This is a genomic window from Haloferax denitrificans ATCC 35960 (assembly GCF_000337795.1).
GTDB lineage: Archaea > Halobacteriota > Halobacteria > Halobacteriales > Haloferacaceae > Haloferax > Haloferax denitrificans.
The window spans coordinates 393,654-449,752 of the sequence record NZ_AOLP01000001.1; the positions used below are offsets into that span (position 1 = coordinate 393,654).

Annotated in this window: 56 protein-coding genes and 1 tRNA gene (1 of these 57 only partly in view); 21 read left to right on the forward strand and 36 right to left on the reverse strand. The window is 65.0% G+C overall.

The genetic code is table 11. The features are described from left to right. Positions 1-35: 35 nt before the first annotated feature. Entirely contained in the window at positions 36-608 is a 573-nt protein-coding gene (locus tag C438_RS01805; protein WP_004967528.1) for a cysteine hydrolase family protein, read from the forward strand. A gap of 60 nt (positions 609-668) precedes the next feature. Here C438_RS01805 and C438_RS01810 read toward each other — a convergent pair whose 3' ends face one another. Continuing rightward, a complete protein-coding gene (locus tag C438_RS01810) occupies positions 669-1,154 on the reverse strand; it encodes a PaaI family thioesterase (RefSeq protein ID WP_004967529.1) in 486 nt (161 codons plus the stop codon). Between the two features lie 172 nt (positions 1,155-1,326). Between C438_RS01810 and C438_RS01815 the strand changes: the two genes are divergently transcribed. After that, complete coding sequence (locus C438_RS01815; protein WP_004967530.1) at positions 1,327-3,918, forward strand: PAS domain S-box protein; 2,592 nt, start codon at positions 1,327-1,329, stop codon at positions 3,916-3,918. Between the two features lie 57 nt (positions 3,919-3,975). Further along, complete coding sequence (locus C438_RS01820) at positions 3,976-5,103, forward strand: hypothetical protein (RefSeq protein ID WP_004967531.1); 1,128 nt, start codon at positions 3,976-3,978, stop codon at positions 5,101-5,103. Between the two features lie 219 nt (positions 5,104-5,322). Here the strand turns inward: C438_RS01820 and C438_RS01825 are convergent, their stop codons facing one another. Further along, complete coding sequence (locus C438_RS01825; protein ID WP_004967532.1) at positions 5,323-6,006, reverse strand: helix-turn-helix domain-containing protein; 684 nt, start codon at positions 6,004-6,006, stop codon at positions 5,323-5,325. A 219-nt stretch (positions 6,007-6,225) separates the two neighbouring features. After that, the gene (locus C438_RS01830) at positions 6,226-7,137 is read right to left on the reverse strand and encodes a hypothetical protein (RefSeq protein ID WP_004967534.1); all 912 of its coding nucleotides are present in this window, start codon (positions 7,135-7,137) and stop codon (positions 6,226-6,228) included. A gap of 54 nt (positions 7,138-7,191) precedes the next feature. On the opposite strand from C438_RS01830, the gene C438_RS01835 reads away from it, so the two are divergent. Both C438_RS01835 and C438_RS01840 read left to right on the forward strand, forming a co-directional pair. Then, complete coding sequence (locus C438_RS01835; RefSeq protein ID WP_004967535.1) at positions 7,192-7,878, forward strand: lipoate--protein ligase family protein; 687 nt, start codon at positions 7,192-7,194, stop codon at positions 7,876-7,878. 138 nt (positions 7,879-8,016) lie between these two features. After that, the gene (locus tag C438_RS01840; protein ID WP_004967536.1) at positions 8,017-9,306 is read left to right on the forward strand and encodes a dihydroorotase; all 1,290 of its coding nucleotides are present in this window, start codon (positions 8,017-8,019) and stop codon (positions 9,304-9,306) included. Between the two features lie 21 nt (positions 9,307-9,327). Here the strand turns inward: C438_RS01840 and C438_RS01845 are convergent, their stop codons facing one another. Then, positions 9,328-9,780 (reverse strand): hypothetical protein, encoded by a 453-nt coding sequence (locus C438_RS01845; protein ID WP_004967537.1) that lies wholly within the window; start codon positions 9,778-9,780, stop codon positions 9,328-9,330. Between the two features lie 150 nt (positions 9,781-9,930). Here C438_RS01845 and C438_RS01850 point away from each other — a divergent pair, with 150 nt between their 5' ends. Next, complete coding sequence (locus C438_RS01850; RefSeq protein ID WP_004967538.1) at positions 9,931-10,452, forward strand: DUF7529 family protein; 522 nt, start codon at positions 9,931-9,933, stop codon at positions 10,450-10,452. Between the two features lie 67 nt (positions 10,453-10,519). On the opposite strand, the gene C438_RS01855 is transcribed toward C438_RS01850, so the two are convergent. Next, entirely contained in the window at positions 10,520-11,317 is a 798-nt protein-coding gene (locus C438_RS01855; protein ID WP_004967539.1) for a DUF5806 family protein, read from the reverse strand. Positions 11,318-11,438: 121 nt separating this feature from the next. On the opposite strand from C438_RS01855, the gene C438_RS01860 reads away from it, so the two are divergent. Both C438_RS01860 and C438_RS01865 read left to right on the forward strand, forming a co-directional pair. Continuing rightward, positions 11,439-11,807 (forward strand): universal stress protein, encoded by a 369-nt coding sequence (locus C438_RS01860; RefSeq protein ID WP_004967540.1) that lies wholly within the window; start codon positions 11,439-11,441, stop codon positions 11,805-11,807. Further along, positions 11,804-12,358, forward strand: a complete 555-nt coding sequence (locus C438_RS01865; RefSeq protein WP_004967541.1) for a GNAT family N-acetyltransferase — start codon at positions 11,804-11,806, stop codon at positions 12,356-12,358. The genes C438_RS01860 and C438_RS01865 overlap by 4 nt, the downstream gene beginning before the upstream one ends. Before the next feature lie 33 nt (positions 12,359-12,391). Here C438_RS01865 and C438_RS01870 read toward each other — a convergent pair whose 3' ends face one another. Continuing rightward, complete coding sequence (locus C438_RS01870) at positions 12,392-12,847, reverse strand: universal stress protein (RefSeq protein WP_004967542.1); 456 nt, start codon at positions 12,845-12,847, stop codon at positions 12,392-12,394. Between the two features lie 101 nt (positions 12,848-12,948). Here C438_RS01870 and C438_RS01875 point away from each other — a divergent pair, with 101 nt between their 5' ends. Further along, entirely contained in the window at positions 12,949-13,410 is a 462-nt protein-coding gene (locus tag C438_RS01875; protein ID WP_008574693.1) for a universal stress protein, read from the forward strand. A 55-nt stretch (positions 13,411-13,465) separates the two neighbouring features. Continuing rightward, positions 13,466-14,728, forward strand: a complete 1,263-nt coding sequence (locus C438_RS01880) for a DHH family phosphoesterase (protein WP_004967544.1) — start codon at positions 13,466-13,468, stop codon at positions 14,726-14,728. A 45-nt stretch (positions 14,729-14,773) separates the two neighbouring features. Here the strand turns inward: C438_RS01880 and C438_RS01885 are convergent, their stop codons facing one another. From C438_RS01885 to C438_RS01895, 3 genes are read right to left on the reverse strand one after another with little or no spacing between them, the layout of a single operon-like run. Beyond that, positions 14,774-15,202 carry a DUF5807 family protein gene (locus C438_RS01885; RefSeq protein ID WP_004967545.1) on the reverse strand — a complete coding sequence of 143 codons (429 nt, stop codon included), beginning with the start codon at positions 15,200-15,202 and terminating at the stop codon, positions 14,774-14,776. Positions 15,203-15,256: 54 nt separating this feature from the next. Continuing rightward, positions 15,257-15,694: a DUF7112 family protein gene (locus C438_RS01890; RefSeq protein ID WP_004967546.1), complete on the reverse strand. Its 438-nt coding sequence runs from the start codon at positions 15,692-15,694 to the stop codon at positions 15,257-15,259. A gap of 24 nt (positions 15,695-15,718) precedes the next feature. Beyond that, a complete protein-coding gene (locus tag C438_RS01895; RefSeq protein ID WP_004967547.1) occupies positions 15,719-16,120 on the reverse strand; it encodes a 30S ribosomal protein S6e in 402 nt (133 codons plus the stop codon). 154 nt (positions 16,121-16,274) lie between these two features. Here C438_RS01895 and C438_RS01900 point away from each other — a divergent pair, with 154 nt between their 5' ends. Next, entirely contained in the window at positions 16,275-16,577 is a 303-nt protein-coding gene (locus C438_RS01900; protein ID WP_004967548.1) for a rubrerythrin-like domain-containing protein, read from the forward strand. A 3-nt stretch (positions 16,578-16,580) separates the two neighbouring features. On the opposite strand, the gene C438_RS01905 is transcribed toward C438_RS01900, so the two are convergent. Together C438_RS01905 and C438_RS01910 are read right to left on the reverse strand one after the other, a co-directional pair. Further along, the gene (locus C438_RS01905) at positions 16,581-17,105 is read right to left on the reverse strand and encodes a high-potential iron-sulfur protein (protein ID WP_049917638.1); all 525 of its coding nucleotides are present in this window, start codon (positions 17,103-17,105) and stop codon (positions 16,581-16,583) included. A gap of 116 nt (positions 17,106-17,221) precedes the next feature. After that, positions 17,222-18,316: an aminopeptidase gene (locus C438_RS01910; RefSeq protein ID WP_004967550.1), complete on the reverse strand. Its 1,095-nt coding sequence runs from the start codon at positions 18,314-18,316 to the stop codon at positions 17,222-17,224. Between the two features lie 141 nt (positions 18,317-18,457). Here C438_RS01910 and C438_RS01915 point away from each other — a divergent pair, with 141 nt between their 5' ends. From C438_RS01915 to C438_RS01945, 7 genes are all read left to right on the forward strand, one after another. Next, positions 18,458-19,330, forward strand: coding sequence for an ATP-grasp domain-containing protein (locus C438_RS01915; protein WP_004967551.1), 873 nt, complete (start codon positions 18,458-18,460; stop codon positions 19,328-19,330). A 93-nt stretch (positions 19,331-19,423) separates the two neighbouring features. After that, positions 19,424-20,323 (forward strand): phosphogluconate dehydrogenase (NAD(+)-dependent, decarboxylating), encoded by a 900-nt coding sequence (gnd, locus tag C438_RS01920; RefSeq protein WP_004967552.1) that lies wholly within the window; start codon positions 19,424-19,426, stop codon positions 20,321-20,323. A 229-nt stretch (positions 20,324-20,552) separates the two neighbouring features. Beyond that, on the forward strand, positions 20,553-21,134 hold the full coding sequence (locus C438_RS01925; RefSeq protein WP_004967553.1) for a 2Fe-2S iron-sulfur cluster-binding protein: 582 nt from the start codon (positions 20,553-20,555) through the stop codon (positions 21,132-21,134). Positions 21,135-21,322: 188 nt separating this feature from the next. Next, the gene (locus C438_RS01930) at positions 21,323-22,789 is read left to right on the forward strand and encodes an MATE family efflux transporter (RefSeq protein ID WP_004967554.1); all 1,467 of its coding nucleotides are present in this window, start codon (positions 21,323-21,325) and stop codon (positions 22,787-22,789) included. Positions 22,790-22,851: 62 nt separating this feature from the next. Then, positions 22,852-22,924: transfer RNA gene (locus tag C438_RS01935), tRNA-Arg, on the forward strand. Positions 22,925-24,028: 1,104 nt separating this feature from the next. Next, entirely contained in the window at positions 24,029-26,725 is a 2,697-nt protein-coding gene (locus C438_RS01940) for an N-6 DNA methylase (RefSeq protein ID WP_004967555.1), read from the forward strand. A gap of 31 nt (positions 26,726-26,756) precedes the next feature. Further along, positions 26,757-29,723, forward strand: a complete 2,967-nt coding sequence (locus tag C438_RS01945; protein ID WP_049917639.1) for a type I restriction endonuclease subunit R — start codon at positions 26,757-26,759, stop codon at positions 29,721-29,723. Positions 29,724-29,780: 57 nt separating this feature from the next. On the opposite strand, the gene C438_RS01950 is transcribed toward C438_RS01945, so the two are convergent. The 7 genes from C438_RS01950 to C438_RS01965 all read right to left on the reverse strand — a co-directional run bounded on the left by C438_RS01950 (position 29,781) and on the right by C438_RS01965 (position 35,024). Then, positions 29,781-30,143: a hypothetical protein gene (locus tag C438_RS01950; protein ID WP_004967558.1), complete on the reverse strand. Its 363-nt coding sequence runs from the start codon at positions 30,141-30,143 to the stop codon at positions 29,781-29,783. 97 nt (positions 30,144-30,240) lie between these two features. Then, complete coding sequence (locus C438_RS19240; RefSeq protein WP_152421727.1) at positions 30,241-30,711, reverse strand: hypothetical protein; 471 nt, start codon at positions 30,709-30,711, stop codon at positions 30,241-30,243. Between the two features lie 112 nt (positions 30,712-30,823). Next, positions 30,824-31,633, reverse strand: a complete 810-nt coding sequence (locus tag C438_RS19245) for a hypothetical protein (RefSeq protein ID WP_152421728.1) — start codon at positions 31,631-31,633, stop codon at positions 30,824-30,826. 382 nt (positions 31,634-32,015) lie between these two features. Further along, complete coding sequence (locus C438_RS01955; protein WP_004967559.1) at positions 32,016-32,531, reverse strand: DUF7342 family protein; 516 nt, start codon at positions 32,529-32,531, stop codon at positions 32,016-32,018. 601 nt (positions 32,532-33,132) lie between these two features. Continuing rightward, a complete protein-coding gene (locus C438_RS20205) occupies positions 33,133-33,537 on the reverse strand; it encodes a GIY-YIG nuclease family protein (protein ID WP_394295245.1) in 405 nt (134 codons plus the stop codon). A gap of 45 nt (positions 33,538-33,582) precedes the next feature. After that, positions 33,583-34,299, reverse strand: a complete 717-nt coding sequence (locus C438_RS01960; protein ID WP_004967561.1) for an ABC transporter permease — start codon at positions 34,297-34,299, stop codon at positions 33,583-33,585. After that, entirely contained in the window at positions 34,296-35,024 is a 729-nt protein-coding gene (locus tag C438_RS01965; RefSeq protein WP_004967562.1) for an ABC transporter ATP-binding protein, read from the reverse strand. The genes C438_RS01960 and C438_RS01965 overlap by 4 nt, the downstream gene beginning before the upstream one ends. A gap of 346 nt (positions 35,025-35,370) precedes the next feature. On the opposite strand from C438_RS01965, the gene C438_RS01970 reads away from it, so the two are divergent. Further along, positions 35,371-37,107 (forward strand): methyl-accepting chemotaxis protein, encoded by a 1,737-nt coding sequence (locus tag C438_RS01970; RefSeq protein WP_004967563.1) that lies wholly within the window; start codon positions 35,371-35,373, stop codon positions 37,105-37,107. Between the two features lie 126 nt (positions 37,108-37,233). Here C438_RS01970 and katG read toward each other — a convergent pair whose 3' ends face one another. The 14 genes from katG to C438_RS02040 all read right to left on the reverse strand — a co-directional run bounded on the left by katG (position 37,234) and on the right by C438_RS02040 (position 51,911). Further along, the gene (katG, locus tag C438_RS01975) at positions 37,234-39,390 is read right to left on the reverse strand and encodes a catalase/peroxidase HPI (RefSeq protein ID WP_004967564.1); all 2,157 of its coding nucleotides are present in this window, start codon (positions 39,388-39,390) and stop codon (positions 37,234-37,236) included. 243 nt (positions 39,391-39,633) lie between these two features. Further along, entirely contained in the window at positions 39,634-40,293 is a 660-nt protein-coding gene (locus C438_RS01980) for an aspartate/glutamate racemase family protein (protein ID WP_004967565.1), read from the reverse strand. Further along, entirely contained in the window at positions 40,293-41,273 is a 981-nt protein-coding gene (locus tag C438_RS01985; protein WP_004967566.1) for a nitroreductase family protein, read from the reverse strand. Before C438_RS01985 ends, C438_RS01980 begins: the two co-directional genes overlap by 1 nt. After that, positions 41,270-42,217, reverse strand: a complete 948-nt coding sequence (locus C438_RS01990; protein ID WP_004967567.1) for an aminopeptidase — start codon at positions 42,215-42,217, stop codon at positions 41,270-41,272. Before C438_RS01990 ends, C438_RS01985 begins: the two co-directional genes overlap by 4 nt. A gap of 1 nt (position 42,218) precedes the next feature. Next, a complete protein-coding gene (locus C438_RS01995; RefSeq protein ID WP_004967568.1) occupies positions 42,219-42,878 on the reverse strand; it encodes an AroM family protein in 660 nt (219 codons plus the stop codon). Between the two features lies 1 nt (position 42,879). Next, entirely contained in the window at positions 42,880-43,797 is a 918-nt protein-coding gene (locus C438_RS02000) for a DUF1177 domain-containing protein (protein WP_004967569.1), read from the reverse strand. A gap of 8 nt (positions 43,798-43,805) precedes the next feature. After that, positions 43,806-44,888, reverse strand: a complete 1,083-nt coding sequence (locus C438_RS02005; protein WP_004967570.1) for a DUF917 domain-containing protein — start codon at positions 44,886-44,888, stop codon at positions 43,806-43,808. Then, positions 44,885-45,247: a hypothetical protein gene (locus C438_RS02010; RefSeq protein ID WP_004967571.1), complete on the reverse strand. Its 363-nt coding sequence runs from the start codon at positions 45,245-45,247 to the stop codon at positions 44,885-44,887. Before C438_RS02010 ends, C438_RS02005 begins: the two co-directional genes overlap by 4 nt. Then, complete coding sequence (locus tag C438_RS02015) at positions 45,244-46,308, reverse strand: ABC transporter ATP-binding protein (protein ID WP_004967572.1); 1,065 nt, start codon at positions 46,306-46,308, stop codon at positions 45,244-45,246. Before C438_RS02015 ends, C438_RS02010 begins: the two co-directional genes overlap by 4 nt. Beyond that, positions 46,305-47,447 carry an ABC transporter ATP-binding protein gene (locus C438_RS02020; protein WP_004967573.1) on the reverse strand — a complete coding sequence of 381 codons (1,143 nt, stop codon included), beginning with the start codon at positions 47,445-47,447 and terminating at the stop codon, positions 46,305-46,307. Before C438_RS02020 ends, C438_RS02015 begins: the two co-directional genes overlap by 4 nt. 1 nt (position 47,448) lies before the next feature. Then, on the reverse strand, positions 47,449-48,354 hold the full coding sequence (locus tag C438_RS02025) for an ABC transporter permease (RefSeq protein WP_004967574.1): 906 nt from the start codon (positions 48,352-48,354) through the stop codon (positions 47,449-47,451). Positions 48,355-48,356: 2 nt separating this feature from the next. Then, complete coding sequence (locus C438_RS02030; protein WP_007275400.1) at positions 48,357-49,376, reverse strand: ABC transporter permease; 1,020 nt, start codon at positions 49,374-49,376, stop codon at positions 48,357-48,359. Between the two features lie 51 nt (positions 49,377-49,427). Continuing rightward, the gene (locus C438_RS02035; RefSeq protein ID WP_004967576.1) at positions 49,428-51,125 is read right to left on the reverse strand and encodes an ABC transporter substrate-binding protein; all 1,698 of its coding nucleotides are present in this window, start codon (positions 51,123-51,125) and stop codon (positions 49,428-49,430) included. A gap of 303 nt (positions 51,126-51,428) precedes the next feature. Continuing rightward, positions 51,429-51,911 carry a DUF7529 family protein gene (locus C438_RS02040; protein ID WP_004967577.1) on the reverse strand — a complete coding sequence of 161 codons (483 nt, stop codon included), beginning with the start codon at positions 51,909-51,911 and terminating at the stop codon, positions 51,429-51,431. A 192-nt stretch (positions 51,912-52,103) separates the two neighbouring features. Here C438_RS02040 and C438_RS02045 point away from each other — a divergent pair, with 192 nt between their 5' ends. Continuing rightward, a complete protein-coding gene (locus C438_RS02045) occupies positions 52,104-52,643 on the forward strand; it encodes an Lrp/AsnC family transcriptional regulator (RefSeq protein WP_004967578.1) in 540 nt (179 codons plus the stop codon). A 347-nt stretch (positions 52,644-52,990) separates the two neighbouring features. Here the strand turns inward: C438_RS02045 and C438_RS02050 are convergent, their stop codons facing one another. The 3 genes from C438_RS02050 to C438_RS02060 form a co-directional block, all read right to left on the reverse strand. Further along, the gene (locus tag C438_RS02050; RefSeq protein WP_004967579.1) at positions 52,991-53,224 is read right to left on the reverse strand and encodes a DUF7123 family protein; all 234 of its coding nucleotides are present in this window, start codon (positions 53,222-53,224) and stop codon (positions 52,991-52,993) included. A 115-nt stretch (positions 53,225-53,339) separates the two neighbouring features. Further along, positions 53,340-53,756, reverse strand: a complete 417-nt coding sequence (locus C438_RS02055; protein WP_004967580.1) for a hypothetical protein — start codon at positions 53,754-53,756, stop codon at positions 53,340-53,342. Further along, positions 53,749-54,042 carry an ArsR/SmtB family transcription factor gene (locus tag C438_RS02060; protein WP_004967581.1) on the reverse strand — a complete coding sequence of 98 codons (294 nt, stop codon included), beginning with the start codon at positions 54,040-54,042 and terminating at the stop codon, positions 53,749-53,751. The genes C438_RS02055 and C438_RS02060 overlap by 8 nt, the downstream gene beginning before the upstream one ends. A gap of 449 nt (positions 54,043-54,491) precedes the next feature. Between C438_RS02060 and C438_RS02065 the strand changes: the two genes are divergently transcribed. Beyond that, the gene (locus C438_RS02065) at positions 54,492-55,466 is read left to right on the forward strand and encodes a DUF7551 domain-containing protein (protein WP_004967583.1); all 975 of its coding nucleotides are present in this window, start codon (positions 54,492-54,494) and stop codon (positions 55,464-55,466) included. 72 nt (positions 55,467-55,538) lie between these two features. On the opposite strand, the gene C438_RS02070 is transcribed toward C438_RS02065, so the two are convergent. Continuing rightward, a protein-coding gene (locus tag C438_RS02070; protein ID WP_004967584.1) for a lysylphosphatidylglycerol synthase domain-containing protein crosses the window boundary here: on the reverse strand, positions 55,539-56,099 show its 3' portion. Its footprint extends 441 nt past the window's final position; 561 of the gene's 1,002 nt are visible here — the last part of the coding sequence; its start codon lies off the right edge, out of view; it ends in the stop codon at positions 55,539-55,541.

Here is a 56,099-nt window from a genome sequence, read left to right on the forward strand (position 1 = left end):
GTACTGTTTTGGTCGTCCCGGCGCAATCCACGGACATGGCACTCGACCCGAACCGAACCGCGGTGGTCGTCGTCGATATGCAGAACGGCTTTTGTCACCCCGACGGGAGCCTGTTCGCGCCGGGGAGCGAATCCGCTGTCGGCCCCGTCACGGAGCTCGTCGCCGCCGCCCGCGACGCCGGCGCGCGCGTCGTCTACACCCGCGACGTCCACCCGCCGGAGCAGTTCGACGACAACCACTACTACGACGAGTTCGAGCGCTGGGGCGAACACGTCGTCGAGGGGACGTGGGACGCCGACCTCCACGGCGACCTCGACGTCCGCGACGAGGACCTCGTCGTCGAGAAGCACACCTACGACGCGTTCTATCAGACGCAACTGGAGGGCTGGCTCGACAGCCACGGCGTGGACGACCTGCTCGTCTGCGGGACGCTGGCGAACGTCTGCGTCCTCCACACCGCCGGGAGCGCCGGCCTGCGCGACTACCGGCCGATTCTCGTCACCGACGCGCTCGGCTACATCGAAGAAGAACACAAGGCGTACGCCGTCGACCACGCCGACTGGCTGTTCGGCGAGACGACGGCGCTCGCGGACGTGTCGTTCGAGTAGCCGGTCGGTCCCGCCGGACGCGGCCGGTTCCCCGGGGCCGGCGTCGGTCCCGACCGGGGTTCAGTCCCGAAAGAGCCGATACGCGCCCTGTCCGGTGGCGACGGCGTCGTCCCAGTCGCTCGACGGCGACTGCCGGGCGGCCACGTCGGCGTCCCCCTCGGGGTCGGTGCTGACGACGGTGATGGTGCTCACGCCGACCGACCCGCCCGCGCGGACCACCTCGGCGACCGCCGTCAGGTCGCCCGACGCCCGCCGCAGGTAGTTCACGTTGAGGTTGATGGTGGCGACGCCTCCGGCGACCGGGTCATCGAGCATCGTTCGGAGGGCGATGCCGCCCGCGGTGTCGATGAGCGTCGCCGCGATGCCGCCGTGGATGGTGGGCGGTAACACGGTGTTAGTGAGCTTTTCGTCGTACGGAATCGACATCACGATGCGGCCGCGCTCGATGGCGTCGACGCTGGTGTTGAGCCACGACAGGTAGCCGTGTTCGTCCTCGATGTGTCGCTGGACGATGGCCGCGGCCTCGGCGGGAAAGTCGTCGGTCATATCACGAACGAGTATGTCAAATAGTATGTAACCGACGGTCGGTGACATCCCCGCCGGGAGTCACGTGAGCGAAGCGAACGGGCCCGACGGGATTCCCACGAGCGCGAGCGAGTGGGAAGTCGTCAGGTCGGAATCACGTGAAATATATACACGTTCACGGAGTGGTACGGATATGAGCGACTCCCGCGTCGTGCTGGTCGACGAGTGCCCCGAGGGACTCGTCGAGGCCATCGAGCGACGCGGGTTCACGACCGAGACGTGCGCGGACCGCGACGCCGTGTTCGGCGCGCTCGACGACGGGGTCGGCGGCGTCGTCGCCCGCGGGGCCGTCGACACCGACTTCGTCTCCCGCGTCCGCGCCCGAATCGGCGTGGTTCCGGTGTTTTTCCTCGGCGGCGACGGGACCGCGAGCGACGGTGACTCGGCCGCGAGCGCCGGTGCCATCGCCGTCGACGACCCGGAGACGCCGGCGGCGACCGAGGCGGTCGCCGCGCGGGTCGAACGCGCCATCGAGTTCTCACGGTGGGCGTCGGCGGGGCGGAACTCGGACTCGCTGTACCGCACCGTCGTCGAGCAGAGCCACGACGCCATCTTCGTCACGCAGGGCGGCGAGTTCCGCTTTTGGAACCGCCGGCTGACCGAGCTCACCGGGCTGAGCGACGGCGAACTCGCCGAGACGCCGGTGTCGAGCGTCGTCCACCCCGACGACCGCGAGCGGGCCGCCGACATCGCCGCGACGCGGCGGCGGGGCGACGACGCCCCCGTGAGCTACGAGATACGCATCGTCGACGCCGACGGCGACACCCGCGAGTGTTCGGCGAACGTCAAGGAAATCGAGTATCACGGCTCGTACGGCGTCCTCGTCTCCGTGCGCGACGTGACCGAACAGCGCGCCACGGAGGCGCAGTTCCGCGGCCTCGTGGAGCTGGCGCGCGACCTCGTGACTCTCGTCGGGACCGACGGGCGAATCAGGTACCAGAGCCCCTCGGTCGCCGACGTGCTCGGCTTCGAGCCCGACGAGCTGGTCGGAAGCTCCGTCGCGGAGCTGATTCACCCCGACGACTGGGGGCGCGTCGCCGCCGTCTTCGACCACGCGCTCCAGACGGACGCCGACGGGACCGACCCCGTCCGGTACCGCCACCGGAACGCCGAGGGGTCGTGGACGTGGCTCGAATCCGTGGGGAGCAATCAGGCGGACACCTCGGTCGACGGCTTCGTCGTCACCTCGCGGAACGTGACCGAACAGCGGAGCTACGAACAGCGGCTCAAGCGCTACGAGACCGTCGTCGAGAGCATCGGACAGGGCGCGTACGTGGTCGACGAGTCGGGGGTCGTCCAGTTCATCAACGAGACCGCGCTGTCGCGGACGAGCATTCCCATGTCGTCGTTCGTCGGCCGGCACGTCTCGGCGCTCCGCGACGCCGGCTATCTCGCCGCCGACCAGTACGAGCGCGTCCGGTCCGCGCTCGACGCCGTCCTCGGCGGCGAGAGCGAGCGCGAGCGGTTCGAAATCGAGCTGTCGCTCCCGGGAGAGGAGTACGTGGTCGAGTTCACCGTCTCGCCCATCGTCGGCGACGACGGCGAGGTCGTGGGCGCGGTCGGCGTCTCGACGGACGTGACGGAACGGAAGCGGTACGAACAGCGGCTCAACGCGCTCCACGCCTCGACCCGGCGGCTGACGGGGGCGACCAGCCGCGAGGAGGTCGCCGACATCGTCCGCGAGGCGGCCACCGAGGTCCTCGACTACGCGATAAGCGGCGTCCTCCTGTACGACGAGTCGCAGGACGCGCTCGTTCCGACGGCGCTCACCGACGAGGCCCGGGAGGTGTTCGGCGACGTGCCGCCGGTGCCGCGGGGGACCGGCCTGACGTGGGAGGTGTTCGAGCGCGGCGAGCACAACCTCTACCGGGACGTGGGCTCGAACCCGCGTCGGTTCGTCCTCGACGCCGGGGTCAAAGAGGAGCTCATCGTCCCGATTCCCGACCACGGCGTGTTCTTCGTCGCCTCGCTCGACGAGGGGGAGCTGGCCGACCAGCGCGTCGCGCTGGCGAAGGTGCTGGCCGCGAACACCCGCGCCGTCTTGGACCGGGTCGAACGCGAGCGGCTCCTGCGGAGGCGCGAGCGCGAGCTCGCCAGCCAGAACGAACAGCTCGAATCGTTCGCGTCGGTCGTCTCCCACGACCTCAAGAACCCGCTCAACGCGGCGATGGGCTACCTCGACCTCGCCCGCGAGAAGTACGACGGCGACGAGTTGGACCGCGTGGCCGACGCCCACGAGCGGATGGCCGGCATCGTCGAGGACGTGCTCGCGCTCGCGCAGAACGGTCAGACGGTCGAAGAGGCCGAGCGGCTGTCGCTCCGTTCCGTCGCCGAGGCGGCGTGGACGACCGCCGCGGGCGGCGCGCCGAGCCCGACGCTCGCTATCGACGGCGAGGTCACGGTCGACGCCCACCGCGGGCGGCTCAGACAGCTCCTCGAGAACCTCTTTTCGAACGCGATTCGACACGGCGGCGACGACGTGACCGTCCGCGTCGGTCCGCTCGGCGACCGCGACGGCTTCTACGTCGAAGACGACGGCCCGGGGATTCCGCCGGACGAGCGTCCCCGCATCTTCGAGGCGGGCTACACCACGAGCACCGAGGGGACCGGATTCGGACTCAGCGTCGTCATGAGCGTCGTGAACGCCCACGGCTGGAGCGTCTGGTTCGTCGAGAGCGACGAGGGCGGCGCGCGGTTCGAAATCACGACGGAGAGCGGCCGCTGACGGGTCGAAAGCGCCACCGGCGGCAACACTAACTGGCGGTCGTCCGAACCGAACGCCATGGAGACGCCAGACGAGGCGACGGTCCGCGCAGTCGAGTCGTGCCGGGAGTCGCTTCCCGAGACCGTCGACGGCGGACGGATGCTGTTCGGGTTCGACGGCTACGTCGACCGCGTTCGGGAGTTGGTCTCCGAGCGGCAGTCGGCCGACGCCTACGAGCGGGTGTCGACCCTCGAAGCGTTCGCCGACCGCGTGAACGACTCGGTCGACGCCGAGAGCTCGCTCAGCTTCGAGTGGATTCAAGCCGGCGTCCGCACCGGCGGCCACGTGAGCCACCTCGCGCGCGCCTTCGACCGACTGGGGTTCGACCCCGGGGTCGTCGGCTGTCTCGGCGACCCGGTCGAAGCGCCGTTCGCCGAGGAGTTCGGCCACCTCCCCTTGGAGACCCTCGGGTCGCCGGGCTACACCGACGCCGTCGAGTTCGGCGACGGGAAGCTGATGCTCACCGAAATCGGCGCGCTGATGACGCTCGACTGGGCCGGAATCGAGTCGCGGGTCGGCCTCGACCGACTGGCCGAACTGGTCGACGGGACCGAGCTCGTCGGGATGGGCTACTGGTCGGAGATGCCCGAGCTACCGGACGTGGCCCGCGGCCTCCGCGAGGAGCTGTGGCCGACGCTGTCGGACCCGCCGGAGACGCTTCTGTTGGACCCCGGCGACCTCAGAAAACGGGAGCCCGAGGTGGTCGCCGCGGGCGTCGAACAGGTGTCGGCGCTGGACGACGCGGTGCGCGTCGTCGTCTCGGCGAACCGCTACGAGACGCGCTATCTCGCGCGACTGGCGGGCGTCGAGAGCGGCGACTTCGGCCGCGAGTCGCGGGCGGCGTTCGACCACCTCGGCGTCAGCCGGTTTGCGGGCCACGGCATCGAAGCGGCGCACCTCGTCGACGACGAGGGGACCGCGACCGTCGGCGTCCCCCGGACGGACGACCCGGTGTTGACGACGAGTTCGGGCGACCACTTCAACGCGGGACTCGCGCTCGCGCACGTCCTCGACCTCGGCCGCGCGGAGTCGCTCGTCGTCGGCAACGCGGTCGCGGGCCACTTCGTCAGGAACGGGTCGCCGCCGACGTACGACGAACTCCGGGCGTTCGCCTCGGCGTATCTCGATTACTTCGACGCTGTTTAAATACCGATTGTCCACACAAGGGTCAGATATATTACTAGAATCGGCGTACCGATATGCGTCGGTGGCACCCCCCCACGCGGGCGCACCGCCGGAGGGGCCGCAGGTCGCTCCGTTCCGGTGGCGAAATCGACTCCCATCGTGGCATCTCGCGCCCGGTTGCCGCGTCCCACCACGGTCCCGTTCTGACGCGTCGTCGGCTCTTCACTCATCGTCGGCTCTTCACTCGTACCGCGAGTCGCGTTCGAGGTCGTCTATCGCCGACCCGACGAGGTTTCGAAGCGCCCGGCGAAGCCGCTGTGAGAGCGCCTGCTCGGTGATACCCAACCGGCTCGCGATGTCGTCGAGGCCGGTCTCTTTCGGCGTCTCGAAGTAGCCCCGTTCGAAGGCGAGCCGAAGCGCCGTCAGCTGTTTCTCCGAGAGACCGGTGTTCGGGGGGTGGCGCTCGTCGAGGCGGGCCGGTTCGACGCGGCGCACGTCGATGTCGATGTCGCGGGCGAGACAGGCGTCGTGGAACCGGGTAGTCAGCTCGTTCGACGGGAAGTACACCGACAGCGACCAGCCGTATCTCGTGCCGACCATCCGCCGGACGATGCCGTCGCACTCGCGGATTGTCGAGATGATGTCGTCGTCGCGGGTCGCCCACTCACAGCGGTAGAGCCGACCCTCTGGACCGTCGGATATCGGTTCGAAGCGGTCGATGCTCGCGTGGTCGTCGAGCAGGTCGTCGAGCGCCTCGCGGTCGCTCCCGCGGGCGACGAAGTACGGGACCGGCTCGTCGGTCACCGGGACGCCGCCGACGAACGTGAGCTCGAACTCGGGGTCCTCGAACGTCCCGTCGGGGGAGGCCCCGGTCAGCGGGTGCCCGAGTTCGACCTCGTACCCACTGGCGTGGTCGTCAGTCATCGCGGCGCGGCGGCGGCGACGTCGATACCTGAAACGACGGCACACGTTCGTCTGTCGAGTCTCACAAACGGGGAAAAATACGGGCGACCGAAGGATATTTTTTGCGGAGACTAATCCTTTCATAGTAAAGGCGTTTAAAAAAGAGGCCTCGAAATCGAGGGTTCAGTCAGTCGGCTCCGACCGGCACAATTCTGTCAATTGTAAATTATTTCTGCAGAGTCAGTCGAGTCGAATCGGGTCGGCGCTGGGGCGAACCGCGACCGACACCTCGTCGCCGACGGCGAAGTCGTGGCCGGGGCAGACGAGTTTGGTCCCGAAGTCGACGCGGGACGCGAATAGTGACAGCCCAGTGATTCGAACGCCGTCGGCGAGCACGTCGAAGTCGGCCCACGGAACGTCGCGGCCGGCGGCCCGGCCGACTCGCTCGCCGAGGAGCGACAGCGATTGCCCGTCTTCGACGGACGAGAGCGTGCCCCCGAAGCCGTAGTGGGCGAGACCGCCGTCGAGGACGACGCCCTCGTCGCTGGCGAGGCCGACGAACTCGTCGGGTCCGACCCCCGCGTCGGCGCGGTCAGGGGCGTCGAGGACGACGAACGTCTCGGCCGTCTCGACGACGGTTCCCGTCCCGTCCCAGTCGAGCGGCGAGACGGTCACGTCGGGCGAGACCGGGAGCGACCCGCGGGCGCGGTGATGGTTCGCGTCAGCGGCCCGGAAGCCGAGATGGACGTGGTTCGAGACCCACGGGGCGAAAAAGCCGGAGCGGACGAGCCGCCCGAGCGGGGTGCCGACGGCGAGTTCGTCGCCCGCGTCGACGCCGGGGTCGACGTGGAGGATTCGCGCGACCAGTCCCTCGCGGGGGTCGTCGTCGGGGTCGCCGAGCCAGTCCAGTCCGGTGGCGTCGGCGTCGACGTCGACGAGAATGAGATACTCGTCGTCGTGGGCGTAGGGCTTGTCGGGCGCGCGGACGGTCCGCGTCTCGCGGACGGCCCCCGCGACGGGCGAGCGGGCCACCGGGTCGTCGTCGGCGACGTAGAGGTCGATCGCACAGCCGCCGTCGTGGGCGGGGTACGGCGAGTTGTAGAGCGAGAAGCGCTCGAAGCGCGCGAGCACCGACCGCGGCAGTCGCAACATGGTCGTCGGGACGGGACGGGTGCGCTTAGGTACGTCGGGGTGTTTCTCTCGGGCATGCGCGTCATCCGCGGCCGCGGACCCGACCGGGAGGCGGACCGGGCGGTCACCGCGGCCATGCTCCGCGAGGCGGGCGAGACGGGCGACCCGGCGTTCCGCGCGTGGACGCCGCACCGACAGCTCGCGTTCGGCCGGCGCGACACCCGCGCCCCGCGGTACGACGAGGCCGTCACCGCCGCCGAGGAACGCGGGTTTCCGGCCGTCGAGCGGTCGGTCGGCGGCCGGGCCGTCGCCTACACGGGAACGACCGTCGCGTTCGCCCACGCGCTCCCCCTCGACGACGCTCGGACCGGGCTGGACGCGCGGTACGAGGCCGGAACGACCGCCGTCGTCCGCGCCCTGCGGACCCTCGGCGTCCCCGCGCGTCGAGGCGAACCGCCGAACTCGTACTGTCCCGGCGACCACTCGGTCCAATCTGGCGGGAAGCTCTGCGGCCTCGCCCAGCGGGTCCGCAAGGAGAGCGCGCTCGTCTCCGGCGTGGTCGTCGTCGCCGACCGCGACGAGATAGCCGACGTGCTCGCGCCCGTCTACGAGGCCATCGACGTTCCCTTCGACCCGGACTCGGTGGGGAGCGTCGCCGACGCCGGCGGCCCGGCGAGTCCGGACGCGGTCTGCGACGCCCTCGAAGCCGTCTTCGTCGGCGACGCGGAGACGCGCGTCGAAGCCGCGGCGGACCTCGCGTGAGCGACTCGGGACGCGGCCGACAGCCGGGCGATGCGGCCGGCCGCGAGCGCTTCACGAACCCCCGCAACTACCCGAACCTCCGGACCCCTCACTACCCGAACCGCCGGACTTAGCACCCGGCGCGTCGCACCCCCACGTATGCGAATCGAGAACGCGACGCTGGCCGACGGCCGCGCCGTCGACGTCCGCGTCGAGGACGGGACCGTCGAGGCGGTCGGCGACCTCGACCCCGTCGCCGACGAGGAGACCGTCGACGCCGAAGGGAACCTGCTTCTGCCGGGCGCTATCGACGTGCACGTCCACTTCCGCGAGCCGGGCTTCGAGCACAAGGAGACGTGGGAGACGGGCGCGAAAAGCGCCGCCGCCGGGGGCGTGACGACCGTCGCCGACCAGCCGAACACCGACCCGACGACGACCGACGGCGCGGGCTTCGACGCGAAGGCCGAGCGCGCCGCGAACGCCTGTATCGACTACGGCATCAACGGCGGCGTCACCGCCGACTGGGACCCAGACAGCCTGTTCGAGCGCCCGCTTTTCGCCCTCGGCGAGGTGTTCCTCGCCGACTCGACCGGCGACATGGGCATCGAGGCCGACCTGTTTGCCGAGGCCGCGGCACGCGCCGGCGAGGCGGGCGTGCCCGTCACGGTCCACGCCGAGGACGCCGACCTGTTCGACGAGTCCGCAATCGAGGGCGACCTCGGCGGGGTCGGCCGCGACGCCGACGCCGACGCGTGGAGCGCCTACCGGACCGCCGAGGCCGAAGCGGTCGCCGTCGAGCGGGCCGTCCGCGTCGGCGGCGAGACCGGCGCGCAGATTCACATCGCCCACACGAGCACGCCCGAGGGCGTCGACGCCGCCCGCGACGGCGGCGCGACCTGCGAGGCGACGCCGCACCACCTGTTTCTGTCCCGCGACGACCTCGACGAACTGGGAACCTACGGCCGGATGAACCCGCCGCTCCGCTCGGAAGCGCGCCGCGAGGCCATGTTCGAGCGCCTCGCCGACGGCCGCATCGACGTGGTCGCCACGGACCACGCGCCGCACACCCGCGAGGAGAAAGAGCAGACGCTCCTCGACGCCCCGAGCGGCGTCCCCGGCGTCGAGACGATGGTGCCCCTGCTTCTCGGCGCGGTCGTCGCCGGCGACCTCACCGCCGAGCGCGTCCGCGACGTGGTCGCCGCGAACCCCGCCGACGTGTTCGACCTGCCGCGCAAGGGCCGCATCGAGGCGGGCGCGGACGCCGACCTCGCGCTGTACGACCTCGACGCCGCCCGCGAGATTCGCGGGGCTGACCTCCACTCGAACTGTGATTGGACGCCGTTCGAGGGTCACACCGGGGTCTTCCCCGAATGGACGATGCTCCGCGGCGAGTTCGTCTGGGACGGCGAGGAGTTCGGCGCGGTCGCGGGCGAGAACGTCCGCGACTGAGCGCGACTGCGCCCCGGACCCTCAGAGCCGCGCGGCCGCGACCTGCGCGCCCCTCCAGCCGACGCCGACGAGCACCGCGAGCGGCGCGGTCAGGGCGACGAGCGAGACCGCCGACCCGGCGAGGCCGCCGAGGCCGCCGAGGCCGGCCGACAGGACGACGGTCGCGAGGAAGCCGCCCACGGCGAGCGCCGGCGCGACCAGCGCGTAGGCGAACAGCCAGCGCTGTCTGCGAGTGAAGTGGACGCCGTACCCCGGTCCGGGCGGGATGAGCAGGCCGCCCGCGAGGAGGACGAAGCCGACGACCCCGAACACGAGGAGGAAAAAGCCCGCGAGCCCGTGGGCGAAGCCGTCGCTTCCGGGCGGTGGCGGGGGCATCGTGGCGGCGGTCCACCAGACGAACGCGAGGAGGGCGACCCCGGCCCCGGCGACGGGGAGCTGGAGCGACCCGAGGACTGTGCGGAGTGACCAGCGCATCGGGCCGACTGTCGGCAGGCGGACAGATAGCTGTTCCGTCGTCGCCGGGGCGACAGGGTGCCGGGGCGTCAGAGCGTCGATCGGGAGCCGGACGACGCCCCGATGCAGGCGAATCCTTTTCCCGTCCGACCCCCAGAGTGCGTGACACGCATGACCGACGAGCGGACGCCACCCCGAGACCGCGACCCGGACGCGGACGAATCACCCGAACTCACGGGGATGCTGTCGTTCTGGGAGACGGTCGTAGAGGACGCCGAGGCGACCGCGGCCGAGTACGAAGCCGAGGGCTGGGAGACGCTCGTGGTCCACCCCGGCGACGTGACGGTGTTGCCGCCGGCGAATCTGCCCGAGGCGACGGAGCGCGTCGGCTTCGACGTACTCGTCCCCGGACGCGAGTTCGACGCGCTGTCGTCGTGGGTCGAATCTGCCGCGTTCGACCGCTACGACGTCTACCGCGCCCGCGAGGACGACACCGTGTTCGTCGTCTCGGTCGTGCAGGACGCCGCGTCGTCGAAGGCCGTCGTCGTCCCGCTGTACTACGGACTGGACGAGGTGGCCGCGATGGCGACGAAGGCGCGAGAACGGGGCGAACTCCGCCTCTACGTTCGACCGGTCGACGCGGACCGACGCGTCGAGTTAGTCCAGTCGGAGCCAGACCCGCTTTTCCCCTGAGTTCGAGTCGGCGCGGCGTCGGTCCGGGGAGTCAGCGCCGGTGCGGAGTCACACGGGCCGCGGGGCGTCACTCCTCGTCCGACAGCTCTTCTTTCCGCAGGTCGGTGCTCGCCTCGCGCACCTCGCGCATGACGCTCGAAATGCGCTCTTCGGCTTCGAGTTCCTCTTCGACCGAGAGGTCGACGCCCTCGACTTCGAGCAGGAACTTGGCGATTTCCGTCACCTCGTACATCATCTCGTCGAGCTCTTCGGCCGTGAAAAAGCCCGACATCGCGCCGTAGAGGAACGTCGCGCCCGACTTCCGGACCTTGTCGCGGAAGGCGGAGCGGGCCTGATTGACCGCCTGCGGCGTGTAGGTGTCGGTCATGAAGGGGACGAGTTCGGGGAGGTTGTTCCCGATTTTCGTCATCTCGACGCCCGTCTCGGTCCGGAAGTCGGCGCAGAGTCGCGCGATGGCCCACTCGCGGGCCGTCACGTAGGTCCGCTCGCGGAGGAAGTCGTTGACGCGGTCGTACTGCGCGCCGTCGACCTTCTTGAACCGGGCGTATTTCTGGACGTCCTCGGGAACCGCGTCTTCGGCGTTCTCAGCGTCTTCGGCGTCATCGACCGCGGACTCGGTCGAGTCCTCGGCGTCGGCATCGGCGTCGGCTCCGGTCTCAGCGTCGGCATCGGCGTCGGCTCCGGCCCCGTCCGTCGGTTCCGCGCCGGCTGTCTCCGAATCGGAGGTCGGGTCTGCTGGCTCCGCGTCCCCCGCCGCTTCGTGCGCAACCGCTTCGTCCGCCGCCGCTCGGGAGTCCGCGTCGGGGCGAGCCGTCTCCGCGGCGTCGCTCGCGCCCGTCTCGAACTCGTCGGACTCGTCTGTCATACCGCGGGCTACCGCGGCACGGCCGAAAAGGGTTCCGCGATGTTCGGTCCCCCCGCCGACGGGGGTGTGGCCCCCCGTTTCCGGGTAAGGGTTTTCTATCGCGCCCGCGAGATTGGGAATCATGAAGGTACTGCTCGGAATCGGTGGCAGCGACGATTCCATGCGCGCGCTCGAAACGACGGTCGAACGGACGGCCGAGGTCGGCGACGACCTCACGGTCGCCATCGTCGACAACCCGTCCGGCGAGCGCTCGCGCGAGGACATGGAAGCGCGGGTGACGGAACTGCTCGACGAGCGCGGCGTCGACGCGGCCGTCCGCGCGCTCGACGGCGACCCGGGGAGCGCCCTCGTGGACCTCGCCGAGAACGAGGGGTTCGACCAACTGGTGCTCGGCGGCGGTGAGACGAGCCCGATGGGGAAGATACAGATCGGCAACATCGCGGAGTTCGTCCTCCTGAACTCCCACGTGACCGTCACTCTGGTACGATGAGCGACCGAACGTTCTCCGACGCCGTCGCCGACCCCTACGACGCGCCGCCGCTGTCGTTCACCGACAGGGAAGACCGCACCATCGAGGTGCGCGCGCACGACGGCTCCGACGAGGAACTGGAGGCGCTCGTCGAGATGTACGACGCGTTCGACCCCTCGGACCGCGCGCAGGGCATCCCGCCGGGCCGCGAAGACCGCATCCGCGACTGGCTGGAGAACATCCTCGACGAGGACTGCCTGAACGTCATCGCGTGGGACGGCGACGAGGTGGCCGGCCACGCGACGCTCGTCCCCGACGGCGACGCCTACGAACTCGCCATCTTCGTCCACCAGACGTACCAGCGCGCCGGCATCGGCACGCGGCTCATCAAGGCGCTTCTCGGCTACGGCCGGGAGTCCGGCGTGGAGAAGGTGTGGCTCACCGTCGAGCGGTGGAACCGCGCGGCGGTCGGCCTCTACCAGACCGTCGGCTTCGAGACGAGCGACGCCGAGAGCTTCGAACTGGAGATGACCATCCGGCTCGCCGAGCCCCCGGACGAGGAGGGCGGCTGAGGGCGGCGGGTCACGACGACAACGACCGACGATTCAGACCGAAAGCACGGGCTGGCTGGCGTACAGGAGGACGTACTCGGCGGCCTTGGCGAGCACTTCGACGGGGTCGCCCGAGACCGGCTCTCGGGGCACGACGATGAAGTCCGCGTCGAGTTCTTCTGCGGTGTCGAGGACGACGCTTCCGGGGTGGCGGAGCTTGCTCGTCCGCGAGAAGCCGTAGGCGACCGACGTGGTGACGGGGACGTCGGCGGTCTCGGCGAGGGCCGAAATCGTGTCGGTGACGGCCTTGCTGTCCTCGGCGACGGCGTCCTCGTCGACGACGCCCTGCTCTATGGCGCGGACGACGTCCTCGCCGAGGACGTGGACGGCGTGGACCGCGGCGTCGTACTCGGCCGCGACGGCGGCGGCGTACTCCGCCGCACGCGTCGCCTCCTCGCTTTGGTCGACCGGCACGAGAACGAGGTCGATAGAGAGCGGGCGCGGTGACATGTCCCCACCTGCGTCGGGGGACGACAAAAAACTCACCCCACGGTCCCGCCGGCCGGCCGCCCCAGACTGGTTTTATGCCGCCGCGCCGAGAACCCGTGGACATGTTCGACACCATCGTCATCGCCACCGACGGCTCGGCGAGCGTCCGCCGGGCGGTCAGCGTCGCCGTCGACCTCGCAGAGCGGTTCGACGCGTCGGTCCACGCGCTGTACGTCATCGACGCCGGCGACGTGGAGACCGCGCCCGAGCGACTCCGCGACGAGATGCGCGACGCGCTCACCGAACGCGGCGAGGAGGCGCTCGCCGAGGTCGAGGCCGCGACCGACCGCGAGGTGACCGTCGCGGTGCGGGAGGGCCGCCCCGCGGCCGAGATTTCGAACTACGCCCGCGAGGTGGACGCCGACGCCGTCGCCATGGGCACCCGCGGCCGACACGGCGAGAACCGCTTTCTCATCGGGAGCGTCGCCGAGCGCGTCGTCCGGACCTGTCCGGTGCCGGTGCTGACGGTCCGCCAGTTGGAGGAGGGGACGACGGACTCCCTGCTGAGCGACGAGGCCGCCTGAGCGACGAGGCGACCGAATCGGGAGGAGTTTTCCCCGTCGCGCCCGAGTTCGGCGTATGGAAGACGAGCTCATCGACAGTTCTCGGCTCTCGCTCCCCCGCAAGTCCGTGCTCCCCGGAGCCGGATTCTTCTACCCCGACGAATTCGACGAGGAACGCGCCGAAGAGCGCGCCAAGGAGAAACTCGAAGACGCCTCGGTCGCGGTCGTCACCGACACCGACGCCGACGGCCTCGGCTGTGTCGCCCTCCTCCGGGAGGCGTACGACGCCGCCCTCGACGTGGCCGATTTCGAGGACCGAATCGAGGAGAAACTCGCAGACGACGAGGGCGACGACGAAGACGAAGACGACGAACCCGCCCTCGCCGAGGACGACGACGAAGAGCGTCCGAAATCGCCGGTCGCGCTGATGGGGTCGAGCCCGTACTCGCTGGAAGACGACCTCCAGCGCGTCGCCGACTACGCCCCCGAGGGCGTCGAGGTGTACGTCTGCGACCTCTGTCCGGACAAGTTCGAGTACGTCGAAGAGGAGCTCGCCGCGCTCGTCGAGACGGCGGGCGAGATTCACTGGTACGACCACCACCAGTGGAAGCCGGAGGTCGCCGAGGCGGTCCGCGAGGCCGGCGTCGACCTCGTCGTCGGCGAGTCCGACGAGGAGTGTTCGACCGACGTGACGCTCCGCGAACTCGACTACGAGTTCGACGAGCGGTTTTCGGAGCTCGCGGCGGTCACCCGCGACCACGACCTCTGGCTGAACGAAGACGAGCGGAGTCAGGACCTCGCGGACTACGCCTACTGGACCTCGAAAGAGGAGTACGTCGCCGTCGTCGGCGCGTACGGCGCGGACCTCCCGCCGGTCGTCGAGGAGTACATCGCCCACCGCCGCGTCGAAAAGGAGAACCTCATTCAGGCCGCCGTCGACCGCGCCGACCTGAAGACCGTCGGCGACTGGACGGTCGGCGTCACCTACGGCCGGTGTTCGCAAAACGAGGTCGCCGACGCCCTCCGCGAGGCGGGCGCGGACGCGGCGGTCGTCGTCAAGCCCGCCGGGAGCGCCTCCATCCGCGGCTCCGACGACTTCGAGCGCTGTCACGAGGTCGCCGACCTCGTCAACGGCGGCGGCCACCCGAAGGCCGCCGGCTGTAAGCCCGATATCTACGACGACATGCTCGACTACGCCCACCACTGGACGACGCAGGGCGCGACGACGAAGCGCGTCATCCTCCGAGCGTTCGAACAGGTCGCCGACGCGGTCGAGAAGGCGGAAGCGGAAGCCGCGGCCGACGACGAGGACGACGAAGGCGTCGAGACCGAGCGCTAACGGCGAAACTGAACTCGAAACGCGGCGTCGAAAAACGGGGATCGACTACGCGTCGTCGACGACCCAGCGGTCGGAGTACGTCGTGCCGCAGGTACATTTGGCGTAGGCGTGGACCACGTCGCCCTCCTCGTAGATGCCGCCGACCTCCTCGTTTTGCGCCTCGGCGAACGAGAAGATGAACTTCACCTCGTGGTTCTCCTCGGCGGCCGCCTCGGGGCAGGTTCCGCCGCTCAGGTCGTCGTCGATGTCGCCGTCGTTGCCCATGGCGGTCTGGGCGAACTCCATGGCGTCCATGCCCGTCCCGGCCGCGAAGGCGCGGCGGCCGTCGTCGCCGGGGACGACGAGCACGTAGCCGTTTTCGACTTCGACGCCCATGTTCGGGAGTTTACCCTGGCTGTCGAGGTACTCGTGGGTGAGATAGAGCGCCACGTCGTCGAGGCGCTCGCCTGCGAGGTACTCCGTTACCTTGCTCATACCCCGCCTAGAGCGGTCGGTGCGTAAAAGCGGCGTGTCTCGGAGTGCGACCGGTCACTCGTCGGACAGGCCGAACTTCTCGGCGATGCTCGAAAGCGAGTCGTTCGGGCGCTCGGTGATGCGGTACACCTGTCGAACCCCGGGAACCCGGAGGCCGTACTGGTAGCCGTCGTCCAGTTCGTCGAGTTCGACGGCGTCGCCGTCGGCCCGGTCGTGTTCGCGGCACCACTCGACGAGGCGGTTCTCGCCGTCGTTCGGGGTGCGCGCGAGGCGCTTGTTGTCGTACGCGCCGCGAATCACGAGCCCCGAGGCGTCGGCCGAGAGGCGGGCGTGATAGGCGGTGCCGTCGAGGTGAAGGCGGACGAAATCGCCGTCTTCGGCGGTCACGCCGTCGGGAACGCGCAGACAGGGGCGACGGGTGCCGCCGCTCCGGGCGATGTTCGCGCGGAACGTCTGGACCGACGGATGGTCGGAGGGCAGTTGCTCTGGCACGGGGAAGAGAGGAGTGAGACGGCGTTATTCGTCCGCTTCTTCGTCGTCGCCCTCGCCGAAGGCGGCGGCGACGTCGCCCTCGCCGGCGACGACCTTCGCGTTGATCTGGACGGTCTCGCCGGAGATCTCGCGGCCGCGGACGGTGACGCGCTTGCGCTCGCCGTCGCGGGACGGCTTGTAGCCGATGCCGTCTTTGGCGAGGATTTCCTTGAGCGCGCCGCCGGGGACGTTGGGGTGCATCGGTCGGCCGGCCTTGTCCGAACCGCCCGTCAGTTCGAGCGTGAAGCCGTCGAGACCGACGGCCGCGCCGTCGACCTCGTCACCGAGGTCGCGGCCGAGGAATCGGTTTGCGTCCTGTCCTTCGACGTCGACTTGGTAGGTCGCACCGGAGTCGGGGTCGGCGACGACGACCATGAATTCTGCCATGCGCGGATGAAAACGGTCGCGGATAAAAAGTACGTCGAAAGCGCGTCTCGGGACCGAACCCACCGAATCGGGACGAAACGGCCGAATTCGGCGTCGTCAGGGAGAACGGAGCGTGCCGGCAAGAGTTAACATCCGACACAGCGTACACAGTGACATGAGCAAGGATATCGACACTCGCGGGCCTGTAGACCTCGTCAAAGCCAAATCGCGGGCGCTGGTCGGCCCCGAGCCGACGGACCTCGTCGAACGACCCCCGGCGGAGTTGGTCGAGCGCCGGACCGAGGCGCTGGTCGAACGCCGGACGGAGACGCTCGTCGAGGCCGAACCGACGACGCTCGTCGAGCGCGCGCGGTACGAGTGTGCCGCGTGCGGCTACCGCTCGGGCCACGGCGTCTACGAACAGGTCTGTCCGCGGTGCGGCGGGTCGCTGAAGAACATCGGCGTGGCTCAGGAGTGAACCTCAGACGACAGACGCGGTCTCGCCTCCGTCCTCGCCTTCTTCGGCTTCGGCCTCGGCCTCCTCGATAGACTCCCAGAGCGAACACCAGTCTTCGGAGCCGATGTAGCCCTCGACCTTGGCGCAGGCACCGAAGCCGTCGCCGTTCTTGTCGGGGATGTACTCCGCGCAGTTGCCGCAGTTCCGCCCCGCCTCCGTGAGCCCCGCCTCGACGGCGTCGTCCGCCTCTTGGAACTTGACCGCCTCCTTCGTGAACAGGTCGTCAGGGTCCCGTCGCTCGTTCGCCTGCGAGAGCGCGGTCCGGTAGGGTTCGGGGACCGGGCCGCGTTCGAACTCCTCGGCGGAGACGCCCTCCGGGCGCTCCTCGTCGTGGTCGTCGTCGGCCGCTTCGGTCGTCGCTTCCGTCTCCGACTCTGTCTCCGTTTCCTGCTGGCCGCCGCCCCCACCGAGACAGCCGGCGATTCCCACCACCGCACCACTCCCCGCCAGTTCGAGGAACCGTCGCCTCGTTCGGACGAATCGTGCCATAGCCGGAGCTACGTCACCACGCGGTTTTAGTAAGCGTAGAGTTACCACGTGTCATGGTATCTTAATCGTCTCAACCGCCCACCGCGGTCTGCGTCAGAAAACGCCTCAGAGAAGGCTCAGAACCCGTCTTCCCACCGGAACGTGCCGTTCCGCTGGACGACCTCGCCGTCGACCTCGATGCGGGAGTCCTCGCTCATGTCGGTTATCATGTCCGTGTGGACCGCAGATTGGTTCCCGTCTTCGCCCTCCGGGAGGCACGCGCCGTAGGCCCGGCCGACCGCGAGGTGGACGGTGTCGCCCATCTTCTCGTCGAAGAGGATGCTGTCGGTAAAGCGGTCGATGCCGCGGTTCATGCCGATGCCGAGTTCGCCGAGCCGGCGCGCGCCCTCGTCGGTGTCGAGGATGCCGGCGAGCGCGTCCTCGCCCGCGCCCGCGGAGAAGTCCACGACTTCGCCGCCCTCGAACGTCAGGCGGACGTTCTCGACGCGCTGGCCCTCCAGCGTCATCGGCACGTCGAAGAACACCTCGCCCTCGACTGCGTCTTCGACGGGCGCGGTGAACACCTCGCCCGACGGGAGGTTGTGGGAGTCGTAGGCGACCGAGGCCGCGGAGTTGACGGCGGTCCGGCCCTCGATGGACATCGTGAGGTCGGTGTCCGCCTTGACGATGCGGACCTCCGAGCCGGCGTCGAGCACGTCTTTCATGTTCGCCATCTCGTCGGCGAGCTCCGACCAGTCGCGGAGAATCGCGTCGTAGACGAAGTCTGCGTACTCCTCGAAGGACATGCCCGCCTGCTGGGCCGCCGCGCGGGTGGGGTGAACCGTCGAGACCCAGTCGGTGTCCATGCGCGCCTCTTTGACCTCGCTCGTGGCGCGGCCGTAGGCCTGCCGCGTCGCGGTCGGCACGTCGGCGGTCGCCGCCGTGTTGCGGGTGCCGCCGAGGAAGAGCACCGAGTCGGCGGCCTCGTAGAGGGCGAGTTCGTGTTCGGGAAGTTCGAAGTCGCCGTCGTGCGCGCGGAGGTACGCCCGCTGGACCTCCTCGGAGGCGTACGTCGTGACGACGTTCGCGCCGCGCTCGCCGAGGGCGTCGGCGACGGCGACCGCGAGGTCGTGGGCCCCCTCGCCGACGGAGACGACCACGTCGTCGCCGGCCTCGATTCGCGCGCTCCAGTCGACGAGCACCGCGGCGTGCTCGTGGATGCGTTCGTCCATACGCGACCCTCGCGCGGGGCGGTAAAAACGTCGGCGTCTGCGGGCGCGAAGCCGACCGACCGCGGCCGCGACGCGGACGGTCGCGGCGGGCGGTCCGAGCGTTACAGAACCCTTATCGCCCGATGTCTATCATCCACCGCCGTGACTTCCATCGCACTCGCCACCGCCGCGGACCTCCCCGGACTCGTCGACGACGACGCCTCGTTTCTCGCGGCGCTCCGGGAGCGCGGCGTGACCGCGGAACCGGTCGTCTGGTCCGACGAGTCGGTCGACTGGGACGGCTTCGACGCCGTGGTCGTCCGGTCGATTTGGGACTACTACCGGCGTCCGGCGGCGTATGCCGCGTGGGTCGACCGACTGTCCGACGCCGACTGCGCGGTGTGGAACCCGACGGCGACGCTCGACTGGAACAGCCACAAGTTCTACCTGCGTGACCTCGCCGACGCCGGCGTCTCGACCCTTCCGACCGAGTACGTCGAACGCGGCGACGACGTGTCCCTCGAAGCCGTCTTCGAGAGGCGGGGCTGGGACGAACTCGTCGTCAAGCCCGCCGCGAGCGCGGGCGCGTTCGAGACGAGACAGCTGAGCCGCGCGGAGGCCGCCGCCGCCCAGCCGTGGGTGGACGACCTCGTGGCGGAGAAAGACGTGCTGGTTCAGGAGTTCGCGCCGGACATCGAAGACGGCGAGTGGTCGCTCGTCTTCTTCGGCGACGAGTTCAGCCATGCGGTCGTCAAGCGACCCGAACCCGGCGACTACCGCGTCCAAGAGAAACACGGGGGGAGCGTCCACGTCGAGGTGCCGAGCGAGACGCTCCTCGACAACGCTCGGCGCGTCGTCGACGCCGTCTCGGCCCACCTCGGCGGCGACCCGCCGCTGTACGCCCGCGTCGACGGCGTGGAGCGCGGCGACGACTTCCTCCTCCTCGAAGTCGAACTCATCGAGCCGGAACTGTTCTTCCGAACCGACGACGACGCCGGCGACCGGTTGGCCGAGGCGCTCTTGGCACGGCTCTGAACGCGGGGGCGGCTCTAGGAGTGCCGCCTCGGCGGACGGCCGCGCACGCGCCAAACCACAACCACTACCACCCCCCGCGGACGATGCCGACGCATGCAACTAGGCGTCATCGGCCTCGGCCGGATGGGGCGCATCGTAGTCGACCGAGTGCTCGATGCCGGGCACGAGGTCGTGGCCTTCGACCTCTCGGCGGAAGCCGTCGCGGCGGCCGCCGACGCGGGTGCCGAACCCGCAGAGAGCGTCGCCGACCTCGCCGACCGACTCGGCGACGACAAGCGAATCTGGCTCATGGTCCCCGCGGGCGACGCGGTGGACGCGACGCTCGACGACCTCGACCCGCACCTCGACGGGGACGACGTGGTCGTCGACGGCGGCAACTCCCACTTCGAGGAGTCCGTGCGGCGCGCGGAAGCGTGCTCGGCGGCCTACCTCGACTGCGGGACCTCCGGCGGTCCCGCCGGTGCCGACCTCGGCTTCTCGCTCATGGTCGGCGGCCCGCAGTGGGCCTACGACGAACTGACCCCCGTCTTCGACGCTGTAGCGACCGGCCCGGACGGCCACGGCCACATGGGCGACTCCGGCTCCGGCCACTACGTGAAGATGGTCCACAACGGCGTCGAGTACGCGCTGATGCAGGCGTACGGCGAGGGCTTCGAACTGCTCGCCGAGGGCCGCTACGACCTCGACCTCGAATCGGTCGCCAAGACGTGGAACAACGGCGCGGTCATCCGCTCGTGGCTCCTCGAACTCTGCGAGGAGGCGTTCCGCGAGGAGGGGAGCGACCTCGGCGACGTGGACGACCACATCGCGGGCGGGTCGACGGGCACGTGGACGGTCCAAGAGGCGCTCGAACAGGAGGTCCCGGTCCCGCTCATCTATCAGTCGCTCGCCGAGCGGTTCGGCTCCCGCGCCGACGACCGGTTCTCCCGCCGCCTCGCTAACCGGCTCCGCTACGGCTTCGGCCGCCACGAGGTCGCGCGGAAAGACGACTGACGCGGTCGCGAACCGGCCTGCTACGGCCGTGAACTGACCCGCTTCTGCGGTCGTGAACTGACGCGGTTGTCCCCGTCGAACCGCCTTCGGGTCGGCCGTGGCGGACGCCGTGCGCGCCCTCGATATTGTGGGAACCCCCGCGAGACCCGCGTTTCGGGGGCGAAATCGACCGCCCGCGGGTGCCGCCACAATCACAATTTCCTTAACCCCTCCCTCCATATCCGCCGGTATGGCAGTCATCAGTCTGGTGGGTGTCGGGGCCGGTTTGGTCCTGGTACTCCTCGTCGTCGCCCTGCACTACTCGAAGGGCACCGGCTGGGAGCCGACCGCCGACATCACACAGGAGGTCCTCGAACGCCGCGCGGCGACCGTCGCAGAGACCGACTTCCCCGAGCCGATGAACCGCTCTATCGGGGGCGGCGGCGGCGTCGCCGCGGTCGGAGCCGGCGAAGAGGGCGCCGAACTCGAAGGCGAGGAAGCGGAGGAAGAACCAAGCCCCGCCGACATGCCCGAAGACGAAGTCGAGTACTTCGAAGTCGAGTTCGTCAAGCAGGGCGAGACCATCGAACTGGCGAGCAACGAGACGGTGCTCGACCAGGGCGAAGACGCCGGGATGGACCTCCCGTACGCCTGCCGGCAGGGTTCGTGCGTCTCCTGTGCCGCGAAGATTACCAACGGCCCGGCCGAAGAGTACATCACGCACCACACCCAGGAGACGCTCTCCGACGAGGAGATGGACAACGGCTACACGCTCACCTGCGTCGCCTACCCGAAGGCCGACTTCGCCATCGAGACCGGCGAAGCGCCGTAACGCGCCGAACCGCAACCACCCACCGTTTCTCGCGACGCCACCCGCTCCGGTGAGCCGCGGTCGCCGCTCGTGCGGACGGCCGCCCCGTCGCGACTCGACCAGTCGCGCTCGTCCGGTGCCGGGACGCACCCACGTTCGAAGACGCTAATCGACGGTTTCAAACGGTCTCCGCGAGTCTCACCTGTTCAGTGTCCCTCCCCGAAGGCGGTTCCCTCACCGAGGGCGACCTCAAACGCCCGATGTTCGAACTGGCGTGGCCGATTATCGTCACCGAACTCCTCCAGGTGGCGTACAACCTCGCCGACACCGTCTGGCTCGGCCGGCTCTCGACCGACGCCGTCGCCGCCATCAGCCTCGCGTTTCCGCTCATCTTCCTGCTCATCTCCGTCGGCGGCGGCTTCACCGTCGCGGGGAGCACGCTCGTCGCCCAGTACACCGGCGCGAAAAGCGAGGGCTCCGCCGGGACCGTCGCCGGACAGACGCTCACGTTCATCACCGTCATCGCCGTCGTCGTCGGCGTCATCGGCTTTTTCGCCACCGACGCGATGCTCGCCGTCCTCCCGAGCTCGGAGGCGACCGCCGGGCAGGTCATCCCCCTCGCCGGCGACTACATGCGCGTGTTCTTCCTCGGCCTGCCGTTCCTCTTCGGCTTCTTCGTCTTCTCCGCGCTCATGCGCGGCTACGGCAACACCCGCGCCCCGATGGTCGTGATGTTCATCAGCGTCCTCATCAACGTCGTCATCGACCCGGTGTTCATCTTCGGCTTCGACGCCAACCCGCTGTTTTCGATGCTCGGGGCGGAGGGCCTGCAGGCCAGCCTCTTCGCCGCCACGGGCTTCGACGGCTTCCAAGTCGCCGGCGCGGCGTACGCGACGGTGCTCTCGCGCGCCGTCGCCACCGTCATCGGCATCTACGTCATCTTCGGGACGAGCGCCGGCCCCGACGTGCAACTCGCCGACTTCCGCCCGCAGTTCGAGTACATCAAGCAAATCGTCGATATCGGCGTCCCGAGCGCCATCGAGCAGTCCGCCACCGCCCTCGGCTTCATCACCCTCACCGCGATGGTCGTCACGTTCACCCCCGAAGTCGTCGCCGCGTTCGGCCTCGGCAACCGCCTCACGTCGCTGGTGTTCCTCCCGGCGCTCGGTCTCGGTCGGGCGACCAACACCATCGTCGGCCAGAACCTCGGCGCGAAGAAACCGGAGCGCGCCGAGAGCGCCGTCTGGCTCGCCGCCAAAGTCGGCGCGAGCGTCATGCTCGCCACCGGCGTGCTCGCGTACGTCTTCGCCGAACCCGTCGTCGCGTTCTTCCTCCAGACCGGGACGGCCTCGGCCGCCCAAACCATCGACCTCGGCGTCGAGTACATCCGCATCCGCGCGTTCGAGTTCGGCTTCATCGGCGTCCTCCAGGTCGTCCTCGGCGCGTACCGCGGCGCTGGGAACACGAAGGCCGCCCTCGGCTTCTCGCTTTTCGCGCTCTGGTTGGGCCGGGTACCCATCGTCTACCTGCTTTCGTTCCAGTTCGGCTTCGCCGAGACGGGCATCTGGCTCGGGATGGCCGTCGGGCAGATTCTCGGCGCGATTGCGGCCACGGCGTGGTTCACCCGCGGGACGTGGAAACACAGCGTCGTCGACGCCGACGCGACCGGAACGTAATCGGCCGCCGGCGCGGGTTCCACAACGGTTTTACGTCGGTGCCGTGTAGCTCTGCCCGCTGAGGGCCCGTAGCTCAGTGGACAGAGTGCTTGGTTCCGGACCAAGATGTCGCGGGTTCAAATCCCGTCGGGTCCGTCCTGTTGCATTACGGTGTGGAAACACAAGACAGCGACGCCTTCCTTTTAAACAAGGGTGCCGTTCCGTCCATCAAGTTCGTAATACCACATCACGGGGGTCGCCCCCGTCTGGCGATTCACATAGAACCAAACGCCTGGACAGGTATTAGACATTGGGCGATTGCGGTCGCCGAGTAGAATTATAAAGAATAAACTCAGCGCCAGTAGCCCACACTAACTTCACCAACAAAAGAATTATCACGTCATACGCTAACATGCACGGTGGGTCCAAGGTAGCGTTCCCGAGTAACACGTAATAAACAGGAGTCAAAACGGGACGCTCCGTGGACAGGGAGACAGCGACCCAGCAATAAGCCGATGGGGAAGGATTCCCGCTGGAGGCTTTAGCATCTCCGTGTTGGCACTCAGTCAATACGGTGTGTCCTTGTCCACGTTCACCGCGGGGATAACTCGTCGGTGAGCGGTTGAAGCAGAGAACACGACGTGCGAAATAGAACGTCGTCAAATCAATCCGCCATGCAGGCACCCGACTGTATGGCCAGAAACCAACCGCTTGCCCGGGACCGACAGCAATGCGTCGGTCCTACTAACCCGTGGCCAGTCGAGAGCATAGGACCCAACGGTCGGACGACGAGCCTACATCCGACCAGACAAATCTCCAGCGATTCATAGACGGTGATGGTCAAGATCCCCGACCGGATCAACTTGGACAGTCCCCTGCGCCGTCACAGCTATCCATCAGGATAAGGCTATACTACTTACAACTCCTTATCGCGTACTTGCTCAATATTGCTCTAAAGGCAGTTTCTCAGAACCCAATAATCCAAGTATTACAGCAACATCGACGTCTCCTATTATTGCTAGTTGGACTTGGTACATTGCTGAATTTAATCGTGAATGCCCTGATGGACTTCCATATTCTTTGATAAAGAATTTATTTGTGCGAGAAGGGCACCCCCCAGCGTTAAAAACTAGGTCAGCGTGACTGACATACTTGGTAACACAATGCTTTCTCTCCCTCCACCTGACCATTGCCTCGACCAGATATCAACGCCGAACTCTCCGCACCACTTATGAATCCCAGTTACAACATTTCTCGTAGATGGTCGAGAACTTTAGCGAGAAGGCTGATTTCATTTGGTCTATTGCGGATCTTCTCCGAGGAGACTACAAGCAGTCCGAGTACCAGAAAGTAATCCTGCCGCTGACTGTACTCAGGCGGCTTGATTGCGTGACTCAGCGGAACAAGGAAGATGTCCTTGAACGGTACGAACAACTTCAGAAACAGGGGATTAAGAACGTAGCACCAGCACTGAAGAAGGCAGCTGGCGAAAAGGTGTACAACACAAGCGAGTATACTTTCAAGTCGCTGTGCAGCGACCCTGACCAGATTGCGAGCAATCTTCAGTACTATATCAACTCGTACGATGAAGAAACAAAGGAGATTTTCGAGAAGTTCGACTTCGGGCACCAGATTCAACGACTCGAAGATGCGGACCTCCTATATAAGATCATTCGACAGTTCGCTGAGCTCGACCTTCATCCAGAGGATGTGCCGAATGAGGAGATGGGATACATCTACGAGGAACTCGTTCGGAAATTCAACGAACTGAGCAACGAGACTGCCGGGGAACACTTCACACCCCGAGAGGTCATCGAGCTGATGGTGAACCTTCTATTCGACGAGGACGACAAAGTGCTGACTGAAGAAGGGGTTGTCCGTACGGTGTACGACCCCGCGTGTGGTACTGGGGGGATGCTGAGCGTTGCGGAGGATCACGTACGTGAACTCAACGGGGGTGCGAAACTCCACGCCTTCGGGCAAGAACTTAACCCTGAGACCTACGCGGTCTGTAACTCTGATATGCTGATCAAGGGGCAGAACCCAGACAACATTGCGTACGGGAACTCGTTTACTAACGACGGGTTTGCTGACCGGAGCTTCGACTATATGCTCTCGAATCCACCGTTCGGAGTCTCGTGGAAGAAGGTGCGGGAGTATATTGAGCAAGAACACGAAGAGAAAGGTAAGGACGGGCGGTTTGACGCTGGCACCCCCCGTGTGAGTGACGGCTCTCTACTCTTCCTCCAACATATGGCCAGTAAAATGAAACCACCAGAGGAGGGGGGATCACGTATTGCAATCGTATTTAATGGGTCTCCGCTATTCAATGGAGGCCCAAATAGTGGTGAATCAGCCATTCGTCGCTGGATAATTGAGAATGATTGGTTGGAGGCGGTTATTGGGTTACCAAACCGATTGTTCTACAACACAGAGATATACACGTACGTTTGGATCCTCTCGAATGCTAAATCTGAGCGTAGACAGGGCAGAGTCCAACTAATAGATGCCCGAGAGATGTACGTTGAGTTGGAAGAGGGACTCGGAGATAAAAAATACAAGATTTCTAAGAATCATATCAGCGAAATTTCCAAGATATTCGGAGAGATGGAAGAATCAAATCGGTCAAAGTTCTATGATAATGATGACTTCGGCTACCGCCGGATAGTCGTTGACCGGCCCCTCCGGATGAGTTTCCAAGTTACAGATGAGCGAATTCAGAAGCTCAAAAAAGAGAAGGCATTCTCCAACCGTGATGAGGAAACTCAGCAACATGTCATTGACGCGTTGAGTTCTCTCGATTCAGATAAGCAGTGGATGAATAAGGACGAATTCCTGAATCAGGTAGAACTCACATTCAATATGCGTAATGTTGACGTCCGAAAGAGTGTATATAACGCAATTGTAAGGGCATTAGGCGAGCGCAACTCTGACGCGGATATTGTAACGGATAGCAACGGCGACGCAGAATATGATATCGACCGCCGAGAAAGAGAAAAGATTCCACTCGGGTCTGACCCCTACGAGTACTTCGAACGGAACATCGAACCCTATGCTCCGAATGCGTGGATCAATGATGATTCTAAGTATTATGATGAAGATGGTGACTTGGGAATCGTTGGTTATGAAATAAATTTCCTTGAAAAGTTTCTATCATCTGACCCATCAAGCTCTGTCGAGGAGATAAATGAAGAAATAAGCATAATCAAGTCAGAAATTTCCTCAAAGACTCAAGAGTTACTGAACAAAAAGCATGAGATAATCACGCGTTCGTTAGAGGATTCGGATGGGCTTAAATCAGGGCCGAGCTGGTTAGTTGGTATTCCAGAGAACTGGGACTCTTCTCCTCTGAAATATAACGTTTCAATTGAAACCGGATCTACTCCAAAAACGACCGTAGACCGTTACTGGGATGGTGAAATTCCTTGGTTCAGTCCGAAGGACATGAAATCCGACCTTCTCGAAGACTCACAAGATCATATTACAAAAGAGGCACTTGAAGAAACCAGCATCTCTATCCTTCCTCCTAAGACGGTGTTTGTGGTGGTCCGTGGCATGATATTAGATAGAACTCTTCCTGTGGGCCTCTCGGAAGTTCCTGCTACAATTAATCAAGATATGAAAGCACTGAGGCCCGACGACCATCTCCTCCCAGAGTATCTCGCTCTACTTTTACGGGCCATCTCACCACTCCTTCTGGAGGTTGTAAAAGAGTCGTCACACGGGACTAAGAGACTCGACACGGAGGACTTGGAAAATATCGAGATCCCAATACCCCCAGTAGACGAACAAAGGCAGATACTAGAAGATGTTGAGAGACGCACGAACAAAATCGACTCAAAAATTGACGAGATATATAGATTACGGGATGATGTCGAAGCTTTAGAAGCGGCGGTCGGCAATCAGCGCCAAGCGTTATTAATGTCCGCAGTGACAGGACAGTTAAGCGACAAGTAGGCGTCACTCCACGTACACCACCAACCCCCACATGACTGGAAAATCACACGATGAAGAGGCGTTCGAGGCCTATATTGAACAGGGTCTGCTCGACGGCGAATACGAGCAAGTTGACTCTGACGAGTTCGACGCCGGACGCGGACTGTTCCCCGATGTTCTCGTCTCGTTCGTCAAGGAGACCCAACCTGAGCGCTGGCAACAACTGGAGACCGCCTACAAGGGAAACGCCCGTCAGCGGTTTCTGCAAGAACTCACCAGCGCCCTCGAAACACGAGGAACACTTGAACTTCTGCGGCACGGCCTCCGCACCACCGGAACCACAATCAAGCTTGCATTCTTCCAACCGAACACCAGAAAAAATCCAGAAGTCCAGAAGCAGTACGAGGCGAATCGTCTTGGGGTCACTAGGCAACTCCACTACTCTCCGACAGATCCTACGCTTAGTATCGATCTCGTGCTGAGCGTCAATGGCATTCCTGTGGCGACCGCCGAATTGAAAAACCCTGCAACTGGACAGACGGTTGTAGACGCGAAACAGCAGTATATGCAGGACCGCGATCCCGGCGACCCGGTTCTCAAATTCAAGCGAGGAGCCTTAGTCCACTTCGCAGTCGATACAAACGAGGTAGAGTACACCACCGAACTGAACAGGGATGACACATACTTCCTCCCATTCAACAAGGGATACAATGGCGGGGCAGGGAATCCGCCGAACGAGGACGGCCACCGTACTGCATATCTTTGGGAAGAAGTCTGGGCGAAGGATTCTTGGATGGAGATCCTCCAGCGGTTCATCCATATAGACGAAGAAGAGATTCGAAAGAACGGCATCAAAGTGGATGAAGAGGAGACGATGATTTTCCCGCGGTACCACCAGCTAGAGTGCGTCCGCCAACTCGTGACTGCGTCAAAAGAGAACGGCGGTGGCGAAGATTATCTGATTCAGCACTCAACCGGTAGCGGGAAGAGCAAGTCTATTGCGTGGCTCGTCCACCGACTCGTCTCACTCCACAATGACGCCGATGAAGCAGTCTACGACGGCGTCGTCGTAGTCACGGACCGCACTATCCTCGACGAGCAGCTTCGGAACACAATCTACGAATTGGACCACAAGACCGGCGTTGTCCACGCTATCAAGGGTGAGCAAGGTTCGAAGTCCCAAGAACTGGCGGAAGCTATCGAAGCGGGCAAGCCAGTCATCATCACCACGCTTCAGACGTTCCCCCACGTTATCGAACACGCGAAACGGCTCCCTGAACGGGATTACGCTGTGGTCGTGGACGAGGCTCACAGTAGCCAGTCTGGCGAGATGGCCCATGAGATGAAGCAAATCCTCTCCGGTATCGACATCGACGAAGACGACGATACTGAGGACCTCATCTTGAAGAGTGCAGAAACGCGAGGGAATCAGGAGAACCTCAGCTTCTTCGCGTTCACGGCGACTCCGAAAGGCAAGACGCTGGAAGCGTTCGGAACAATACCCGAGGGCAGCGACAAGCCCGAGCCGTTCCACCTTTACTCGATGCGCCAAGCCATCGAGGAAGGGTTCATTCTAGACGTCCTGCAGAATTACACGACCTACGAGACGTTCTATAACATTGCGAAGGTCATCGAGGAAGATCCACAGGTCCCGCAGAAGAAGGCAGTCAAGGCAGTGTCCAAGTTCCTGAAGCTGCACCCGCACAACATCGCTCAGAAGGTCGAGATCGTCGTCGAGCACTTCCGCGAACACACACAGAACAAGATCGGCGGGAAGGCGAAGGCGATGATCGTGACGTCCTCACGCGTACACGCAGTTCGTTACAAGAAGGCGATTGACAAGTACATCGAAAAGAACGGGTACAATCTGAGTGCACTCGTTGCGTTCAGCGGAACCGTCGAGGACGATGGGTTCGAGTACACCGAACCGGGCATGAACGACGGGATCAAGGAATCTGAACTTCCCAGCAAGTTCGACACCACGGAGTATCAGGTTCTCGTCGTCGCCGACAAGTATCAGACTGGGTTTGACCAGCCGCTTCTGCACACGATGTACGTGGATAAGAAGCTCTCTGGAATTCAGGCTGTTCAGACCCTGTCAAGACTGAACCGTACCCACCCTGGGAAGGAGGACACGTTCGTACTCGACTTCGAGAACGACCGTGAGGATATCTTCGACGCGTTCCAGCCCTACTACGAGAAGACGACCATCGACGAGACGACCGACCCACAGCACATCTACCAACTGGAGTCCGAGCTGAATGCGTTCCAGATCTACACCAAGCACGAAGTAGATCAGTTTGCAGAGGCGTTCTTCAGCCCCAAGAACAAGGGAACTGAACAGGCGCACGCGAAGCTGAGCAGCCACATTCAGCCAGCGCGGGATCGATATATGGTCGCCGATGAGGAAACGCAAGACGAGTTCCGCTCGAAGCTTCGTTCGTTCCTCCGGTTGTACAAGTTCCAGTCGCAGGTCGTCAGCTACGCAGACACCACGTTAGAGAAGCTCTACACCTTTGGCCGCTTCCTCTACAAGGAACTTCCACGAGACTCTCGGGAATCGCGGGTGGAATTCAACGACGAACTCGCGCTGCAGTACTACCGTCTAGAAAAATCGGATGAGGGTGGTATCGAAATTGGCTCCGGCGGGGGGAGCGTGTCAGTACCGAATGAAACTGGCACAGGGAGTCAGGAAGATGACGAGGTCGAACTATCCACTATTGTTGAGAAGGTCAATGAGGAGCTTGGAACAGACTTCACGCAGGCAGACCAACTCTTCCTCGACCAACTGAAAGAGGACGCTCTGGATGACGACCATCTTCGTCGGTCGGCACAAGTCAACAGTAGAGAAAACTTCGCGTTAGAGTTCGACGACGCCCTGACCGAGATGTTCATTGATCGGATGGACCAGAATCAAGAACTGTTTGCCAAGTTTATGGACAACGAGGAAGTCCAAAAAGTGATAACCAACCACTTGCGACAACGGGTATACGAGGAAAGTCAGGCAGCCAACAGCTGATTTGATAAACCCGGAGACACTCGCCCGTGTTCCCGTAGATTCCGATCGTCACCATATCTATCTATTCATTGTTAGTTCCGGAAGGCGTTCCTGAAACAACTTGTCCAGAACTGCCCACAGAATCTCCGTCGGAATCTGCTTCTCAAACTCAGCCGCGTCGTGATTGGTCTCATCCAATTCTGGGTGGTAATACTGGAAGTGAACATCCCCAAGTTCGGGATGGTCGTCGTCACGATGCCAGCCACAGTTGAACCCCGTATTTGGGTCGGCGTAGTGGATCCGAAACTGTGACTCGTCCCCGGCGAACCGCCACTCAACGTCGAGCGTCGGCGACTGGGCCAGAGTCGTCGGCACGACGCGATTGGGGTCAATCTCTGCTTGGATGAACTTCTTGACGATACTGTCCGGTTCGTAAGACACCGACGTGACCGCAGGGTGTCACTGAACAGTGGAACACGACCTCAAAAAGACTGTAACACCTATACAGGAAAGGTAGTGGAGTATATCAATTCAATATTTACTCGACAGACCAACTGTCGAATTCGATTACTTCTCCGATCTTTGCTTGTCGATAAATCTGTATGCTCTTCAATTCACTTAGAATCTCACTGGGAGGCAACTCACCAAATTCTTTTGAGGTTTCGCGTACCAACTCATCAATTTCACCTGACAAATTGCACTGCGGCTGTGATTGGACCTTTAGAGTTTTAATTCGGTCTCTACCGATCTTAACCTCGCCATGTTCAACCCCATCTATTTCGGCAAGTGCCTCTTCAATACTACTGGAAAAGACGCCACTAAGATAAGGTTCATACTCAACTTCCGTTATCCGGTTCTCATGGCTTTTGAAGTATTCTACTTCGATCAAGAAAATAAGACTATGGATACGCTCAACTGAGACATGGTTAAAATGACGCAGAACACACTTGACCAGGGGAACCACCCCCTTAACTTCCTCCGTTGCCGGGCTCCCGTGTTCAACTGCCATACCATGTGAATGGGGATGGAGACAATAAAGTTACCCTCAGACAAATCACACCCCGATATAAATAACCACTCTGATTAATTCTGTCCACCTGCCAGATCTATTTCCTTCCAAGTTATCCAAAATGAACAGAGACGTAGAACTCTGAGATTAGGTACTCGATATAATTTCGTTTATATTTCCCAGCAGCCCATGCAAAAGTCATTGCGAGTCCAATAAGAAGGAAAGAGACCATCACTATTTGTCCATTAGGTATACTTGCTGTAAGATAAGATTCGTATTTAAGAGGTTCGGGAGTTAAATTCGGGGGGTACGCCAATCTAAGAAAATAGAAAAGCGATATAAATGAGAGGACAGTCCACATACCTCTACAAAATGCGTACCGCGCTTGAAGCCGAAAAGCACGGCTGGAGTTGTTTTTTGACAAGAAACTAGTAATGGCTGGATAGACACTAGACAAGTCTGATGAACTGTCTACTTCGAAATCGTAGATTGCAGTTCTAACCATGAACTCGTGGGTGAACGACAACTCATTTAATGACTCGTCAACAGATCGGGGAGAGTTAATTGGTTCTGATAAGAGTTTTTCAAATAAATGTCGATGGCTTAGAAATATGTGTGACAGCTCTTCTTTTCTTTTTTCGGACCAGTAGTAGCCATTCCGATACCAGCCTGTAGTTATTCGGTCCAAGTAGTTCTCTTCTTCTTTCTGTTCATCTTCAGCACCATCACGTAATTCCGAGGGGGAGTCTAATTCAGGAGGAGTAAGCGAAACCCAAGACGAAAGGTCGAATAATTCAACCGTATTCCGCACTCTTCTTGCAAACCAATAGAACATATGTTCAAAAAACAACGAGATAGTATGGACCGCTTCGCCTAATAGCAATCCAAAAATAACTATGGAGATGAGAGTGATGATGAACACGAAAATATTTTCGAATAGCGGTGGGACAGGAATAGAGTGATCAGGTAATAACGGTACAATCCCAATAGCTAATGCAACTCCTGGGAGAGATTTCCCAAAGAAATCATATGAACCAAACACGGAAATTAATCTAGTCGGCATCGCGAGTATTGATAATATATTTCCATGAATTATTTTAAATTCATCGCTAATGTCTCTTTGTTAGATTTTCCTGGGATACTTTGCTTTACATCCCCATTATCGCATTTATATTAAACATCTACGAGAAAAGCCAGCTAGAATTTGTTGAATCGGCACCAAGGCAACCACAGGATATCGCTGCAGGCACATCTTTCAGCCCCACGTAGACCGACTGTCGATAGTTCCTGATAACCTCATTTGGTCACGCGGAGATGGAGTCACGTTTGGTCGCCCAGTCGTACTCGTTGAGCGCCGCTCGAACGACTGGGACACGGTCAGCGAGGTGCTCCCATTCGCTGGCAACCTCTCGGCGCGTCTCGACTTCGTCGGTGTCGTCGAGGTCGGCGATACTCGCTCGGAGCTCACCAGGCGTCTCGAGGTCGTACGACTGCTTCCAGTCTGTAATCTTGCTCCGCATCGAGTCGAGGGCACTCGTCAACTCCTCGCGGCTGTGTTCTCGCTGGAGTGCCGCGACCTCCCGGTAGGTCGCCATGAGCTGGTCGACACAGTAGAGTATCTGGTCACCCTGTTCGACCTTCCGGAGGACGTTGTCCTCGACGAGTTGGTCGAGGTACTTCTGGGCCGTCTTGACGGAGACTTCTGTCTCGTTTGCGACCCACGACGCGGTGCGAGGCGTCCGAAGCGTCCGGGCGGCGGCACGGACGCGCTCACCTCGGGTCATGGAAACGCGGGAGTCGTTCCGGGTTTCGTCGGGCATGTTTGTTTCTACGAGGTGGTGGAACATATATCCACTAGGTTGGAAATATGATAGAGTCGAAGGACAGCGTTCGTCTGGTGAACGAAATGAATCCAAAAATGCAGTCTACTGACCCCGCTGAAAATGTACCGTATTGACCCTCATCCCCCTGAAATCTAGACCCCGTTCGTCCCTCGCACGAAAGCCCGTCGGGTCCGTCCAAATTTTTGGCGTTTTCTATATGTAGAAAACGTCTGTCTTACGACTTCTACCGGCAGGTCTCATCGCGAGTATATATACTCGCGAGCGGGGGCGGAAAAAGAGTCCACCACGAAACGGAACGCGGGTCGCCGCCGTCTTGCGGTCAGGCGGGACAAGCGGGATGGTCGTTTCTCGAAGTGTACGCGGGCTAGTAATTCCACGTTTGACACCGACCACGGCCTGTATTCGTGATTGGTGACTTTGGAGATGGAACTAAGTAGGGTTGGGTGGCCGGTGAGGTGTCAGCAATGGTATTCCGAAAGCTCCGAAACCACGACGGCACCCCGCTTGTTGCACTCGACCTCGGCGGCACATCGAAACCGTGCCTCTTCACCGGGGTCCCGAAACGAGCGGGGAGCGCTTATGGCCACCAGTTCTTGCCTTCCCGATACACCGTCTCAATGACACTCTCGAGTACGTCCGTGCGGTGGTCGTTACGCTTCCGGTTCAGTGGGGGAAGTCCACCGAATCGGTCTTCGTAGAGGGTGAGTTCGGTGTTCTCGATCTTATGGGCCATCCACTTTGGCGATTTCCACGGGTAGTTCACCAAATCGTAACGACCGCAGTACGACTTCACGGTGTCATACTGGAATCGCAGAGGGTCTTTCTTGGCGTGCTCAAACAATCTGCGTTGTAGATTATTGCTCTCTCCGATATACGCGACACCGTCACTCGTTCGAAGCCAGTACACGCCTGCTTCCGCAGGCACACTACCTCGGATGTTCTCCCTCGTGTAGTCGAACGGTCTACCAGGTTGCGGTGGCATTTAATGATATACGTTTGACTGGAATATAGCGATTTCTCCGGACTCTCACCGGACTCGCCGGAGCGTCTCGTTGGCGGCGATCGCGGACAGTTCGGTGAAAAACAGGAGCGCCACGACCGCGACCCAGAGGTCTCTCGCGCTCCCCTCGTCGAGAACGACGTAGTTCATCCCCTGAATCAGGTAGGTGAGCGGCATGGCCCGTGCGAGAACTTCGAGTGCGAACGGCAGGTCTTCCACGGGCATGAACGTACCGCCGAGGATAATCTGCGGAGAGATGACGATGGGGACGAACTGCATCACTTGGAACTCGTTTTGGGCGAACAGCGACAGGAGGATACCGATGGCCAGCGCCGACAGTGCGCCGAGCCATTCGACGAGAAAGAAGAGTGCAACCCCGTGTTCGAACTCGAGTTCGAAGAAGTGAACCGACGCGCCGAGCACCACGAGCGACAGCGCAGTCGCCAGCAACCCGTACCCGAGGACGTATCCCAAGACCAGTTCCAGCCGTGAGATGGGTGAGACGAGGACGCGTTCGAACGTCCCCGCCTGACGCTCTCGCAGGAACCCGATTGCGGTGAGAATGTAGGTCAGCATGAACACGAACACCGCGAGCAGTACCGGCGCGACTTCGGTTGGGCGCTCGAACACCTCGCTCAACAAGTAGATGAGGACCACGGGAACGACGAGAATCAATCCGAGTGTCCGTTTGTCTCCCCGAAGCGTCATCAGGATTCGGAGCGAGACCGCCTGTGCCCCGCTCATCGCTCCCCCAACAGTTCGAGGAAGGCGCTTTCGAGGTCGGCGGCCCCCGTCGACGCGAGGAACGCGTCGGGCGTGTCGACCGCGAGGGCGCGCCCGTCTCGCAAGAACAACACGCGGTCGCAGTTCGTCGCTTCGCCGAGGTAGTGCGTCGACACGATGACGATGGCACCGTCGTCACGCCGCTCGCGGAATCCGCGCCACATCGACGCCCGAAGCACCGGGTCGACCCCGACGGTGGGTTCGTCGAGGACGATGACGTCGGGGTCGTGGACGAGCGTACACGCGAGACTCACTCGGCGAATCAGACCGCCCGAGAGCGTCCGCACACGGTCGTCGGCCCGGTCACCGAGTTCGACGAACGAGAGCGCCCGTTCGACCGCTTCACGTCGGTTCGAGAGGCCGTACAAGCGCGCGAAGAAGGCAACGTTTTCGCGGACCGTGAGGTCGGAGTACACGGCTTCTCGCTGTGGCATGAACCCGATTCGCCCGCGCGTCGCAGGCCCGAGTTCGAGTGACGGGACGCCGTTGATGGCACTCGTCCCCGCGGAGGGGGCGAGCAGTCCGAGCAGACAGCGGATGAGCGTTGTCTTACCGGAACCGTTCGGTCCCGCGAGGCCGAGAATCTCGGGTTCGTCGAGGCGGATATCGACACCGTCGAGCGCGACAGTGGGTCCGAACTCACGGGAGAGTCCAACACAGGCGACCGAGACGTCACCGCCGTCCATATCAGTGAGAGGACAGCCAACTGAAAAAATACGATGGTCCGAGCAGTGCGGTTACCACCGTCGCGTGACCGAGGTTCGCCCGCGCCGCACACGCCCCTGACGAGTCCCACCGGCCGCACGAAAACCCGTCAAGCATCAATTAGGTAAACGGAAAGGGAAACGCCGAAAACCCCACAATATTGGGGTTCTGGGAGCGGAAATTGCCAGTGGGAGAATCAACGTTGATAAACGAGCGGCAATTCATTTCACCGCGAAGTCGAAGGGGAGGGGTATGGGAACGCCGACAGCGGACAGACAGCGTCGTCGCGGCGGTGTGGGGCGGTGGCGACAGGGGCTTCGAGACGCAGTGAGATACGTCCCGCAGGGGGACTCGATTCCGAGCGAGTCGTGGCGGGCGCGGCACCGAAACATCCTCGTCTTCCTCGTGGCGCACGCGCCGCTTTTGTACTTCCTCGGGAGCTTCACCGGGTCGGAGCCGTACGTCACGGGTGCGAGCTTCACCGCCGCGCCCGCCGAGCACGTCTTGGTCGGCGTCGGAGCGGTCGCGGTGCTGGCGCTTTTCGCGTGGCTTCCGTGGCTCCCGCGGCGGTTACGAAGCGGGTTCGCGTCGACCGGGTTGCTGACGTGTTCGGCCCTGCTCGTCTACTTTTCGGGCGGCTACATCGAGGCGCACTTCCACTTTTTCGTCATCGTGGCCGTCCTCGCGGTGTACGAGGACTGGGTTCCGTTCGTCGTCGGCATCCTGTACGTCGCCATCCAGCACGGCGTCTTCGGCATGGCCCACCCGGAAGCGGTGTACAACCACCCCGACGCCATCGCCAACCCGATGGGGTGGGGGCTCGTCCACGCGGTGTTCCTCCTCGCGCTCGCGGCGGCGTTAGTCACGAACTGGTTCTCCATCGAGCGCTCTCGGGAGGAGACCAGACAGAAGATGCAGAGCCTCGAAGACAGCGAGGAGGCGAAGGCCGAAGTCGAGCGTCTGAACGAGCAGTTGGTGGTGCAGGCCGACGAACTCGCCGCGGCCATGGACGCCGTCTCGGAGGGTGACTTCACCGCGGACCCGCCGGAGGGGTCGGACATCGAGGCCATCGAGGCCATCAGCGACGCCTTCGTGGCGATGAAGCGCGACCTCTCGTCGACCATCGTCGACCTCCGGTCGTTCGCGGCGACCGTCGAGCGGACGACGCGGTCGGTCCACGACGACGCCGAAGCGCTCGAACGGACGCAACGACAGCTCGCGGCCGACGTGGGGACGTTCGCCGCGGACGTGCGCGAGCAGGCACGCGACCTCGAATCCACGACCGACGAACTGAGTAGTCTCTCGGCGACAATCGAGGAAATCGCCGCGAACGCCGACCAGGTCTCGGGCGAGGCCAGCGACGCGGCGGCGGCCGCCGACGAGGGGACCGGAACCGCGGCGGCGGCCATCGAGGCAATCGAGAACGTCGAACAGAGCGTCGGCGAACTCGCGTCGCTCGTCGAGTCGCTCGACGAGCGGATGGACGACGTCTCGAAGAGCACCGACCTCATCGAGTCCATCGCCGAGCAGACGAACACGCTCGCGCTCAACGCGAACATCGAGGCCGCCCGCGCCTCGGACGGAAGCGAGGGGTTCGCCGTCGTCGCGGAGGAGGTGAAGTCCCTCGCCGACGAGACGCAGAACCACTCGTCGGCCATCGAGCGGACGATATCCGAGACGGTCGACGACGTGGCGCGCGTGCAGGCGGAGATGAAACAGACGAAGGCACAGCTCGAAACGGGGCGGGCGACGACGACCGACGCCGCCGAGGCGTTCGCGGCGGTCTCGGACATCGTCGAGAGCGTCGATATGTCGGTCGACGAGGTCGCCACGGCGACCGACGACGGCGCGCGGACGACCGAGGAGGTCGTCGACGCGATTATCGGCATCGCCGACCACTCGCGGGACATCGCGGAACAGAGCGACGCGCTGGCGAGCCAAGCCGAGTCCCGAGCGGCGACGATTTCGGAGATTCGAGCGCAACTCGACGAACTCAGGGGCCAGACCGGCGGCCTCCAAGAGCGACTCGAAACGTTCGACTGCGACGTTCCCGCCGACGACTGAGGCGGGGGAATCGAATCGGCGCGAGAACGTCAAAAAATCAGCCCGCGGCGACGACCCCGACCGCAGACATCGCGTCGGGAGCCGACGCCGCGCCTCAGCCGCGACCGAACGCGGCGGGCGGCGCGGTTATTCGAGGTCGAAGCGGTCGTGGCTCATGACCTTGTGCCACGTCTCGACGAAGTCCTCGACGAACTCCGCTTCGCCGTCGTCGCCGCCGTACACTTCCGCGATGGCGCGAAGCCGGGAGTTCGACCCGAAGACGAGGTCGAAGCGGGTGGCCTCCCACTCGACGTCGCCCGTCTCGCGGTCGCGGACTTCGTACAGGTACTGGTCGTCCGAGACCGGCTCCCACTCGTAGTCCATGTCGAGCAGGTTCACGAAGAAGTCGTTCGTGAGCGTCTCGGGCTCGTCGGTGAGGACGCCGAGGTCGGAGTCCTGGTAGTTCGCGCCCAGCGCGCGCATGCCGCCGACGAGGACGGTCATCTCGTGCGCCGAGAGGGCGAGCAGGTCCGCCTTGTCGACGAGCAGGTCCTCGGGGCGCTCCTCGACGTCGTCCGCGATGTAGTTGCGGAAGCCGTCGGCGTCCGGCTTGAGCATCTCGAACGACTCGACGTCGGTCTGTTCCTGCGACGCGTCGGTCCGGCCGGGCTCGAACGGCACCTCGACGTCGTAGCCGGCGTCCGCCGCCGCCTGTTCGACGGCCGCAACGCCGCCCAGCACGATGAGGTCCGCGAGCGAGACGCGGGTGTCGTCGGACTGCGCGCCGTTGAACGACTCCTGAATCCCTTCGAGGGTGCCGAGCACGTCATCGAGCTGGTCGGGCTCGTTGACCTCCCAGCTACGCTGGGGTTCGAGGCGGATGCGCGCGCCGTTCGCGCCGCCGCGCTTGTCGCTGTCGCGGTACGTGGACGCCGCGGCCCACGCCGTCTTGACGAGTTGGGAGACAGAGAGGTCCGAGTCGAGAAGCTCGGCTTTGAGCTCCTCGACGTCCTCGTCGTCGATGAGGTCGTAGTCGGCGTCCGGGATGGGGTCCTGCCACAGCATCGCCTCGTCCGGGACCTCGGGACCGTAGAGCCGGGACGGCGGGCCCATGTCGCGGTGGAGGAGCTTGTACCACGCCTTGGCGAACGACTCCTGGAACTCCGCGGGGTCCTCGCGGAACTCCTCGAGCACCGCGCGGAAGTCGGGGTCCTTCTTCAGCGCGATGTCGGTGGTGAGCATCATCGGGTCGACGAACTGGTCGGGGAGGTGCGCGTCCGGAGCCGCGTCCGGAATCTTGTCCGCGGGCGACTCGTCGGCCGGCCGCCACTGCCACGCACCGCCGGGGCCCTTGTGCGCTTCCCACTCGTAGTCGAGCAGGTTGGCGACGTAGCCCATGTCCCACTGGGTGGGCGCGCTGGTCCACGGACCCTCGATGCCGCTGGTGATGGTGTCGGGGCCCTTCCCGGAGCCGTGGTTGTTCTTCCAGCCGAGGCCCTGTTCCTCGATGGGAGCCGCCTCGGGCTCCGCTTCGAGGTTGTCGCCGGAGTCCGCGCCGTGGACCTTCCCGAACGTGTGGCCGCCGGCGATGAGCGCGACGGTCTCCTTGTCGTTCATCGCCATGCCGCTGAACGTCTGGCGGATGTTCTTCGCGGAGCCTTCGAGGTCGGGTTCGCCGTTGGGGCCCTCGGGGTTGACGTAGATGAGGCCCATGACGGTGTTGCCGAGCGGCTCTTTGAGGTTACCCTCCTCGTCGAAGCGGTCGGGGGAGGTCGTCTCCCACTCCTCTTCGGGGCCCCAACTGGGGGCCTTGTCGCCGACGTAGTCGTCGGCGCGGCCGCCCGCGAAGCCGAACGTCTCGAAGCCCATCGATTCGAGGGCCACGTTGCCGGCGAGGACGATGAGGTCGCCCCACGAGAGCTGGTTGCCGTACTTCTTCTTGACGGGCCAGAGGAGGCGTCGCGCCTTGTCGAGGTTCACGTTGTCCGGCCAACTGCTGATCGGCGGGAGGCGCTGGTGCCCGCCGGACGCGCCGCCGCGGCCGTCGTGGGCGCGGTACGTCCCGGCGCTGTGCCACGCCATCCGGATGAAGAGGGGACCGTAGTGACCGTAGTCCGCCGGCCACCAGTCCTGCGAGGAGGTCATGACCTCTTCGAGGTCGGCTTTCACCTGCTCGTAGTCGAGCTTCTGGAACTCCTCGGCGTAGTCGAACTCCTCGCCCATCGGGTCGGTCTGTTGTGCGTTCTGGTCGAGGATTTCGAGGTCTAACTGGTTCGGCCACCAGTCATGGTCGGAGCCATTCATACGCGAACAGTTACCGCTTTTGGGTGATAAAATTGACTGATCTTGAATTAAGTCTTGGCTATAGCCAAAGCAATCTTTTTACTTTATGAATAATTCTCAGAAGAGCCGTCTTGACGAGCACTCGTTCCGCGTCCGAGCCGGCCGCACGGGTCTGCGACGTGACCGAGAGCGTCGAAAATCGCTCGCGCGTGACCCCGAGCGCGGCGCGAGCGGCGCGGAATGCCGTCGGGGTGGTCCGGCAACCTACTGCCGTGGTGGACGCGGCGGCGCGACGGCGGTCGTCGCCACCGCGCCCATCGCCACGACAGGGTCGACGATGGGTATCGGAACGTCGGCCCGCACGTCGGGAATCGCGCCCGACGAGGAGATGCCGGTACAGCTCGGCGCGACGACGTCACAGCCGGCGTCGACGAGGCGGTCGACCGCCGCGCGAATCGCCGCCCGGCCGTCGTCGGTCGTGAGGTAGTTCGTCGTCGCCGCGCCCTCGACGACTGCCTCGGCCGCGAGCCGGTCGCCGAGCAGGTCACGAATGGCCGACCCGGCCCCGTTTTCGAGGCCGAGCGTCCCGACGCGCTCGCCGCGGGCGGACGCGACGGCCGCCACGCTCGCGCCCGCGCCGACGACCGGGATGTCGAGGGCTTCGTCCAGCGCCGCCACGCCGGGGTCGAGCGCGCAACTGACGCAGAGCGCGTCGACCTCGGTCGCCAGCTCGCGGCCGAGCGCCTCGATGTACGGGAGCGCGTCGGCCTCGGCGGCCGCGTCCGGAATCCCGTCGGGGTGGTCGGGGATGCACCGCGACAGCGTCGAGACGTGCGGGTAGTGGCGCTCGACGAGCCGCCCGTGGCGGGCGACCTCCGCGGGGTCGTCGAGGGTGAGCACGCGGAGGACGCCGAGTTCGACCATCAGGCGGCACCCCCGGCGTTTCGCTCGGCGCCCGGGTCCGAGTCTGGCGAGTCCGAGTCCGCGTCCAGCGCGTCCGAATCCGGGTCCGGCGCGTCCGCGTCCGCCGGCTCGTCGATGCCGCGGGCCTCGAAGAAGCCCTGCTGGCGGAGCGCGTCGAGCAGTTCGCCCTCGCGGCGGTTCATGAAGCCGTTCGGGCCCCAGTAGCGTTCGAGCGTCTCCTGCCACTCGCGGCGGTCGTCGCCGTAGACGCTGTCGCCGTACATCTCGTTCATCGCGTCGTAACAGGCGTCGAGTTGCGCCTCGGTGGGGTCGCGGTAGCCGCCCTCGTGGAGCACCGTGTCGAGCGGAACCCGCGGGGCGTTCTCGGTCGCCTCGCCGTGGCGCGGGACGCCGAGACAGAGGCCGAAAATCGGCAGGACGCCCGCGGGGAGGTCGGCCGTCGCGGCGACCTCGGTGAGGTTGTTCAGGATGTTGCCGATGGGACAGACGCCGTAGCCGCGGCTCTCGGCGGCCAGCATCACGCCCATCGCGGCCAGCGAGGCGTCTATCGACCCCTCCAACAGCCCCATCGCGGGCGTCGTCCGGAACTCGCGGTCGCGGTGCTCCAACAGCAGTCGAATCCGGCGGACGTCGATGCAGACGAGGAGGAAGTGACTCGCCTCCTCGACCTGCACGGTACCGCGGCTACACAGCTCGTGAATCCGCTCGCGGCGGTCGGGGTCGCGCACCCAGACGAAACTGTACATCTGGGTCGTCCCGCTGGTCGGGGCCTTCCGCCCGGCGTCGACCATCGCGCGGACCTGGTCGCCGGGAATCTCGGCGTCCGTGTCGAACTGGCGGACCGTCGCGCGGCGCGCCAGCCACGGGGAGAGGTCCGGAACCTCGGCGGCCGCCGCGGCGAGGGCGGGGCGGTCCGCGTGGTCTGCTTGCTTGTGGTCCGCGCCCGCTCGGTCGCCGGGCGAGGGCGCGCGGTCGCTCACACGCGCACCTCGCCGTCGGCGACGACGACCTCGCCGTCGAGCGAGACCGTGGGTTCGAGGATGACGCCGTCGAGGTGCGAGTCGCAGTCGATGGTCCCGCCGAAGCCGAGGTTGTCGCCGAAGGCGACGTGGCAGGTGCCGTACACCTTCTCGTCTTCGAGGACGGTGCCGATGATGCTCGCCGCCGGGTTCGTCCCGAGACCGAGTTCGCACACCCGCCGGGCGCAGTCGTCGCCGCTCGTCGCGTCGAGGAACTCGTCGGCGGCCGCGCCCTCGACGGACGCGATGCGACCCTCGTCGAGTTCGACCGTCAGCGGCTCGTCGAGGACGCCGACGCCCGCGAGGCCGCCGTCGAAGACGAGCGTGCCGGTGGCCGTCCCCTCGACCGGCGCGATGTAGCTCTCGCCGGACGGGAGGTTCCCGGAGTCGCCGGGGCCGGCGATGATGCCGTCGCTCGGGATGCCGTCGCGGCCCGAAAGCGACATCGTCGCCGACGCGCCGCCGGCCTCGATGCGGGCCTCGTCGGCCGCGGTGAGCTTCTCCGTGAGCGCCGCCGTCAGGCGTTCGACCTCCTCGTAGTCGGCCGTAATCGCGCCCGCGCCGAACATCTGGTCCGTGATGCCGGGCATCGTGGCGACGCGAGCGCCGGCCTCGGTCGCGGCCTCTCGCGCTCGCGTGTGGGTCAGCGACGCGCTGGTCGGACAGACCACGACGTCGGCCGACGCCATGGCGCGGGCGACCGACTCCGGCGGCTCCATCCCGTTTCGCTCCATCGGCGGAATCTCGAACAGCCCGGACTCCAAGCCGAGTTCGACGCCCGCCTCGAACAGCGCCCGGCCGATGTGGTTCGTGTCGGTGTCGGTCACGACGAGGAGCGACTCGCCGGGGTGGGCGTCCATGTTCTCGGCGAGGAGTCGCGTCGCCACGGCGCGGTGATCGGCCACCTCAGAGCACCTCCTCGGCGGTCTTCGCCAGCACCGACCGCCCGAGCAGGACGCTCGTGTCCGTTATCTCGCGGACGGCCGCCTTCATCTCGGGCGTGTAGCCCATGCAGTCCATCACGATGAGGTCGGCGTCGGTGCCGATGTCGGCCGCGGCGGCCGACACCTCGTCTTCGTCGGCGTACGGCGACCCGGCGGCGGTGACGAGGTCGTAGTCGGCCCACTTCTCGAACGTCATGGCCTCCTGTTCCTCCTTGGGCATGATGACGCCGAGGGTTCCCCCGTCGAGGATGGTCGAGACCCACGCCGAAAGCAGGTCGCTCGGCTCGAAGACGGGGACGCTGACGTCGAACGGCGGGAAGTGGCCCGTACAGAGGACGCCGATGGCCGTGACCTCGGATTCGAGGCCGCGGATGCGCTCCCCGAGGAGTTCGACGACCGACTCGCGGTCGACGGTGACGGCCGTGCCGTCGGCGAGTCGGGAGACGTACACCGGCGCTCCGTCCCGCGGGCCGACCGCCGCCTCGACCTCGGCCGCCGAGTCGAACCGGTCGAGCGCGCCGACCTCGACGATGTCCACCTCGGGCGGGAGGGCCGCCGCGATGTCGGGCGTCACGTCGGTCCGGGGGGCCTGCCCGATGGTCACGAGTCCGAGCGTGGACATCTCAGACGCCCTCGCCCAGCGTCTGGAGGCGACCCATCGAGCCGTACAGCGACGTGAGGCGGTCGTACTCGGCCTCGTCGTAGAACGACGCGCGGCCGCGGGTGAAGTCCTTGGCCGTCTCGACGACGAACCCGGTCGCGTCGAGCAGGTCGGTGAGGTAGTTCGCGCCGGTCCCACAGCCTGGGACGGGCGAGACGCTCGTCGTCGCCACGCCCACGACGGGCGCGTCGGTCGCCGTCGCCGGCTGGAGAATGCTGTTGATGTGGTGGACGTCGTTGCCGTAGGGGGTGATGTCCTGCATCGTGAGCGTGAGCGTGCTCGGCGGGCGGCCGGTCGCCCGCTCTTGGATGTCGAGGAGGCTGTCGCTCACCTTCAGCACCCACCCCTCTTTCACCGTGGGCGTGATGGCGAAGCCGCGCTCGCAGTGGACGCGGTTGCCCTTCGTGGCGTCGACGGAGACGACGGCGTCCATCTCCTCGTCCACCTCGTGTTCGTTCATGGTGCTCGTATCGACCGGACTGCCCATGAAGGGCACCGGGTCGTGCGGGGAGGTCGGCGCGTCGGGACAGACGTGCGTGGCGATGCGAACGTCGCCGGCGAGCACGTCGCCGCGGGCGCGCATCTCGCCGAGGTGGAGCGCGACCGCGAGGGCGACGATTGCCCCGTCGGCGTCGGAGACCGGACCGAGTTCGGCCGGCCGCGCGGCGACCCCGCCGAGGCGACCGACGACGCCGAGCGTCGGCGCGTCCGGGTCGCGGCCGGGGACGACCGTCTTGACGAAGTCGGTCTCCCCCTCGTCGGTCGAGATGGTCGTCACCTCGGTTTCGAGACCGTACGTTTCGAGCGCGTCGCGTACCAGTTCGCCGTCCGCGTCGGGACGGCTGAGTATGTCGTATGCTTGCTGAATCTTGTCGAACATGAGTGTCGTTAGTTGAATACGTGTGATTTGACCGCTTTTCCGACCGCCTGTTCCACCGGGTCGAAGAGCGCGGGGTCGGCCATCCCCGCGCCCAGAGAGAGGTTCGCCGCGGGCGCGACGACGACCGCGACCGACCGGCCCTCCGCGAGTTCCGCCGTCGAGACGGGCATCCCCGTCTCGGCGTCGAGCGTCGTGATGAGGTCCGGGAACGTCGCGAGGCGCTCGCCGTCGAGTTCGAGCGTCATGTACTCGTTCCAGAAGGTGAGTTCGCGCCCCTCGATTTCGACCTCACCCACGTCGAAGCCGCCGGTCGTTTCGAGCGCGAACGACTCGACGGGACCGACGAGCGAGACCTCGCCACCGAGGACCTCGGCGACGCGTTCCGCGGCGTCGCGCCCGTCGTCGGCGAGTCTGACCGCGCGACCGACCGCCTCGGCTTGGTCGTACGTGTCGAGCGCCGCGTGCGCCTCGGCGTAGCTCGCGGGAACCGGATTGCGGGCAACGGCGACGAGGCCGCCGGCGTCTTCGGCCGCGTGCCGGACGAGCGACGCCGCGGTGCCGAGTTCCGCCTCGACGACCGTCTCCAGTCGGCTGGCGGTGCCCGGGACGCCGCCGACCGCCGCCTGCATCGAGTTCGCGTCCTGCGACAGCCCGATAGAGCCCATCGGCCCGGTCGGGTGCGCCCGCCCGTTACAGGCGGCGTCGACGAGCGGAAGCCCGGTCACGGCCGATTGGAGCAGGCCGTTGACGGTGGCGAACCCGCCCATCTCGTTTGTCATCAGCGCGCCGACGGTCGTCCCGTCGGCCGCGAGTCTGTCCACGAGTAGTTCCACCGCGCGCACGTAATCCGCGGGGTCGACGTGGCTCTCCGTCGCGGCGGGCGCGCCCACGCCGCTGACGGTCACCACCACGTCCGTCGGGTCGAGGTCGGCGACCGAGACGATGCTCGGCCGGCCGTACTCGACGGCGAGTTCGCCGAACTCGATGCCCTTCGAAAGCGAGCCGCCGCCCCCGCCGCCGAGGACCGCGCCGCCGACCGCGATGTCTTCGACCCATTCCGCCGTTATCGTCCGCGTGTCGTCTGTCGTCATTGGGGTGCCTCGGGGGTATCTGCGTCGTCTGCCGCCGCGCTGAGAAAGGCGTTCGGCCGCTGTCTGTCGGCGTTGCGAAGCGTCGCGGTCCCCCGCGCCCGGAGTCGCTTCATGCCCGCCGCGAGCAGGTGGTACGTCTGGTCGCGGCCCATCGATTCGAACAGTCCGTCGGACTTCGCCACCGCCGTGGCGCAGACCTCGTCGTCGCGGCACGGCCGGTCGCAGGCCGAACACGCCGGCTGGGCGGCCTTGAACGCCGCCGGGTCCGACGCGCACGACCGGAGCAGTTCGTCGGTCCACGGGCGGTTCTGCCGCGCTCGCCGGAGGGCGGCGAGACGGTCCGTGCGCTCTGCGGTCATTCCCACTCCGCGCCCTCCTCGAACCGGTCGTCGTGGAGGAAACACCGCGAGACCTGGTCCGGCCCGCGCTCGTACAGGTCGGGTTCCTCGACCGCGCAGGCGTCGAACTCGTGGGCACAGCGCGACCGGAAGGCACAGCCGCTGGGCTTTTCTCTCGGGTCCGGCACCTCGCCGTCGAGCGTGATTCGGTCGGGTTTCGCCAGTTCGTCCTCCTCGCTGATTGTCGAGATGGCGGACAGGAGCGCCCGGCTGTAGGGGTGTTGGGGCGACCCGAACACCGAGTCCACGTCGCCGACCTCGACGAGCCGCCCGAGGTACATGACGCCGATGCGGTCGGCGACGTTCTTCAGGAGCGAGAGGTCGTGGGTGATAAACAGGTAGGTGATGCCGAACTCCTCCTGTATCTCTTCGAGGATGTTGATGATGCGGGCCTGCACGCTCACGTCGAGCGCGCTCGTCGGCTCGTCGAGGACGACGAACTTCGGGTTGAGCGCGACCGCGCGGGCGATGCCGACGCGCTGTTTCTGGCCGCCCGAGAGCTGGCCGGGGTAGCGGTACATGAACTCCCGCGGGAGGTCCACCATGTCCAGTAGCTCCTCGACCCGTTCGAGCCGGGCCTCGGAGTCGCCGTAGTCGTGAATCTTCAGGGGTGCCTCGATAATCGACTTGACGCGGTGGCGCGGGTTGAGGCTCGAAGACGGGTCCTGATGGACGATTTGCATGTTCCGACGGAACCGCTTGAGCTCGCCGTCCGAGAGGTCGACGACGTTCTGGCCGTCGATTTCGACCCGCCCGCTCGTCGGCTCCGTCAGGCGGAGCATCGACCGGCCGGTCGTCGTCTTGCCGGAGCCGGACTCGCCGACGAGGCCGAACGTCTCGCCCTCGGCGATGGAGAAGCTCACGCCGTCGACGGCGCGGACCTCCCCCGCCTTCTTCTGGAGGATGCCCTCGAACAGCGGGAAGTGCTTCTTGAGGTTCTCGACCGTGACCATCGGGTCGTCGAGGTCGCGGTCGCGCTGTGCCGCCGCCGTCGAGTCGGTCGTGTACGCTGAGTCGTTCATTGGTCCGTCCCTCCGTCGGCGGAGACGTCGCCGGGCGCGTCGCCGCCGCCGGCCACGTCACCGCCGGCCAGCCACGGCGCGGTGCCGATGTCGACCCGTTCCGCGGCGAGCGATTCGTGGCGCTCGCGGGCCGGCGTTCCGCTGAACAGGTGGCACGCGGTCGCGTGGTCGGGACCGGTCTGCCGCGGGTAGGGGTAGGCGTCGTAACAGGCCGGCTCCGCGTGCGGACAGCGGTCGGCGAACCGACAGCCGGCCGGCGGGTCCGTGTAGTCGGGCAGGTGCCCTTCGATGCCGTCGCCGATGCCGGTCGACAGCGTCGGGATGCTCTCCAACAGCCCGCGGGTGTAGGGGTGCTGGGGGTTCGCAAACAGGTCGGCGGTCGGCGCTTGTTCGACGATTTCGCCCGCGTACATCACGTTGATGCGGTCGCTGACCTCGCGGGCGACGCCGAGGTCGTGGGTGATGTAGAGGACGCTCGTGTCGCGCTCCTCGACGAGTTCGTCGAGGAGGTCGAGCACCTTCGCCTCGGTCGTCACGTCGAGGGCGGTTCCCGGCTCGTCGGCGATGAGCAGGTCCGGCTCCGACAGGAGCGCGATGGCGATGAGGACGCGCTGGCGCATCCCCCCGGAGAGTTCGACCGGGTAGCTCTCGAAGACGCGCTCGGGGGCCGAGATTTCGACCTCGCCGAGCATCTCGATGGCCCGCCGCCTGTATTCGGCCTTCGAACCGGTCGAAAGCGCGTCGCGGACGAGCTTCGACAGCGACAGCCGCGGCCGCCCCTGCCACTTCAGCACGTCCATCATCTGCTCGCCGACCGTCAGGACGGGGTTGAGACTCGTCATCGGGTCCTGCATTATCATGCTCATCTCCTTGCCGCGCCGCGAGTGGCGCTCGGCGTCGGAAAGCGAGAGCACGTCCTCGCCCTTGTAGCGAATCTCGCCTTCGGGGATGGTCGCCGAGGGGAGCAGACCCATGATGGACTTCACAGTGACGCTCTTGCCACAGCCCGTCTCGCCGACGAGCGCCGCGGTTTCGCCGCGCTCGATGGTGAAATCGATGCCGTTTATCACTTCGGCCGTCCCGTCGTGGGTCTCGAAGTGGACGTGGAGGTTCTTCACCTCCAAGATGGGGTCGGCCATCTCAGTCCACCTCCACGTCGAGCACGTCGCGCAGGCCGTCGCCGATGAAGTTGAACCCGAGGACGGCGAAGGAAATCGCCAGTCCGGGGAACACGGCAATCCACCAGAAGCTCGTGACGTAGTTGCGGCCCTGTGCGATCATCGCGCCCCACGTCGGCGTCGGCGGTTGCGCGCCGAGGCCGAGAAACGACAGGCCCGCGCCGACGAGGATGACGAAGCCCATGTCGAGGGTCGCCTTGACCGTGATGGGGCTGACGACGTTCGGGAGAATCTCCCGGAACGTCGTCCGCATCCACCCCGACCCGAGCGCCCGGCTCGACTCGATGAACTCGTCTTCCTTTATCGAGAGCACCTCGCCCTGCACGAGGCGGGCGTACCACGACCACCACGAGAAGGCGATGGCGACCATGACGTTGAACAGCGACGCGCCGGTCGCGGCGACCACCGCCATGGCGAGGAGCGTGGGCGGGATGGCGAGGAAGATGTCCGTCACCCGCATGATGACGGTGTTCGTCGTCCCGCCGAGGTAGCCCGCGATGAGCCCGAGCGTCACGCCGATGGAGATGGCGATAGAGAGGACGACGCCGCTCATCAGGAGCGACAGGCGCGCGCCGAACAGGACGCGGCTGAAGATGTCGCGGCCGGTCGTGTCGGTGCCCATCAGGTGCGTCGCGCTCGGCGGCTCGCTCGCCTGGTCGAAGTAGACGCCCGCGCCGGCGTGTTCGGGGAACGGCGCGATGTACGGCGCGAGGAGCGCCGCGGCGACGAGCGTCAGAATCATCGCCAGTCCGACGAGCGAGAGCTTGTTGCCCGCGAACGTCCGAAAGCCGCGTTTGAGCTGTCGAATCCGCTCTTTCCGGGCGGCGCTCTCGGTGTCGAAAAACGGGATAGTGGTCTTCGTGGACACGGCTATCCCTCCTCCAGCCGCACCCGCGGGTCGAGGTAGCCGTACAGCAGGTCGACCACGAAGTTGGCGGTCACGAAGCCGATACCGACCACGATGGTGACGCCGACGATGGCGTTGAAGTCCTGATAGAGGATGGCTTGAACGCCGTAGCGCGCCATCCCCGGCCACGCGAAGACGATTTCCACGAGGAACGCGTTCCCGAGGAGGAAGCCGAAGGCGAGGCCGACCACCGTGAGTGAACTCGTAAAGGCGTTTTGGAGCATGTACTTGTATTCGATGAGGGTGTTCGGAAGGCCGTAGGCCCGCGCGGCGAGGACGTAGTCCTTGCGCTGTTCGTCGATCATGTCCGAGCGGATGAGCCGCATCACCTGCGCCAGCGTGGCGAGGCCGAGCGCGACGGTCGGCAACAGGAGGTGCGTGGCCGCGTCGACGAACGTCCCGAACTGGCCGGCGATGAGGCTGTCGACCAGATACAGACGGGTGACCGCCGGCGGGGGTGCCACGCCGTCGCTGAGTCGCCCCGAGAGGGGCAACAGCCCGAGGCTGACGACGAAGACGATTTGGAGGACGATAGCGACCCAGAACCGCGGCATCGACACGCCGAACAGGGCGGTGATGCGCGAGAGGTGGTCCTGCCAGCGGTCCTTGTTGGTGCCGGCGACGACGCCGAACGGAATCGCCAACAGAACGGCGCAAAACAGCGTGACGACGGTCAGTTCGAGCGTCGCGGGCAGGCGGGCGACGATGTCGGAAAAGACGTTGTTGTTCGTCCGAAGCGACATTCCCCAGTCGCCCTGTACGACGCCGACGAGCCAGTCGACGTACTGCATCGGCAGGGGCTGGTCGAGGCCCATCTCGGCGCGGAGCGCCGCGACTTGCTGGTCAGTTGCTTCCGGTCCGAGCGCTAACCGAACGGGGTCGCCCGGAATCACGCGGGATATCAGGAAGATGAGCACTGACAGCCCGAAGATGACGGGGACCGAGTGGATTGCGCGCCGAACGAGGTAATCTACGTATGACATTGGTGAGTTGGAAAGACGGCCCGAGGCGGGGCGTCGGAAGTCGTCGGGCGGCTACTTCGCCCGGCCCTCGCCGCTGCGAGTCATGGAGTGGACGTCCCAGTCGAACGACATCACGCCGCGGTACTGCCAGCCCTCGACGTTTTCGTTGATGCCGATGCGGTACGGCGGGTTGGCGATGTAGACGCTCGGCATGCCCTCGACAATGAGCGCCTGCGCCTCCTCGTACTTCTCCAGCCGCGACTGGAGGTCGGTGGACTTGCGCGCTTCTTCGAGGGTGGCCGCGATTTCGTCGGTGGAGTACCACGACTGGGAGATGTACGACCCGAACGAGGAGGGGTGGTACATCAGGTAGGTGTGGCTGTCCGGCGACGGCATCTTCGCCGTGTGGAAGATGTTCGTCATGTGGGCGGTCGACTCGGCGCTCGTCGCGCGGTCGGTGAGGCGAGCCCACTGAAGCGGGTTGATTTCGAGGTCGATGCCGAGTTCGTTCAGTCCGGCCTGATTGAGAAGCCCCATCTGGCGCTGGAGTTCAGTGCCGGCGACGACGACGTGTTCGAGGCCGATTTCGTTGATTTCCTCGACGGAGTAGTCCGCCTTGTCGAGGAACTCCTTGGCCTTGTCGAGGTCCTGTTCCATCGGGACGAGGTCGCCGTTGTGGCCCGCCATCTCGCGGGGGACCGGCCCGGCCGCGACGCCGCCGCCGCCGATGATGTCGTTGACGGCGCTGTCGTAGTCGAAGGCGTAGGCGATGGCCTTCCGGACGTTGATGTCGTCGGTCGGCGCCTTCTGGCAGTTCAGCGGGAAGTGGAACAACTGCAGTTGCGGCACCTCGGGGACGCGGACGTTGGAGTACGAGTCCATCTCGGCGTACGCCTGCGTGCCCATGTACTGGTCGGTCATGTCGCCTTCGCCCTGTTGCATCGTCGTCTTGATGGTGGACTCCTCGGTGATGACCGTCGAGCGGAACGTGTCGAAGCTGTCCTCGCTCCAGCCCTTCCAGTAGTCCTCGTAGGCCGACGCCTCGATGGAGTTGCCCTGCTCCCAGTTGTCGAGGACGTACGCGCCCGACCCGGCGGAGTTGTTCTGGAGGTAGGCGTTCCCGTAGTCGCCGTCCTGCTCGTTCTCCTGGACGACGGCGCTGTTGACGATGTAGAACTGGACGAACGTCGCCAGCGCCGGCCCGTACGCCTGATTGAACTCGAAGGCGACCGTCCGCTCGTCGCGGACGGTGATGTTCGAGGGGTCGAGGTAGTCGAGCCAGAACGACGAGTAGCCGCGCTGGAGTTCCAGCATCCGGGTGAGCGAGTACGCCACGTCGTCGGCGGTCAGCGGCGTGCCGTCGGAGAACGTCACGTCGTCGCGGAGGGTGAACACCCACGTCTGGCCCTCGTCTTCGGTGTCCCAGCTCTCGGCGATGTGGGCCGTCGGCTGGAGCGTCTCGGCGTCGACCGTGATGAGTTCGTCGTAGAGGTTCTGGGCGGCGAGCCCCTGCGTGTAGTCGACCTGCTCTGCGGGGTCGAGCGTCCCGAACACCTGCCCGGCGATGAAGTGGAAGTCGTTGCCGCCGCTTCCGCCGCTCCCGCCGCTCCCGTCGTCGCTCGTCTGTTCGGTCGCGGTCGAGTCGCTCCCCGAACTCCCGTCGGTCGTCTCGGTCTGCTGGGTCCCCTGACAGCCCGCGAGCGCGACACTCGTCGCTCCCGAACCGATGAGTTTCAGCAGTTTTCTGCGTTCTATGTTGCCGGTTGGCATGGAGGGTTGTGGATACCCCATTCGTATAAACCTTTCCTAGTGATTAAACATATCGTCGATAAAAGAAGTTGATTCATCTAATTTTTAGTTCGTAATAATTTTGGATAGGACCGAGAACCCACAGATATTGACGAATACGCCCCACGAGAAGATATAGAAGCCGATTCGGTCTTGACTCCCCCAACAGAGATTGAATATGCACAGCTAATCGTGAGAATAGTGGACATCCTCTGCTCGCCAATCACGAGAACGTCGCGGCGAGCGCGGTCGGGGACGAGACGGAATCAGCGACCCCGCGGGCAGTTACTGGGGGAGAAACAGGCCGGGTTCGGTGTGTCGGAACGAACAGCGGCGACTGTTTCCGAGGTCGCTCACCGTCGTTCGAATCTCGGATTCGGTCCGGAGCGTTTCGACGAACGAAGCGTCGGTATCAGCGTCGTAAAACACGGGATAGAGGACCGCTTCCATTGTTTCCTCGGATTTCACGACGACGACGAAGATTCGGACGTTCGTGTCGCGGGCGCGGTAGACCTCGAACTGGTCGAACGCCGCATCGTCCCCTGAGACCGCCGATTCGAGCGCTTCGAGTTCGGAATCCGGAACGAGGAGCCGGAATCCGGCGTCGGCGGCCGCCGCCGCGTCCGCCGTGGAGACGTCTCCCGGGTGAAGGACGAGCGTCTCCCAGCCGGAATCTTCGAGTTCCCCCGAGACCTCGTCGATTTCAGTGAGGATGTCGGCCCAATCCGCGAGGGCCTTGTTCGTTCGATTGATTTTTCCGCGAACCATGTCGTCACCCTCCGTGAACGCGGAGTAAAAGTGTTTGGGGGCCGAAACGCGCGTTCCACCGACGGCCTGCGGTTTCGGTCTCCCGTCGTCCCGAGACGAATAAACGATTCGTGCACATACTGTATCCAATTCGGAGATTTCGAAGAAACATTCATATATATGAAGCTAAGCGATATAACCGTGAAACTAGCAATGCCCGATTCGCAGGAGTGGATGGAGGACCCGCGCGTTGTCGAGCTTCTCGAAGACCGGATGGACAAAAAGGACGTCCTCATCTTCCGCGAGCTGAACAAAGACGGGCGCATCTCGGACACGGAGCTGGCCGACCGGGTCGGGCTCTCGCGGACGGCCGCGCGGCGGCGGCGCAAGATGCTCCAAGAGGACGGCATTCTCGAAATCTTCGCGCTGTTGGTCTTTCGGGCGGCCAACTACCCCTACGCGGAGGTCCACATCTCCTACGACAACCACGCCACGAACGACGAGATTACGGCGTTCATCGAGCGACTCCTCGACGAGGGGCTGGTGTACGAGGTCGCCGAATGTATCGGCGAGTACGACCTGCTGATTCGCGTCTGGCAGTCTTCTTTGAGCAGTATCAACAGCTACGTCCGCGAACTCCTGCAGGACAGCGACGTGGTCGACACCTACACTATCGTCCCCATCACCGACTCCTACAAGATGTTCCACCGGACGTTCTACAGGCCGGGCGAAGACGCCAACGACGCGTCGTGACCGAGTCGCGGGTCGCCGCGAGCGAGAATTGGGCGTAATCCGAACGGAGTTCGGCCGGAGTTCGGTCGGTGTTGTCCCGAAGTTCGGAAAACCGCTATTTCACCGTCGGCCGATTCGACGAACGGGGAGACAGAGGTACCCCCTCCCACACTCCCCGTGACGACCGCCGTCGGCGGCGCGTCGCGCCCGTCGAGTATTCACCAGCCCGTTCGGCGGGCGACGACCGCCGCGTTCCCTCCCCCCGGCCCGATTCAACGCACCGCCTCGGACCCGGTTGCCCTGCCACTTCGGGCCGGACCCCCACCAACGGTTTCTTTTACGGACAGTCGGTCGAATCGTTCCCCGGTTCAGTCGGCGCGCTCGACGTACCACGTGGTGCCGCGGGTGTACCCCCACTGGGAGATGCGAACGGCCTCCGCCTCGCGTTGGAGCCTCCCGACGAGCGACCCGATTTCCTTCGAAGACAGTCCGACCTCGTCGGCGATGTGTCTGCTCTTGAAGTAGAACGCTCCCTCCGAGGCGCGCGCCGAGAGGTACTGTTCGAGGCGGTCTCGCTTGGACGGGGCACTACCGGAACTCATGGTTCAGGGTGCGGGCCGCGAGGTAAAATTCGATTTCCGAACTTACGACCAATTCGGGGCCAAATGAGGCACAACTCTCACCGAGTTCGGACGGCCCAATCGCGGGCGGCGGCCCCTACTTGTGGCTCTGGTACAGGAGGATGACCACCGCGACGCTCGTAAAGAGGTCCGGGAGATACGTGAAGGGGCCGAGTTCGACGCCGCGGCCGAACCCCAACAACAGCGGGAGAAACGGGTTCGACGTGACCGCGTGCAACAACAGCGCGACGGTAAAGAGGATGAGACTCAGCGTGAAGCGGTTCGGGAACTCGCGGTAGACGCGGCCGTACGTCGCGAGCAGGACGAGCAGTAAGAGCGTCGTGAACGTCGAGAAGAACAGCTTCGTCTGCACGAGCGCGCCGAAAAGCGGGGTCCGCGGGTCGAAGACCATCGGGAGCCCCGCCTCGGGGAGCGAGAACACGACGCCCAGCGAGGCGGCGACGGCGACCGCGGTGTACCCGGCGGTTCGCCGGAGCGCCGCGGTTTCATGCATCCTCATCCTCGATATCGGTCTGTTCCGCGATGTCGTCGAGGAGGTCGAGGTTGTCGTCCATCTCCGGCGTCAGGAAGAACAGCTTGCCGTACTCCTCGCCGCTGGTGGTGAGGACGCCGTTCTCCGTGAGCATCTCCAGGTGGTGCTGGACGGTCTTGTAGTTCAAGTCGAGTTCGTTCGAGAGCCGGTTCGTGTTCATCGGGCGCTCGTTCAGCGCGCGGATGATTCTGAGGCGGTTCTTCCCGCCGCGGGTCCCGCCGACGAGCCACCACAACAACTGCCTCATCTGCGCTCCCGTTTTGCTCCGCCGGTGTTCGTGACGTGCATCTGTCGTCGTCCGCTGGAGCGCCGGCGTTCTCGTGGTGTGGTTGTGGGTCGTCATCGTCGCGCACCCGGCGCGGTCGTCCCGCGGCCGGTCATCGAGGGCGTGTTCGTCTCGCAGTCCGTCGAGTGCGTCATCTATCGAATCTACCCGCGTAACGGCGGATAATGATTCGCCGAACTCGACGCAGAGTTGCCCCCGAGAGGGGCACAAATTAGGCCCAAATTCGAATCGAGACCGACCGACACGGGTGCGATAACGAGGGCAGACGACCGGGGGAAGCGCGCCTCGCGCGGCCCCCCGACCGACCGCTCGAACCAATACGTTTTAGGCCCGCCTAAACAATGTGTCGAGCGAGCGACGAACGGACCGCGGCGTCGGCGACGACCCGCGAACGGACACACTGACACATCATGGTCGGCACGACACTCACCCAGATACGGACCCACATCGAATCGCTCGCGAGCGACGACGGGAGCTACGAGCTCGTCTGCGGACGGACCGGAGAGCGACCCGTTCCGGTCGACGGCCTCCGGTTCGCGGACCGCGCGACCGCCGAGGCCGCCGCGCGCGCGGCGAGGAAGTACCGCTCCGCGCTCCGGCGGTACGACCCGAAGGTCCCGTACTACGACCTCATCGTCTCGGAGTACGAGTCGCAGTCGGGATTCGGCGGCGCGAGCGCGAATGCGCCCGCGGAGGGGTGGGCGACCGCCGGGGCGACGCCGGGGCTCCCGAACCCGTCTTGCGACCTCGACCTCGGACCCGACGCGGACGGCCTCGCGGAGTGTGCGGACGGCGGCGACCGCGCCGAGCGGGTCGAGTTCTGTCACCGGGTCGCGGCGGCGGTGTTCGAGGCGCTCGTGGACGCCGGCCACCGGGCGGTCGAGACCGCGGTGATGGACGCGTACTTCGACCTCGCGGAGACGGTGTCCAGCGCGGACGACCTCTGTCTGCGCCTGTTGGAGAGCATGGCGACCGCGCTCCACGTGCACCTCGCGTCGGCCGAGCAGGCGGACGTGCTCGAACGCGCCGCCTCGCACCTCGCGTCGCGGCCCGACTCCGCGGGGGCGCTGGAGGCGACGCTGGTGGAGATGGAACGGCTCTGCCTCGTGGAGTCGTACAGTTGTTCGCCGTGGCGGCCCGGCCCGGACGCCGGCACGAGGTCGGCGGAGCTGACCCTCGAAGGCTACGCCCTCTCGGCGCGCGAGGGCCGGCTCCCGGTACTGCCGGTCGTCGTCGAACTCTACCGCCGGGCGTCGTCGTGGAAGCCCGTCTCCCTGCACGTCACGCCGGCCGAGGGAGGCTGGCACGCGACGCTCTCTGTCTCCTCGAAGTCCAACGCTGTCGGGCTGGCGAGCGTCCCCATCCACGAGCGCACCGCCGACTGACTCGGTTTTCCGGTCTCTCGTCTCCTCTACCCTCGTCTCACGACGCCGCGACGGGGGCCGACCAACTTCGCCTCAGGCCCGAAAGCCGCGGAGGAAGCCGGTTGCGACGCCGCCACAGCCGAGCGAGACGAGGAGTTCGAACGTCCGCACGACGAGCACCGCCGCGGCCGCACCCGCGGCCGGCGCGCCCGTCGTGAGGCTGAGCGCACCCGCGAGAAGAACGTCGTACGCGCCGAGGCTCCCCGGAACGGGGACGACGCTCGCCGCCTGCGGGAGCGGGATGACGGCGACAATCGGGAGGAACGCCACGGTCGTGCCGGTGCCGGCGAGCGCGACCCAGAGCGCGAGCGACGTGAGCAGTTGCTCGAAGACGCCGCTGAGCGCGATGACGACGAGGAGTTCCGGCGCGTCGCGGAAGCGGACGACGCGCTCCCAGAACCGCTCGACCGCGTCGGCGACGGCGTCGCGGCCGAGCGGGGTCTCGCGGGTGACGCCGCTGACGACGCGAACGACCGGAGTCAGGACCGCGACGACGACCGCCGACAGCGCGTCTCGGGCCCAGACGAGCGCGGCACCGACGACCAACAGCGCGGCGACCGCGCCAGCGAGCGTCACGAGGACGAACCGCGGCGT

Bases quoted from the DNA above. Each gene is read 5' to 3' on its own strand.
- C438_RS01805 (WP_004967528.1), top strand. From the start codon at position 36: ATGGCACTCGACCCGAACCGAACCGCGGTGGTCGTCGTCGATATGCAG.
- C438_RS01810 (WP_004967529.1), bottom strand. From the start codon at position 1,154: ATGACCGACGACTTTCCCGCCGAGGCCGCGGCCATCGTCCAGCGACAC.
- C438_RS01815 (WP_004967530.1), top strand. From the start codon at position 1,327: ATGAGCGACTCCCGCGTCGTGCTGGTCGACGAGTGCCCCGAGGGACTC.
- C438_RS01820 (WP_004967531.1), top strand. From the start codon at position 3,976: ATGGAGACGCCAGACGAGGCGACGGTCCGCGCAGTCGAGTCGTGCCGG.
- C438_RS01825 (WP_004967532.1), bottom strand. From the start codon at position 6,006: ATGACTGACGACCACGCCAGTGGGTACGAGGTCGAACTCGGGCACCCG.
- C438_RS01830 (WP_004967534.1), bottom strand. From the start codon at position 7,137: ATGTTGCGACTGCCGCGGTCGGTGCTCGCGCGCTTCGAGCGCTTCTCG.
- C438_RS01835 (WP_004967535.1), top strand. From the start codon at position 7,192: ATGCGCGTCATCCGCGGCCGCGGACCCGACCGGGAGGCGGACCGGGCG.
- C438_RS01840 (WP_004967536.1), top strand. From the start codon at position 8,017: ATGCGAATCGAGAACGCGACGCTGGCCGACGGCCGCGCCGTCGACGTC.
- C438_RS01845 (WP_004967537.1), bottom strand. From the start codon at position 9,780: ATGCGCTGGTCACTCCGCACAGTCCTCGGGTCGCTCCAGCTCCCCGTC.
- C438_RS01850 (WP_004967538.1), top strand. From the start codon at position 9,931: ATGACCGACGAGCGGACGCCACCCCGAGACCGCGACCCGGACGCGGAC.
- C438_RS01855 (WP_004967539.1), bottom strand. From the start codon at position 11,317: ATGACAGACGAGTCCGACGAGTTCGAGACGGGCGCGAGCGACGCCGCG.
- C438_RS01860 (WP_004967540.1), top strand. From the start codon at position 11,439: ATGAAGGTACTGCTCGGAATCGGTGGCAGCGACGATTCCATGCGCGCG.
- C438_RS01865 (WP_004967541.1), top strand. From the start codon at position 11,804: ATGAGCGACCGAACGTTCTCCGACGCCGTCGCCGACCCCTACGACGCG.
- C438_RS01870 (WP_004967542.1), bottom strand. From the start codon at position 12,847: ATGTCACCGCGCCCGCTCTCTATCGACCTCGTTCTCGTGCCGGTCGAC.
- C438_RS01875 (WP_008574693.1), top strand. From the start codon at position 12,949: ATGTTCGACACCATCGTCATCGCCACCGACGGCTCGGCGAGCGTCCGC.
- C438_RS01880 (WP_004967544.1), top strand. From the start codon at position 13,466: ATGGAAGACGAGCTCATCGACAGTTCTCGGCTCTCGCTCCCCCGCAAG.
- C438_RS01885 (WP_004967545.1), bottom strand. From the start codon at position 15,202: ATGAGCAAGGTAACGGAGTACCTCGCAGGCGAGCGCCTCGACGACGTG.
- C438_RS01895 (WP_004967547.1), bottom strand. From the start codon at position 16,120: ATGGCAGAATTCATGGTCGTCGTCGCCGACCCCGACTCCGGTGCGACC.
- C438_RS01900 (WP_004967548.1), top strand. From the start codon at position 16,275: ATGAGCAAGGATATCGACACTCGCGGGCCTGTAGACCTCGTCAAAGCC.
- C438_RS01905 (WP_049917638.1), bottom strand. From the start codon at position 17,105: ATGGCACGATTCGTCCGAACGAGGCGACGGTTCCTCGAACTGGCGGGG.
- C438_RS01910 (WP_004967550.1), bottom strand. From the start codon at position 18,316: ATGGACGAACGCATCCACGAGCACGCCGCGGTGCTCGTCGACTGGAGC.
- gnd (WP_004967552.1), top strand. From the start codon at position 19,424: ATGCAACTAGGCGTCATCGGCCTCGGCCGGATGGGGCGCATCGTAGTC.
- C438_RS01925 (WP_004967553.1), top strand. From the start codon at position 20,553: ATGGCAGTCATCAGTCTGGTGGGTGTCGGGGCCGGTTTGGTCCTGGTA.
- C438_RS01940 (WP_004967555.1), top strand. From the start codon at position 24,029: ATGGTCGAGAACTTTAGCGAGAAGGCTGATTTCATTTGGTCTATTGCG.
- C438_RS01945 (WP_049917639.1), top strand. From the start codon at position 26,757: ATGACTGGAAAATCACACGATGAAGAGGCGTTCGAGGCCTATATTGAA.
- C438_RS19240 (WP_152421727.1), bottom strand. From the start codon at position 30,711: ATGGCAGTTGAACACGGGAGCCCGGCAACGGAGGAAGTTAAGGGGGTG.
- C438_RS01955 (WP_004967559.1), bottom strand. From the start codon at position 32,531: ATGCCCGACGAAACCCGGAACGACTCCCGCGTTTCCATGACCCGAGGT.
- C438_RS20205 (WP_394295245.1), bottom strand. From the start codon at position 33,537: ATGCCACCGCAACCTGGTAGACCGTTCGACTACACGAGGGAGAACATC.
- C438_RS01960 (WP_004967561.1), bottom strand. From the start codon at position 34,299: ATGAGCGGGGCACAGGCGGTCTCGCTCCGAATCCTGATGACGCTTCGG.
- C438_RS01965 (WP_004967562.1), bottom strand. From the start codon at position 35,024: ATGGACGGCGGTGACGTCTCGGTCGCCTGTGTTGGACTCTCCCGTGAG.
- katG (WP_004967564.1), bottom strand. From the start codon at position 39,390: ATGAATGGCTCCGACCATGACTGGTGGCCGAACCAGTTAGACCTCGAA.
- C438_RS01980 (WP_004967565.1), bottom strand. From the start codon at position 40,293: ATGGTCGAACTCGGCGTCCTCCGCGTGCTCACCCTCGACGACCCCGCG.
- C438_RS01995 (WP_004967568.1), bottom strand. From the start codon at position 42,878: ATGTCCACGCTCGGACTCGTGACCATCGGGCAGGCCCCCCGGACCGAC.
- C438_RS02000 (WP_004967569.1), bottom strand. From the start codon at position 43,797: ATGTTCGACAAGATTCAGCAAGCATACGACATACTCAGCCGTCCCGAC.
- C438_RS02005 (WP_004967570.1), bottom strand. From the start codon at position 44,888: ATGACGACAGACGACACGCGGACGATAACGGCGGAATGGGTCGAAGAC.
- C438_RS02010 (WP_004967571.1), bottom strand. From the start codon at position 45,247: ATGACCGCAGAGCGCACGGACCGTCTCGCCGCCCTCCGGCGAGCGCGG.
- C438_RS02015 (WP_004967572.1), bottom strand. From the start codon at position 46,308: ATGAACGACTCAGCGTACACGACCGACTCGACGGCGGCGGCACAGCGC.
- C438_RS02020 (WP_004967573.1), bottom strand. From the start codon at position 47,447: ATGGCCGACCCCATCTTGGAGGTGAAGAACCTCCACGTCCACTTCGAG.
- C438_RS02030 (WP_007275400.1), bottom strand. From the start codon at position 49,376: ATGTCATACGTAGATTACCTCGTTCGGCGCGCAATCCACTCGGTCCCC.
- C438_RS02035 (WP_004967576.1), bottom strand. From the start codon at position 51,125: ATGCCAACCGGCAACATAGAACGCAGAAAACTGCTGAAACTCATCGGT.
- C438_RS02040 (WP_004967577.1), bottom strand. From the start codon at position 51,911: ATGGTTCGCGGAAAAATCAATCGAACGAACAAGGCCCTCGCGGATTGG.
- C438_RS02045 (WP_004967578.1), top strand. From the start codon at position 52,104: ATGCCCGATTCGCAGGAGTGGATGGAGGACCCGCGCGTTGTCGAGCTT.
- C438_RS02050 (WP_004967579.1), bottom strand. From the start codon at position 53,224: ATGAGTTCCGGTAGTGCCCCGTCCAAGCGAGACCGCCTCGAACAGTAC.
- C438_RS02055 (WP_004967580.1), bottom strand. From the start codon at position 53,756: ATGCATGAAACCGCGGCGCTCCGGCGAACCGCCGGGTACACCGCGGTC.
- C438_RS02060 (WP_004967581.1), bottom strand. From the start codon at position 54,042: ATGAGGCAGTTGTTGTGGTGGCTCGTCGGCGGGACCCGCGGCGGGAAG.
- C438_RS02065 (WP_004967583.1), top strand. From the start codon at position 54,492: ATGGTCGGCACGACACTCACCCAGATACGGACCCACATCGAATCGCTC.